The organism is Streptomyces sp. NBRC 110028 (assembly GCF_001417735.1).
Lineage (GTDB): Bacteria > Actinomycetota > Actinomycetes > Streptomycetales > Streptomycetaceae > Streptomyces.
In genome coordinates, this window is record NZ_BBUZ01000027.1 from 173015 (window position 1) to 228499 (window position 55485).

The following is a 55485-nucleotide window of genomic DNA, read 5'->3' on the forward strand; positions in this document are numbered from 1 at the left end:
ATGGGGCATGTTCCCGTCCGCCTCCCCTCCGTGCCGCGGGTACGGGCAGGTGGAGGTCCCCGGAACACAGGCGGCGGGGGCGGGGTGCCATATCCGGCGAGGCCGGACCGCGCCGCCCAGGAGTGACAGGGCACCCACTCACCAGAATGTCACAGCTCAGGAAAGCCGCAGGGCGGGCAGGACGCCCCCTAGAGCATGCCGACGATGCCGGGCGGGGCGAAGAGATGGCGGGCGCGGTGCTCCAGGGCGAGCACGGCCGGAAGCTTGCCGGACGCGTCCGAGACGCACCGCTCGCACTCCTCGTCGGCCTCGGGCAGCTCCGAGACATGGCGGGTGGCGATGTGCCGGGCCAGCCGGATCTGGGTCGACACGATGGAGTCGTGGGGATCGCAGTCCACCCCCGGCCCCAGCTCCTCCAGCGCGGCGTCCACCAGCTTGGGAGCCTGCTTCATCGCCCGGTACAGCTCGGTGCACTTGCCGCATCCCCACATCCAGGGCGGAGGCAGCGGCCACTCGTCGGCGGGGTCCACGTTCCTGGCGCTCATGCCGTCACAGTAGCGAACCGGAAGGGCACGCACAGTGACTTGGCGTAAATCCCCTCACGAGACGGGCCACGGGCCAGGAACGCGGAACCGGCCGCCGAGGACGCTCTACGGCTTACGGGCGACACCCGCCCAGAAGGACACCTCTTCGTCGGTCACATCGCCGGTCTCCACCCCCGGGTCCCCGGTGGCCAGGTCGGTGCGCCAGCGATGCGGCACCACGAGGCCGGGCTCGACCAGCTCCAGACCGGTGAAGAACCGCTCCACCTCGTCCCTGGTGCGGATTTTCCCCTCGATGCCCCCGTTGTGGTAGATCTGCACGGTGCGCTGGGTGGCCTCGGGATCGAAGTCCGGGGTGATGTGGCTGAGGACGAGATACGAACCGGGCGCGAGCGCGTCGACCAGCTTCCGCACGATCCTGTGCGGCTCCCACGCGTCCGGCACGAAGTGCAGCAGCGCGCACAGGCTCAGCGCCACGGGCCGGGACATATCCAGCACCTCCGTGACGCCCGGGGAGGAGAGGATCGTATCGGGGTCGGCGACATTCGCGTCGACGTACGCCGTGCGCCCCTCGGGACGGCTGGTGAGCAGCGTCTGCGCATGGGCCAGCACGATCGGGTCGTTGTCGGCGTACACCACCCGGCACTCCGGGGCCACCGACTGGACGACCTCGTGCAGATTGGGCCGGGTGGGAATGCCCGTGCCGATGTCGAGGTACTGGCGGATGCCCTGTTCGGCGGCGAGGTACCGGACCGCGCGCTGCATGAACGCGCGGTTGGTGCGCGCCGCGACCATGACGCCCGGCCACAGGGTGAGCACCTTGGCGGCGGCCTGCCGGTCGGCGACGTAGTTGTCCTTGCCGCCCAGGAAGTAGTCGTACATCCGGGCGCTGTGCGGTCGTCCCTGGTTGAGCGGGGTGTTGGGGGGCTCCGGCCCACTCCCGGTCTGGGGTGCTACCCCTTGCGCGGTCACGTGGCGTACTCCTCCGTCTCCGGGCGCGATCCGTGGCGATCGCGGTGCGTTCCTGCCGGGGATCGTAGGCCCCCCGGCGCGGCCGGTTACCCGCGGGTCCGGGTAACCGCGCGCGACGGAACGGCCGTTGACGGGGGCGGTCGGACACCGGCTCACCCACCATCCTTGCGGCAGACCGTGTCCCGCGCGGGCAGTTTCCCGGTCCGCAGATAGTCGTTGACCTGCCCGTACACACAGCGGTTCGGATACCTGCCGTACACCCCGTGCACCCGGGCCCGAAGGGTGATCAGACGGGAGTGCGGCATCCGCCGGTGCAGCCCCTGCCCGCCTGCGTAGCTGGTGCGCGGATCGCCGGTGGACTGGACGATCAGACCGGGCGCGGCGTTCCCGCTCCGTACCGGCGGCTCCACCGGTGCGTTCGGCCAGAACGCACACGGGCTCACCCCGTTGAACATCGGCCCGTACAGCGGTGCTTCGACCCGGCTGCGCTCGACATTGCGCCGGTACCAGGACAGGTCGCGCGGCGCCGCCGCGTCCCCGCACAACAGGGCCAGTTGGAGCGAGTTCTGTACGTCCGACACTTCGTCAGGCGTACCGAGCGCCGACGCCAGCGGCTCGGTGGGCTCCACGGCACGCCCGGCGGCCGCGTCGTGCAGCAGCCGGATGTTCTTCGCGGCGTCGGCGAACCGTCGGTCGTCGACCAGCAGCGCGGTCAGCACCAGCGGCACCTGCTGGCCGTCGGCCGTGTAGCGGCCCACCCGCAGGGGTGTGCGGGCGGCCTGCCGGGCGATGCGCTCCACCGTCGCCCGCACCCGCGCGGGCGTGTCGCCCAGGCCGTAGGTGCCGCTCCGGCGGGACGTCCACGCCGCCCAGGTGTCCAGCAGCTCCTCGTTGGGCGCGGCCGCGTCGCGGAACGCGCGTACGTGGTAGCGCGCCGGGTCCAGCGCGCTGTCCAGCAGCAGCCGGTCGGTGCGGCCCGGGAACATCTTCGCGTACACCGCGCCCAGGTAGGTGCCGTACGAGACGCCGAAATACGACGTCCGCGGCTCACCCAGCACGGCGCGCAGCACATCCATGTCGCGGGCGGTGTTCCGGGTCGTGAAGTGGCGCAGATACGCCAGGCCCTTGCCGTACGCGCCCTGGCAGCCGCGCACCAGGTGGGCCTCGTACCGCGCCTGGGCCCGGAACCCCGCCGCGTCGTACCCGGCGGAGCGCAGCCAGTGCCCGGAGGTGCCGCAGCGCAGCGGGCTGCTGCGGCCGACTCCGCGCGGATCCATGCCGATCAGGTCGTACCGCGCGGCCAGATCCTTGCCCATGGCGGGCGCGTCGAGCAGTGGCATGTCGAGCGAAGCGCCGCCGGGGCCACCGGAGTTGTGCATCATCAGGCCGATGCGGTGCGCCGTGTCGGCGGCCTTGATACGGGAGAAGCCGAGGGTCAGGGTGCGCCCGCCCGGTTTCCGGTAGTCCAGCGGCACCCGGAGGGTGGCGCAGCGGGCCCCGGCCCGGTCCAGCCCCGGGTGATGACATGACGCCCAGTGCGGACGCTGGGTGGTGAACGGGCGCAGGGGGTCGGTATCGGTGTCGGCGGAGGCGGCCCGGGGGGTGGCGAGTTGCCCGGCGAAGGCGACCGCGGTGGCGAGCGCGCCGATGACGGCGGTGCGCAGGGTAGGAGAACGCATGGTGAGCAGGCTCCCGCTCACCGCACCCCGGTCACCATGGAGCGCGCACCCCGCAAAGACGGGGGAGAACCGGATGGCGCGGTCCTCCCCCCTGCTCCCTGCGGATGACCACGGTCTCGATCGCCCGGATACGGAAAGCCAAGCCCCGACCTGGGAGGATGCATCCGTACGAACGCCGGAGGACACTGGTCGTAACGGTCGTCCTGACAGGGAGCCCTTTCATGACCACAGCGCGGGACCTGTTGATCGTCACCATGGACGCGGAGCCCAGCCGCCTGGTGGAGCGGGGCGATCTGTCACTCGCGCTCGCCGGAGCCGAGCTGATCGACCTCCTGGCCGCGGGGGAAGCCGGGCTGGACGGCTCCGGCGAGCACATCGTGCCGGGGCCTGCGGGCGCGCCCGAGGACCCACTGCTGCGTCAGGCCGCCGCGGCGCTCGTCCGGGAGGCGCCGTACGAGTCCATCGGCGACTGGCTGTGGCGCAGGGGCCGCGATCTGTCCGCGGTCTATCTGTCCGCGCTGGAGGCGGACGGGCAGCTCATCTGGCAGCGCAACCGCCACTGGAAGGTGTTCTGGACCCGCGAACTGGCACTGGTCGACACCGACGCCCGCCACCACGCGGCGAACCGCCGCCGGTCGGACGAGCCCGTCCTGGCCGCCCTCACGGAGGCCATCGGCATCCGCGATCAGGACGGCGAGGGGACCGGGGAAGCCCCGAAGGTGTCCGACGACGCGGTGGCGCGCGTGCTCACCGCCCTCGACGACGCGCTCGCGGAACTGGCGGCCGAACGGCAGCGGCGGGACCGGCGGCGCGACGCGGCGGCCGTGGACAACGTCCGCCGCGGCTACTGAACGCGGCTACCGGACCCCCGCGGCTGAAACACCGCGGCTGAAACACCGCGGCCGCTAACCGAACCGGTGCGTGCCCGACCAGCCCGGATCCCCGGTCGTGGCGAAGCGCACCCACGCGCCGTGCATCTCCGCGGCGAGCGACGGCGGGACGTCCGGCCCGAGCAGCCCCTCAGGCGTACGGAGGGCGGGCAGGCCGGTGTTGTCGAACACGAACGGCAGCTCCGCGGTGTGGCAGGCGCCGAACGGGCCGTCCCGCCAGTCGAACTCGTAACGGAACGCCTTGCCGTGCAGCGACGCCAGCCGTTCGCTCGCGTCGTGGAACATCGCGTCGATGGCCGCACTGAGCTGTGGCTGCTGATAGAGCAGTGACTCCTGGGTGTTCGTGCCCACCATCAGGTCCACCGGGGACGCCTCGGGTACGTCGTCGAGCACCACCCCGAACGGGGTGAGCCGCGCCCCTGGGGTGGGCAGTTCGCCCACCGCGGACACCAGCCGTTCGTCGGGGACCTCCGCGAACCCCGCCACCGTCGCCGGCACGCCCAGCCGGCCGGCCAGCTCCCGGGTCGTCTCCGCCGCCTGCGCGCCGCTCACCGTGTGCAGTCCGCCGCTCTGGCTGATGGCGCGCCGGAACAGTCCCGACGCCTCGGGCGTCACCAGCAGCGCGCTGACGATCATCCCGCCCGCCGACTGCCCGAACACCGTGACCCGGTCCGGGTCGCCGCCGAACTCCGCGATGTGCTCGCGCACCCACCGCAGCGCGGCGATCACATCCAGCAGGCCGCGGTTGCGCGGCGCGTCCGGCAGATCGAGCCAGCCGGGGGCGCCGAGCCGGTAGTTGAGCGTGACCAGGACGACGCCGTCGCGGGCGAAGGAGGCCCCGTCGAACAACGGCGCCCGGCCGGTGCCGGTCAGGAAGCCGCCGCCGTGCACGAACACCATCACCGGCGCGTCGCCGCCGTTTTCCCGCTCCTCGGGAGCCCAGACGTTGACCGTCAGATAGTCGTCGCCGCGCACCCAGCCCGGACCCGTGATCGGGCTCAGGTCCAGCGGGAAGCGCCGTACCGGGGCCGGGGCGGTCGGCCCGGGGCCGTCGAGCCCGCGTACGCCGTCCACCGGAGTCGGCGCCGCGAACCGCGCCGCGCCGGTCGGGGCGGCGGCGTACGGGATGTTACGGAAGACCTTCACCGCCATGCCGCCCACTCCTTCACCGCGAAGCGGTCGCCGTCGCGCCGTACTTCGGCCGCGCCCGCGCCGGGGAAGTGCGCGGGGAACAGCAGGGCGCCCTCGTCCGCCGCCGACTCCAGCAGGCGGCGCCGGGCGATCCGGGCCCGGTCCTCGTCCTCGTCGAAGCACGGGCAGTCGTCGGGCTCGGCGAGCTGGAGCGGGCTGTGCAGCAGGTCGCCCGCGAACAGCGCCCGGTCCGTGCCCGACCGCAGCGTCACGACGGCGGAGCCGGGCGTGTGACCGGGGGCGGGTTCGAGGCGCAACCGGGCGTCGATGTCGTAGTGCTCGCCCTCCCACAGCACGATCTGCCCCGCCTGGTGCACCGGGGCCACGCTGTCCTCGAACACGTTCGCCATGCGCACGCCCGAGCGGGTGTTGTGGCCGTTCTCCGGGTTCCAGTAGTCGAAGTCGGCCCGTGAGATCACATACCGCGCGTTGGGGAAGGTCGGCCGCCACTCGCCGTCCACCAGCGTGGTGTTCCAGCCGACGTGGTCCCCGTGCACATGCGTGCAGATCACCGTGTCGACATCCTCCGGCCGCACCCCCGCCGCGGCCAGCTCGCCGAGGAAATTGGTGTTCAGCTGGTGGAAGAGCGGCATGTGCGGCCGCTCGCGGCCGTTGCCGATGCCGGTGTCGATGAGGATGGTCCGGCCCTCGCTGCGCAGCACCCAGGTCTGGATCATCGTGCGCACCTCGTCGGCGGCCAAGTCCAGGAACTCCGGTGCCAGCCAGCTCTCGTGCGCCCGCCAGTGCTCCATGGGCACGTCGGGAAAGATGATGTCGCGGGGGAGGCCCCTCGGGGACAGTTCGACCACGCGGGTGATCTCGATGTCGCCAAGCGTCATGGTGTCCATGTGTCCAGCCTGCTCCTCGCCCGGGGCGGGCGGTATCCGTCACATGACTGCACCGGAGGATACAGTCGAGTGATGACCATGGTCGGGAGGGAGAGCGAGCGCGCGGCCGTGCTCGGCGTGACGAGCGGCGTGCTGATCGTGACGGGAGAACCGGGCGCGGGCAAGAGCACCCTGCTCGCCCTGGCGGCCGACCAGCACCGGGGCCGGGGGCGGGTGCTGCGGATGACGGGCAGCGAGAGCGAGGCGAACCTGCCGTTCGCGGGCCTGCACCAGCTGCTCCGCCCGATCCTCGACGACACCGCCCGCCTGCCCGCCCACCAGCGCGCGGCCCTCCTCGGCGCCATCGGCGCCGAGGCCCCGGACGGCGGGTCCACCGGCGGTGGGGGCGCGGGCGTCGGCACCGGAGCCGACGAGCGCGGGGCCACCGGCGGCGGGGGAGCCGGCCCTGCGACGAACGGCCCCGGAGCCACCGACCCCCACGCCACCGACCCCCTCCCGGACTCCGATCGCGCGGGCACCAGCCCTCCCGACCGCCTGCTGCTCGGGGTCGCGCTGCTCGCCCTGTTGTCCGATCTGGCCCAGCGCTCGCCCCTGCTCGTGCTGGTCGACGATCTGCCGTGGATCGACGCCGGCTCGCTGGAGGCGCTGGCGTTCGCCGCCCGGCGCATCGACGGCGAACCCCTCGCCGTACTCGCGGGGGCCAGGGACACGGCGGGCGCGCCGGTCCCGTCGGCCTTCTCCGGGTTTCCCACGCTCACGCTGGGCCCGCTGGACGCCTCCGCCGCGGCGCGGTTGCTGGACCGGCAGCCGTATCCGCCCACCGGCAGCCGCCGGATGCGCATCCTCGACCAGGCCGCCGGAAATCCGCTGGCCCTGGTCGAACTGGCCCGGGCCTACGACCCGCAGGCCCCGGACCCCACCGCCGAAGACCTCCTGCCGCCCACCGACCGCCTGATGCGGCTCTACGCCGCCGACCTCGACGCCCTGCCGGCCGACACCCGCCACGCCCTGCTCCTGGTCGCCGCGGACGAACGAGCGGTGGCGGACCGGATCGAGGCGCTGGCGCCGGCCGAGGCCGCCGGACTGCTCCGTATCACCGGCGGCGGCGACAGCGCGCGGGCCCGCTTCCGGCATCCGCTGATCCGGTCCGCGATCTACCACTCCGTACCGCTGGCCGCCCGGCGCCGGGCGCACCGCGAACTCGCCGCGTCGCTCACCGGCGAACCCGACCGCCGCGCCTGGCATCTGGCCGCCGCCGCGGAGGGCCCGGACGAGGAGATCGCCGCCGCGCTGGAGGAGTCCGCGGGCCGGGCCCGGGAACGCGGCGGATACACCGCCGCCGTCACCGCGCTGGAACGCGCCGCCGAGCTGAGCCCCGCACCGCTGAGCCGCGCCCGGCGCCTGGTGGCGGCCGCCCGCGAGGCCGTCGCCACCGGTCAGCCCCACTGGGTGCGCGAACTCGCCGCACGGGCCCGCGCCCTCACCGACGACCCGGCGCTGGTGGCCGAGGCGTCGCTGCGAGTGGGGCAGGTGCTCACGCTGAGCGCCGAGCACGACACCGCGCTGACGCTGCTGACGCGGGCGGCGGATGACCCCCGGCTGCGCCGGACGGCCATCGTCCTGGCGTCCGTGGCCGGTTTCTACTCCGGCGACGAGGAGCACCGGCTGTCCGTACGGGCGCGGGCACAGGGCGATCCCTGGACGCTCACCGTGACCGACCCCACGCAAGCCCGCTCCGAACGGGTCGCGGCGCTCCCCGCGCTGGTGGAGCGGGCGGACGGCGACCCGGCGTTGCTCAACTCGCTCGGCGCGATGGCGTGGCTGCTCGACGAGACGGCCCTCGCGGTACGGATCTTCGACGACGCCCTCGACCGCTGGCGGCTGCGCGGCGCCCTGCCCACCGGTCTCGGCTGCACGGCGGGGTGGGCGTACCTGGACCACGGGCTCTGGGCACAGGCCCGGCTCGCCGCCACGAGCACCGCCCCCTCCGTCGCCGGGCTGCCCCACCTCGAGGCCGCCGTACGGTCCCTCGAGGCCGCCCCGCTGGCCCTGACCGGGCGGACCGCCGAGGCTCGTACGGCCGCGTCGGCCGCCCTGTCCCTGGTCGACCCGCACCGCAGCCGCGCGGTCGCCGTCCGCGCCCGCTGGGCGCTGGGCATGGCCGCCGTCGCCGAGGGCGACCAGAGCACCGCGTACGAACAGTTCCGCCTGCTGTTCACCGCCGACGGCGACCCCGTGCACTACGCGTGCTCCCACGCCGGAATCGCCGAACTCGCCGCCGCGGCCGTACGCACCGGCCACCACGCGGAGGCCGCCGCCATCGTCGAACGCACCGAGAGGCGGCTCGCCGACCCCTCGCCCCGGATGCGCGCGCTGATCCACCGCGCCCACGCCCTGCTCGACCCGGCCCGGGCGGAAGCGCGCTTCGCCTCGGCGCTGGCCGACCCGGCGGGCCGCCAATGGCCCTTCGAACGCGCCCAGATTCTCCTGGACCACGCGGAATGGCTGCGCCGCGCCCACCGCATCACCGACGCCCGCCCCCTCCTCCACACCGCCCTGGAGACATTCCGCCGTCTCGGCGCCCACCCGTGGACCGAGCGCGCCCAAGCCGAACTCCGCGCCGCCGGCGTCGACGCGGTCCCCACCGCCCCGGACGCCCTCACCTCCCTCACGCCCCAGCAGCAGCACATCATCCGCCTCGCCGCGAAGGGCCTGAGCAACCGCCAGATCGGCGAACGTCTCTTCCTCTCCCCCCGGACCGTGGGCTCCCACCTCTACCGCAGCTTCCCCAAACTCGGCGTCACGGCCCGCTCCCAACTCCGCGACGTCCTCGAGGCATCCGGTCAGTCGTAGACCTCGCCGCGCCTACGTGGCCTGAGCGTCAACTTCCACACCAAGACCGCCGGAAAGCTGAGCAAGGCGAAATCGCATCACCGTCGCACGCGTGGGCGTGACAGCATCGCGGAGGCCATCGACCCGGTCGCGGACAAGGCCATGGACGTCCTGGAGAAGGCGCTCAAGACCATGGGCGACCACGTCAGCACCAAGCTGCCCAAGGCCGTCAAGCAGATCTCCACCGACAACAAGCACATCGACATCGACATCGGCGCGACCTCCGGCAAGAAGGGGCGCAACGACGACGGCCGGCAAGCCCCCAAGCGGGGCAAGGGCGGCGCCTCCCACCTCAAACCCAACTCGCTGCGAGAAGCCAAGGAAGACCCGCGAGGCAAGGGCGTCCCGCTGAACAAACGGCGGTGCGCGACCGACCCGGTCGACATGGCCAGCGGGGAGGTGGTGATGTCCCAGACGGACCTCTCCCTCCCCGGCGTACTGCCGCTCATCCTGCGCCGCACGCACAGATTCGGCTACCGCTACGGGCATTGCTTCGGCGCGAGCTGGGCCTCGACGCTCGACGAGCGGCTGGAGGTGATCCCCGAGGGAGCCGTGTGGGCCCGCGAGGACGGTTCGCTCCTCCTCTACCCGGGCCTGCCACGCGACGAGGGTCGGCCGGACGGCGCTGGGCGACGTCACCTACGCGGTGAGCGACCCGCGCTCCGGCCTGGCCCGGCGCTTCACCGGCAACGCCTACCATTCGAGCGAGCTGTACTGGCTCCGCGAGATCGAGGACCGCAACGGCAACGCCATCCAGATCAGCCGCGACCAGGACGGTCTGCCCACCACGGCCCTCCACGAGGCCGGGTACCGCGTCCTGGTGACCACCGACGAGGACGCGCGCCGGGTCACCGCACTCGCCCTGCACACCCCCGACGGGCCCGTCCGGTTCACATCTTTCGGCTACGACGACCGCCGCAACCTTGACGCGATCACCAACTCCTCCGGCGCGCCGCTGCGGTTCACCTACGATGACGCGGGACGCGTGACCTTGCGGACCGACCGCAACGGCTACACGTACCAGTACGCCGTCCACTTCTGCTGGGACGGCAGCGTTCTCGCGGAGCAGACGGACCCGGCCACCGGCCTCACCCTCACCTGGGACTACGAGGGCTACCGGCCGCTGGCCCAGCTCGAACGCCGACTGGACCCCGATTCCGCCCAGTCCGAGGTGGACAGCCGCTTCTTCGCCATCGTCACCGACCTCATCGGCGCTCCCACGGAGCTGGTCGACGAGTCCGGCGAGATCGCCTGGCTCGGGCGGTCCACCTTGTGGGGCGCGACATCCTGGAGCCGCGACGCCGTCGCGTACACCCCGTTACGGTTCCCGGGCCAGTACGACGACCCGGAAACCGGCCTCCACTACAACTACCAAGGGGTGTACGGATGACGGCGGGTGGTACGGCGGGCTTCAGCCTTCCAACCCGAAAGACAGCCACGGCAGTCCGCGCTATCCCGTCAAGATGGAGATCAACCACATACCGCCCAAGGCGGCGTGGAAGGATATCACCGACCCGGGCTTCTACCGGGCGGGTATAAAGCACAAGTATCAAGAAGTCAGACACGGCCCGGCCATCCGGATGGAGAAGGCGGAGCATGAAAAGCTGCGCAGTTCCGGTTTCAGCCGCGAAGCACAGGCATGGCAGATGTGGCAGCGGGACCTGATCGCTCAGGGGAAGCTCACCGAAGCCATGAAAATGGGTATCGACGACATCAAGCTCCAATTTCCCGGCAAGTACGACAAGCACATCGAGGATATGGTGGCCACCCTGAAGGACAACAAGGAGCTTCAGGACATGCTCGCAAACCACGGCTGGTCGATCGATGCCGCTGCTCCGCTCAAGTGACCTGACGTCGAAGGAGTGAAGGTGGAAATCGAACTGTTGCCGCACGTCGGTGTCGCGTCCTTCCGGATCGGCATGTCTTTCGACGAGGCGATGGCCCTGGCCCGGGAGTGGGGCAGCGTCGAGCTCAGCTCGCCCGATGAGCGGCCGCCCGGAAAGTTCGTCGTCGTGCATGAGGAATCGGAGCTCGATTTCGCGCTCATTTTCAGCGAAGGCGACAATCTCGGCGAAATCGAGGTGCGGCGCTTCCAGAACGAGGGTGCCGACGTACGGGTCATGCTCGACGGCTTGGACGTCTTCCGGACGTCACATGAGGAGCTTCAACGGCAACTCGGCGAGCGCGGGCACCAAGTGGAAGAGAACGACATGGGCTTCGACGCTGTGCCGGACCTCGACATCATCCTCGCCAATGACAGCAGCTACGAATACCCCACGGACGAGGACGGATATCCCCTCTACTACGACTATGTGCTGGACCGGATCACGTCCTGAACACGCTCGAGCGGCGGTGAGTCCGGTGTGGACGTCGATGTCGCACAGAGCACGTAGGCATCGACCGCGCCCGCGATGCCCAGGCCACCGCGCAGCGTGCCAGTCGGCCAGGCGGAGAACGCCCGGACCCGGGTCGGCGGTGAGATCGGCCGCGTCCGCCACCGCCCGGGTCTGGTCCGCCGTGATGATCACGTTGAGCAATGTGATTCAGGTGCTGGCGGGGCGAGGCGTGGTCGCTGATCGTGCGGGTGGTCTGGGCCGTCGCGTGCGGCGTCGTCCTGATCCCGCTGAACCCCGAAGCGGGGGAGAAAAGAAAAACCCCCGGCTGCCTTGAGCCCGGGGAGTTCCCCTGCGTATATTGGGGATTTGTGTGCCTGCGCGCAATCGAGGCACATGGAAACTCGATGACGTCATCATATCCAGCGGGAGTTGAATTGTCAAACGCTGAATTGCGTCAGGAGCAGGAATTCATCGACCTGCTCCATGCGCGTCTCGCCGAACTGCGGGCCGGGGCCGAGGAGGCGGTGAGTGACGCCTTGTCGATGGAGGGGCGGAACTTCCAGGCGCGGCTGGAGCGCGATGTGCTGGTGGCCGAGCGGTCCGGGCTGCTCGCCGCGTTCGACGCGGGGGAGAGGGGGCTGTGCTTCGGGCGGCTGGCGTTCCGCGACGGCCGCGACCACCACATCGGGCGCATCGGCATCCGGCGCGACGACGCGGAACGCACCCCGCTGGTCATCGACTGGCGGGCCGACGTGGCGCGCCCGTTCTACCTGGCGACCGGGCACACCCCGATGGGGCTGCGCCGCCGGCGGCACATCACCACCGAGCGCGGGCGGGTCACCGCCCTGCACGACGAGATCCTGGACCTGTCCGACACCGTGCGGACCGGGCACGAGAACAGCGACGCGGACGCCGTGCTGCTCGCCGCGCTCGACTCGGCCCGTACCGGCCGGATGCACGACATCGTGCAGACCATCCAGGCCGAGCAGGACCGGATCATCCGCGCCCCGCACCACGGTGTCCTGGTCGTGGAGGGCGGCCCCGGCACCGGGAAGACCGTGGTCGCGCTGCACCGCGCCGCCTATCTGCTGTACGCGCGGCGCGAACTGCTGGCCCGCCGCGCGGTGCTGGTCCTGGGGCCCAACCCGGCGTTCCTCGGCTACATCGGCGAGGTGCTGCCCGCGCTCGGTGAGACCGGTGTGCTGCTCGCCACGCTCGGCGAGCTGTTCCCCGGGGTCACGGCCACCGGCACCGACACCCCGGAGGCTGCCGAGGCCAAGGGCCGCGCCACGATGGCGGACGCCCTGGCCCGTTTCGTACAGGACCGGCAGGCGTTGCCCGACCCGGAGATCGTGATCGACCACGACGACGGTGACCTGGTCCTGGACGCGGACATCGTCTCCGCGGCGCGGGCCCGGGCGCGGGAGACCCGGCTGCCGCACAACCTGGCCCGCCCGCACTTCGCGTTCCTGGTCATCGACGCGCTGACCGCGCAGCTGACCGAGCGGATCGGAGCGGATCCGTACGGCGGCCCCAACCTCCTCGGCCCGGACGACATCGCCCAGCTCGGCAAGGCGATCGCGGCCAGCCCCGAGGTGCACGCCGCCATCGACGAGCTGTGGCCCGCACTCCGCCCCGAGCAGCTCGTCGCGGACTTCCTCAGCGACCCGGTCCACGTCTCCGACGCCGACGCCGCCGCGATCCGGCGTACCGGCGGGGAGTGGACCCCGGCGGACGTGCCGCTGCTGGACGAGGCCGCCGAACTGCTCGGCGAGGACGACTCGGCGGCCCGCGCCGCCGCCGAGGGCGCCCGGCTGGAGCGCGTCGAGTACGCGCAGGGCGTGCTCGACCTCTCCTACGGCTCGCGTACCCAGGAGTTCGAGGACCGCGAGGACGACGACTCGGAGGTGCTGGCCGCTCACGACCTCATCGACGCCGAACGCCTGGCGGACCGCAACGAGGAGGCCGACCACCGCAGCGCCGCCGAACGCGCCGCCGCCGACCGCACCTGGGCCTTCGGTCACATCATCGTCGACGAGGCCCAGGAGCTGTCCCCGATGGCGTGGCGGCTGCTGATGCGCCGCTCCCCAACCCGTTCCATGACGCTGGTCGGCGACCCCGCGCAGACCGCGGAGCCGGGCGGCTGCGGCTCCTGGTCCTCGATCCTCGCCCCGTACGTCGGGGACCGCTGGGAACACACCCGGCTCGGCGTCAACTACCGCACCCCGGCCGAGATCATGGCGGTCGCGGCGGAGGTGGCCCGTACCGCGGACCCCGGCTTCGAACCGCCGCGTTCGGTCCGCGCCACCGGCGTACGCCCGTGGGCGCGGCACACCGCCGACCTGCCGGGCGCGGTGGCCGCCGCCGTGGCGGGGGAGTCGGGGACGGAAGGCCGCCTCGCGGTGATCGCCCAGCCCGCCCACCACGACGCCCTGGCGGCCGCGCTGCCGGACGCGTCCGCGGGCCGCTCCCCGGACCTGACCAGCCCGGTGGTGCTGCTCACCCCGCGGCAGGCCAAGGGGCTGGAGTTCGACACGGTGATCGTGGCCGAACCGGCGGAGTTCGGGACCAGCGACCTGTACGTGGCGCTGACCCGGGCGACCCAGCGGCTGGGCGTGGTGCACACCGGGACGGTGCCGGAGAGTCTGGCCGGGCTGTCCGAACAGCAGGACGCCGCCGTCGCGTCGCCGGAGCGGTGAGCCGGGCCGCGGTGAGCCGGGCCGCGGTGCGGGGCGCCGGGGCCCGGCGCGGGGGCGTGGAGACACGGCGGTGCGCGCCGCGCCGCCTGCCGGGCCCCGGCCGGATCGCCCGCGCCCCGCGGGCCGTTGACCTCGCCCCGGGCAGGGGGACGCACGGCGTCGGCGTGCTGAACGCCGGGCGACACTGCCACGGCTGCCGGACGAACCCCTGGTGAGCGGCACCGCCGATTTGCCCCGGGCCGGGAGCCGTGTGCGACAGTGGACCGCCCCGCTCGGCCGGGCGCGCCCGCGCGCGCAGCCGCCGATGGGCTCCCCCTACCTCAGCAGGACAGTCTCCGGTCGCGCCCGCACGTGTCCGGGCTGTCGTCGTCCCCTCCACTACGTCCTTCCTGAGAGCAGAGATGCTGGCAACGACTCTTCCTCCCCGGACCACGGACCTGTTCGACCAGGGCCTGGAGTTGCGACCCGGTGCCGCGCTCCTGCGTTTCGGCGCGGCCCGGCAGCGACCGGCCGGCCGTTTCAGCTGGTCGGGCGAGGGCGCCGCGGCATGGCTCGACGACAGCCGTGGCCACGTGTGGACCGTCGGCGGCGCGGAGGCCGCCGCCGGGCTCGTCCTGCGCGCCGCGCAGCGCCGTCCCGAGGAGGTGCGGGAGTTCACCGGGCCGCGCGGCACCGACGCCCTGGTCGCCCGCCATCTGCCGGTGGACGCCGTCGTCGAGTGGGCGTTCCGCTGGACGGTGGAGGAACCGCCCGTGCAGCGTGGCGAGGATCGCGTGGTCATCCTCGACGAGAGCCACCACGACGAACTGCTCGCCTTCCTCGGGGAACACAGCCCCGCTTACTCCACCGGACCTGGCTCCGCGCATGTGAGCCTGTGGTGTGCGATCCGTGATGACGAGGGCCGGATGGTGGCCTGTGGCGCCCTGAGCAGCCTGCGGGACAGCGGCGCCCCGCTGATGGCGTCCGTCGCGACGGACGCCGCCCAGCGCGGTCAGGGGCTGGGCGCGGCGCTGACGTCGTGGCTGACCCGGTACGCGGTGCGCCGTCACGGTTTCTGCACACTGTGGCAGCTCGCCGACAACGTCCCCGCCGAACGGCTCTACACCCGCCTCGGCTACCGCAACGAGGACCCCTGCGTGGCCGCCCGGATCACATCCGACTGATCGCGGCACACCTCATGACAACCGTCACACCGGCCCGCGGAACGAACGGGGCGCAATAGTAGATACCCGCTCGGCGACATCGGAGACTTTTCGCCTCTTGCCGACATGTCGTATCCGGGTTCGCCACGGGTCCGGTGTCCTGTCCGGCCACAAGTCCACCAGGGATTCCGGCGGCAGGGCACCGTCACATCTCCTTCACAGGAGCGGCGCAGCACACCCAGGTGTTCCTTCGCAAGCGCCGGTCGCGCTACGACCCCCGGTAGTAGCGAACGTTTGTTGCAGTGGTTTCGGCGCGGCCCTCACAATGACGGCCCACACCGCGCCTCGGCAGTCCTGGCATCGCTGCGTACAGAGTCGGCCGTACATGGGGGAGGGCGTGCCGTGACTACCGAGTGAGGGACACGCATGAGCAAGCACCGGACCGCCAAGACGCACCGCCGGAAGACAGCCGTCGCCGCCGTCGCGGTGGCCGCCGTGGGTGTGCCGTCCGTCGCGATAGCGTGTCTGAACGGGCCGGACGACAAGGCCACCAAGGCCAGTGGTGTGGAGACCACCGCGTCCGCGGGGCAGGAGCAGGGAAAGCGGTGGCACGAGAAGAAGAGCCACCACGCGGAGAAATCGGCGTCGCCGAAGCGGTCGAAGGAGACGAAGCGGGCGAAGGAGGGGCGGGCGTCGCGGTCGGCCTCCGCCACGCCGAGAGCCCGCGCGACCGCCGCCCCCGCCACCACCCTGTCCGCCACCGCTCCGGCGGCGGTGAGGTCCAAGGCCCCGGCCACCACGGCCGCCACCAAGGCCGCCGCCTCCCCGTCGTCCGCGGCCTCCAGCGCCCAGGGCCAGGTCGTGGACCTGGTCAACAGCGAGCGCGCCAAAGTGGGGTGCTCGCCGCTGAAGGTGAACGCGAAGCTCACCAAGGCCGCCGAGGTCCACAGCGAGGACATGGCCGGGCACCGCAACATGTCGCACACCGGCTCCGACGGGTCGTCGCCGGGCGACCGGATCGAGCGCGCGGGCTACTCGTGGAGCACCTACGGTGAGAACGTCGCCTACGGCTACAGCTCGGCCAAGAGCGTGATGGAGGGCTGGATGAACAGCTCCGGCCACCGGGCGAACATCCTGAACTGCGACTTCAAGGAGATCGGCGTCGGCCTCGCCCGGCCCGGCAACTACTGGACGCAGGACTTCGGCGCCGCTCGCTAGTGCCGCGTCAGTCAGGGTTTGCCCGGTAGCGAGGCGTCCTGGTGCGGTCAGCTGCAAGGCGCCGGATCGGCCTCGTAGTGGGCCTACTCGGCTGATTCGGCAACGCCGCAGATGGCCGTGCCAGGGCGGCGAGCGGGGCGAACCTTGGCTGACGCGGCACTAGCGCCCGCCCGCCCCCTCTCGTCCCCGCTCGCCTTCTTGCGGTTCGCGCCGAGTTCGCGTTCCCGGGCCCGTTCGCGGATGCGCACCATTATGGTCGGGTGCCATGGACGTGGCAGGTGTCCTCGACAGGGTGACCCGGGCGGTCGTGGCCGTGCGTCCGGTGGCGCGGGCCACGGAGCCGCGGGCCCAAGAGCCGTGGCGGCGGCGCCGCATGGCCGTGGCCGTCGTGGTCGTCGTGGCCGTGCTGCTCGCGCAGATGGCCGTCGCGATGGTGACCGCGGCCGTGGAGCAGACGCCGACCATCGACGAACCGGTGTACGTCGGCGTGGCCAAGACCTACCTGCAGGAACACAGCCTGCGGTTCAACCCCGAACACCCGCCCCTGGGCAAGCTGGTCATCGCCACCGGGCTGCTCTTCGCCCACGCCCGCCTGGTCCCCGGGTTCACCGGGGACCAGGGGGCCCTGGGACGGCGTCTGCTGTACGAGTCGGGCAACGACCCCTGGCAGGTGATGCTGTGGGCGCGGCTTCCGGTGATCGTGCTGACACTTCTCTTCGGGCTGGTCGTCTTCGCGTTCGCAAGGGATCTGACCGGCCCCGTGGGCGCGGTGGTGGCGCTCGCCCTGTACGCCTTCTCGCCCGATGTCATCGCGCACGGGTCGCTCGCCACGCTCGACGTACCGATGTGCGGCTTCCTGCTGACCTCGGTGTGGCTGCTGTGGCGGGCGCGCCGCCGCCCCTTACGTCACCTGCCACCCGCCGGGGTGGCGCTCGGCGCGGCCGTGGCCACCAAGATGAGCGCGCTGCCCGCGGTCCCGGTGCTGACGCTCCTGGCGGTGCTGTCGTACGCGTACGCCCGCCGCGGCGCACCCGGCACCGGACGGCGCGGTACGCCGCGCGTCCTGGCGCTGGGGGTGGCGGGCGCGATGGGCATGGTCCTGGTCGCGCTCGCCGTGGTGTGGGCCGCGTATCTCGCCGTGGACCCACGGTTGCGCTGGACCACGCCCGGCGATGTGCCGGCCGTCCATGGGCTGCGCGGGCTCGCCGTCGACCTGTTGCCGGTCCCCGAGCCGTTCCGCGACGGGATGCGCGTCCAGTTCGGCTTCGAGAACCAGCTGTGGCGCGGCTTCCTGTTCGGCCGCCAGTACCACGGCTCGCTCTGGTACTACCTGCCCCTCGCGCTGCTGGTGAAGACGCCGCTGGGGATGCTCGCGCTGTGGGCGGCCGGTGCCGTCGCGATGGTGGCGGCGCCCCGGCTGCGGCCCGCCGCCCCGTACGTCCTGGTGCCCGCGGGCGTGCTGCTGGCCGTGGCCATGAACGGAGCCCGTGACCTCGGCGTGCGGTACGCGCTCTTCCTGCCCATGTTCCTGGCGGTCGCCGCGGCCGGGGTGGTCACGCTGCGGTGGCGAGGGGCGTTCGGCGTGACGGCGGCGCTGGTGGTGTGCGTGGCGGTCAGCTCGCTGCGGACGTCCCCGTACTACCTGCCGTACGCCAATGAGGCGTTCGGCGGCCCGGCCAGGACCCATGTGTATCTGCACGACTCGAACGTCGACTGGGGGCAGGATCTGGGGCGGCTGGCCGACCGGCTCCGGGAGCGCTACCGGGACGAGCGGGTGTGGCTGGTCTACAAGGGCAGCGGCGTGCCGTCCGCGTACGGCATCCACGCCCGCGACCCGCGCCGGGTGTCACCGGGCCGGGTGCGCGGGCTGCTCGTGGTCTCGGACTCCTCGGCCGCCGGGGCGCGGGGGCGGCTGGCGTCGCTGATCGAGCACAGCCGGCCGGTCGACGAGGTCGGCCACTCCATCACCGTCTACCGGCGGACCTGAGGACCGGGGCCGGTTGATCTGTTTCCGGCCATGATCGGTAGGGTTCACCTCTGCACGTGCGGGGGCGTGTGCCGTGGGAGATCACTCTCCTCCGCTGGTCTGCGCCCGCTCACCGGTCGCCGACACCGAGGAGGGGTGCCCATGTCGTATCCGAGACCACCTGAAGGCCCTGGCAGCACGGGCAACGCCGGGCCCTACGGGCACATGCCCCAGCAGGGTCCACCGCCCATGCCACCGCCACCGCCCATGCCGCCACCCCCGCCGCCCGGTCCCCAGCAGGGTGGTTGGCCGGGGACACCGGCGTACGGCGGACAGGCGCCCCACGGCGCACCGTACGGCGCCGCACCGCAACCGCCCCCGCCCGCGCGCCCGAAGAAGACCACGGGGCGCACCTGCCTCAGCGCCTTCCTCGGCATCGTCGGCGGGCTCGCGATGCTGGGCGGTGGCGCGCTGACCGCGCACGCCTTCTCGAACCACAGCCAGAACATCGCCAACCGCACCGAGTACGGCGCGTCGATGTGGCGCAACGAGCCCGCGGACAAACTCTTCCCGGACACCCTCGCGCCCCGTGAGGACAGCCAGTCCGAGGGCACCGACCGCGAGCGCGCGCAGTGGCACCGCATCGGGATATCCGAGCAGACCGGCTGCGCGGACGGGCTGAGCGGAGCCACCGCGACCGAGGCGGAGAAGCTGGGCTGCAAGGCCGTGCTGCGCGCCACCTACGTGGACCCGACGGGCAACACCGTCGCGACCGCCGCGCTGGTCGTTCTGCCGAAGAGCGACTCCGTGAAGACGGAGATGAACACGTTCTTCGACGCAGAGAAGGACAAGGACAACCCGGGGCCCGGTGTGAAGGCCTACGGCGTCCCCGGCACCATCGCGGCCCGCTGGAGTGACGCGCGGGCCAACGGCTCGGCCGGGCGGTCGGTCACCGACCTGTACCTCCCGTACGCGCTCGTGGCTTCCGCGGGCGCGGTCGACGGCCGTAAGGCGGGGGAGCTGCCGGGCGAGTGGGGCAGGTACAGCCTCGACGCCAAGCAGGACCGCGCGCCGTGGCGGGGCGCCGCCGACGGGCTCGTCGACGCCCTGAACCTGCACCTCATGGATCTGCTGACGGAGGGGACCTCATGAGCGTCCGGCGACACACCGGCGCGCGCCTCGGCACGGCCATGACCGCGGTCGTCCTCGGCTCGGTGCTGGGCGTGGCGGCCGCGCCGCCCGCGTCCGCCGCGGGCACCACCCCCACCAGCTGGGAGGCGAAGGCGCTCGGCCTGTCGTCGGCGCAGCGCACCGCGCAGGGCGAGGGCGTCAAGGTCGCGGTCCTGGACAGCGGCGTCATGACCAACCATGTGGCGCTGAACGGCAAGGTGACCACCGGCCCCGACTTCCTCAAGGACGGTCTGCGGCCGGGCGATCCGCGCTGGGGCGGCCATGGCACCGCGATGGCCTCGGACGTCCTGAAGGTGGCCCCGAAGGCGAGCATCCTGTCGGTCCGGGTCATCGACGACAAGGAGGACCACGGCGGGGAAATCCGGCAGGGGATCAGCCCGGTCGCCCAGGGCATCGACTACGCGGTCGACCACGGCGCCGATGTGATCTCCATGTCGCTCGGCGGCGAGATGTTCGGCGACTCCTACGACGAGGACGAGGTCGACGCCCTGGCCCGGGCCGCGCAGAAGGGCATTCCGGTCATCGCCTCGGCGGGCAACGAGGGCGACATGTTCAACGACGCGTCGTACCCGGCGGGCTATCCGGGCGTGATCGCCGTGGCCGCCACCCAGCAGAACGGCAGCCGCGCCGAGTTCTCCACGGTACGGACGTACAACTCGGTGGCCGCGCCCGGCGTGGCCATCATGAGTGCGAAGAACACGGGCGGCTACGAGCCGGTCAACGGCACCTCGCCCGCGGCGGCGCTCACCTCGGGCGTGGTGGCCCTGATGCTGTCGCACAACGACAAGCTGACCCCGGACCAGGTGCGCACCCTGCTCACGAAGACGGCACACCATCCGTCCGGCGGGCGGAACGCGCTGGTCGGGTACGGGCCGATCGACGCGGCGGCCGCCGTCCAAGCCGCCGCGAAGCCGCCCGCCGACGGGACGGTCCCGGTGAAGTACACGGGCAAGGAGCATCTGGCCACCCCGGACGGTACGCCGAAGACCCAGCATCCGCCCCTGGAGACGGATCTGGTGACGATCGGCCTCGGCGCGGCGGGCGTGGGCCTGCTGATGGTCATCGGCGCGGTGCTGATCACCCGCGCGGGCCGCCGCGCGGCGGCACGGGGCTGACAGCGGCGGCACGGGGCTGACAGCGGTGGGGCGGGTGACGAGCACGCTCGTCACCCGCCCCACCCGTACCCCCTGATCAGCGCCGAGGCGTGAGGAGCGCGGTGAGCATGTCGCGCAGCCAGGTCCGCAGGGCGCCGAGATCCGGGTCGAGCAGCAGCCGGCCCGCCGCCGCGTCGTGGATCGTGAGGACCGCCGCCGTCAGGGACTCGGGGTCGCGCAGCCCCTGCGGCATGGTGTCGGGGTCGATGAACGCGGTCACAATCGGCTGGAGCGTTTCGCGCAGCGCCTCACGGTGCCGGATCAGCGCCGCCGCCGTGTCCGGGTCGCGCGCCGCGTACAGCATGAAGTCGGTGCGCACCAGGACCCAGGTGCGGTCGATGAGCAGTGCGCCCACCACCCGGTCCAGCAGGGCGGGCAGCCCCTCGTCGGGGGTGGCGCCGTCCAGCGCGTCCCGCACCTGGGCCGTCTGCAGCGCGGCCTGCCGCTCGTAGAGGGCGAAGAACAGCTCGTCGAGGCTGTCGAAGTTGGAGTAGAAGGCGCCGCGCGTGTACCCGGCGGCCTCGCAGATCTCCTCGATTCCCACGCGGCCGAAGCCGCGCTCCGCGAAGACCGTGAGCGCCGCGGCCAGCAGCCGTTCCCGGGTCTCCGCCCGCCGCCGGGTGACGCGCGTCGGGGTGCCGTCCGCCCGTCGCCCGCTGCGCAGCGCCCGGCGGTCGAGTGCGCTGTTACTGGCTTCCGTCATGCGCCCATCCTAGTTCGATACACTCACGTATCCGATACAGTGATGTATCGAAACCCGTCGGTGTGAGGAAGAGCGGATCAGTGACTCAGGTGGATACGGACCAGACGGACGCCCCGGCGCGCGGCGCGGAGCCGGGCGCGGACCAGGCGCAGGGCAAGGGCGCGGCGCCCCGGGGAGCGTGGGCCCGGCTGCGCGGCGCGGTCCCGCCGCGTATCGCGGCGATGCTCGTCGGAGCGCTGCTGCTCCAGTTGGGATTCGTCCTGTCCTACGTGGGAGCGTTCCACCACCCCCAGCCGCACCGCATCCCGATCGCGGTCGCGGCCCCGGAGCGGATGGCCCCGGGCGTGGTGGAGAAGCTCAACGGGATACCCGGCCACCCGTTGAAGGCCACCGCCACCGATGAGGCCACGGCCCGCGAGCGGCTGCGCACGGGGGAGACCAGCGGTGCGCTGATCGTGAAGCCCGGCTCCCACACCGACACCCTGCTGGTCGCCGGCGCCGGGGGCGCCTCCACGGCGACCGCGCTGGAAACGGTGATCGAGAAGGCCGAGAAGACCCAAGCCCGCACCGCGTCCGTCGTCGACGCCGTTCCCGCGCAGGCGGGTGACGCGCGGGGCTTGAGCAGCTTCTACCTGGTGGTGGGCTGGACGGTGGGCGGCTATCTCCTCGCCGCGCTGCTGGGGGTGTCCCTCGGCGCCCGCCCGGCCACCCCGCGCGGCGCCGGGCGGCGACTGCTGGCGGCCGTCCCGTACGCGGTGCTGTCCGGCCTGGGCGGCGCGGCGATCGTGGGTCCGCTGCTCGGCGCGCTGAGCGGCCACTTCCTCGCCCTGTCGGCGATCGGAGCCCTGGTCGTCTTCGGCGCAGCCGCCATGACGATCGCCTTCCAGGCGCTCTTCGGCGTCCTGGGCATCGGCGTCACGGTGCTGCTGTTCGTCGTCCTCGGCAACCCCAGCGCCGGTGGCGCCTACGGCCCCGAACTGCTGCCCCCGTTCTGGCGGGCGCTCAGCCCCGCCCTCCCCAACGGCGCCGCGACGCATGCCGTACGCCACGTGATGTACTTCGCCGGCCACGGCATCACCGCCAACCTGGCGGTGCTGACCGCCTACGCCCTCGGCGGCGCGCTGGTCAGCGTCCTCGGCGTCACCCTGATCCGCCGGCGGCGCGCGGCCGGACCCGTGGCCGGCTGAGCCGCCAGGGGGCGTCTTGCCGCCGGGGCGGTCCACCGGGCAGCCCACCGCATGCGGTGGGCGTACCCCCTGCTCTTCCCGCTGCGGGCCGCCCACCTCCACGTCGGCATGTGAGTGCCCACGGGCTCAGCCGCCGTGGGTGACCCGGATCTTGGACTGGCCGTGGGGCAACTCCTCCCAGTCCTCCATGAAGCGGGCCGCCAGGCCGTGCTTCCCGGCAAGGTCGATCAGGGTTTCGGTGCGGTAGTAGAAGTCCTCCCGCAGGACCTGGTGCTCCTCGCCCTCGGTGCGGTCGAAGGTGAAGTCGAACCAGCCGCCCGGCGCCAGGACCCGGCCCACGTTGGCCAGGCACTCGTCGATGACCGGCAGCGGGGAGTGGGAGAACACGCTGTGGGCGTGGACGACGTCGAAGTGCGCCTCGGGCAGGAAGCGCAGGGTGAGGTCGCGGACCGGGGTGAGGGTGGGAAGGCGGTCCTGCAGCTCGGTGCGGACCAGGGTGTCCTGCGCGGCGACCAGGATGTCGGGGGAGATGTCGACGCCGTAGTAGTGGCCGGGGCCGAGGTGGCGGATGAAGCGCCACCCGGCCCGCAGATTGCCGCAGCCGATCTCCAGCATGCGGTGCTCGGGGCGCAGCCCGTGCTTCACCAGATAGTCGAACTGCATCGCGCCCAGCGCCAGCCACCGCTCCCGATTACGGCTGCCGACCGCCGCGTCCGGGTCGGCCCGGGTGTCGGAACGCATCACGGCGCGGTAGTACGAGACGTGGTCCGGCCAGCGGTAGCGCAGCCAGGCGTCCCGGGTGGCCCGCACCAGATGGCGCGGTACGCGCTCGGGGTGGCGGAGCGCGTAGGAGACGCGGTGGCCGAGCCGGGCGCGGTTGACGGAGACGTTCTTGGCGGGCATGGAAGATCCTTTCCCTGGACGCGGGGCGCGTGTCGCGGCCCCTGGACTGAAGCATCCGTGCGGGTGACGGCCGCCGGCGTCGGCGGACCGGCCACCTCCCGGGGGCGGTTCGGGCGATGCCGGGGTCAGCCGATCGGATGATGCGGAACGCGGCACCCCGTAATAGGACTGGCTGCGGGGACGTGCGACGGAAGGTGCGGTGATGGGGAAGGCTCCCGTGACGGAAGCCGAATGGGACGATCCGGACGCCCGGTGGCTCCGGTGGGTCATGGACGGGGCATTCCTCATACTGCTCGGCTCCTCACTGATCCGCTTCCTGGCCCGCGACCACGACCAGGCGCACACCGGATACGCCGTCGCCCTGTTCGCCGCCTTCGGGCTGCTGTACGTGCTCGGGCGGCTCCTGGCCCCCGCGCCACGCCCCGGCGCCCGGCCGAGCACACGGCATCTGGCCTGGCTGGGGGCGGTCTCGGCGGTCTGGGCCGGTCTGCTCGCGCTCGCCCCGAGTGCCACCTGGTGCGCCATGCCGCTGCTGTTCACCGGACTGCAGACGCTGCCGGTGCGCACCGCGGTGCCGCTGGCGGCGGTGCTCACCGTGCTGGTCGTGGCCACCGAGCTGCGGCTGTCCCACGAAGGGTTCAACCCGAACGTGGTGATCGCCCCGCTGGCCATCAGCGCCGTCGCCACCGCCGTCCTGGTGCATCTGCAGCGCCAGGCGGCCCGGCAGCGCGTCCTGATCGACGACCTGGTCCGCACCCGGCGCGATCTGGCCGCCACCGAGCGGCGGGCGGGCATCCTCGCGGAGCGGCAGCGGCTGGCGAGCGAGATCCACGACACCCTCGCGCAGGGCCTGTCCAGCCAGCGGATGCTGCTCCAGGCCGCCGACCGCACCTGGGGGACGGACCCCGGCGCGGCCCGCCGCCATATGCGGGACGCGGCCGAGATCGCGTCCCGCAGCCTCGCCGAGGCCCGCCGGTTCGTCCACGACCTGGCCCCCGCCGACCTCGCCGACCGCACCCTCGCCGAGGCGCTGCGCGCGCTCGCCGACCGGGAGTGCGGCGAGGGGCTGACCGTCGGTTTCCGGCTCGACGGGGTGCCGGTCCCGGTGCCGGAGCGGGTCGAGGCCGCGCTGCTGCGCATCGCGCAGGGCGCCCTGGCCAACGTGCGGGAACATGCCTGGGCGACCCGCGCCGCACTGACCCTGACCTGGCTGGACGACCAGATCTCCCTGGACGTCGCCGACAACGGCCGCGGCTTCGACCCCGAGCGACCCCGGCCCCCGGACGGCGACCGGGAGCGGGGCCACGGGCTGCCCGCCATGCGGGTGCGGGCAGGCCAGCTCGGGGGCACGCTCACCGTCGAATCCACCCGGGGCGAGGGCACCGTCGTATCGGCGGCCGTCCCCCTCGCCACTCCCGCCCCCTGACGTCCCGCACACTCGCCCACGGAGGACCGCCCCGCCATGACCCCGACCGACACCACCCCGCCCATCCGGCTGCTGCTGTGCGACGACCACGCCGTGGTGCGCGCCGGGCTGCTCGCGCTGCTGTCCAGCACCGCGGGCATCGAGGTGGTCGCAGAGGCGGGCAGCGGCGAGGAGGCGCTGGCCATGGCCGCGCGCGTACGACCCGATGTGGTGCTCATGGATCTTCAGCTCGGGGACGGCATGGACGGTGTGGAGGCGACCCGCCGACTGGCCTCCGGGGCCGCTTCCTCCGGCGCCGGGGCGGCGGAGGAAGCGGCCCCGCGGGTGCTGGTGCTCACCATGTTCGACACCGACGCGGACATCGCCCGCGCCATCGAGGCGGGCGCCACCGGCTATCTGCTCAAGGCCGAGCGGCCGGAGGAACTGTTCGCGGCGATACGGAACGCGGCGGCCGGGCGCACCGCGCTGTCGGCGCCCGTCGCCGACCGGCTGATGGCGCAGTTGCGCACGCCCCGCCCCACCCTCTCCGAGCGTGAGCGGGACATCCTCCAGCAGCTCGCCCGGGGGCTGGGGAACCGGGAGATCGCCCGTGCGCTGTTCATCAGCGAGGCCACGGTGAAGACCCACCTGGGACGGATCTACGGCAAGCTGGGCGTGGACACCCGGGCGGGCGCGGTCGCCGTCGCCACCGAGCGGCGGCTGCTGGGCTGATCACCCCGCCGGGAACCCATCGGATGTCCTGCCCGCCGCCCGGAGGCCTTCGCCGGGGTCGGGTGACGCCCCCAGGAGACATCCAAACTCTGACTCCTCGCCGACAGGGCGAATGCCGGGGAAATAGGGACTGCGCGACGCCTTGACACCCCAATACATCGGATGTTCTGATGCCGATGCGTCCTGGTAAGAGGGACCGGCCGAAGGAGTCACAGTGGGTCGGATCACAACAGTGACGGTCAGGGACTTCTGTTTCTGCACGCCGCGAGCGCACGATGAGACGGTCGCCGGATGCTCCGCCCCCGTCTTATTCGGCCGCTGACTTTCCCCCATCACCCCACGCCCCACTCCCGCCGCCGTGAACGGCGGCTTCTCTCCAGCATCCGCACGCGCATTCCGTGCTGCCGGAGTACGTCCATGTGAGCGCGAAAATTGAACTGGACACTGCTATGAAAAGACGACTCCTCGTGAGTGCCGCCGCGGCGGCTGCCGCACTGGGTCTCACTTTGTCGGGATGCTCCTCCGGCGGCGGCACATCGGGCCAGTCGAAGGACAAGCTCACCTGGTCGATGTGGATCGCCGGTTCGGCGGACAAAGCGGCCTGGCAGAAGGTCGCCGACGCGGTCAAGAAGGACGGCGGTGCGAAGGTCAGCATTCAGGGCGCGCCGTTCGAGGATTACTTCACCAAGCTCCGCACCCAGCTCAGCGCCGGAAGCGCGCCGTGCATCGTCAGCATTCAGAGCATCCGCGCCGCGAACTACACGGATGTCATGCTGCCGCTCGACTCCTACACGAAGAAGGACGGCGTCAATCTGTCGGAATTCGACAGCACCGCCCTCGACGGCATGAAGGTCGACGGCAAGCTGTACGCCCTGCCGTACGACACCGGGCCCATGCTCCTCTTCTACAACAAGGACCTGTTCAAACAGGTGGGGGCCGAGCAGCCGAAGCCGGGCTGGACCCTGGCCGACTTCAAGGCGGCCGCGGCGAAGTTCAAGGCGGCGGGCAAGAAGATGTTCGCCTCGACGATCGCGGACATGAACCTCGAATCGATGATCCTCGGTTACAACGGCGGCCGGGTCGTCAAGGACGGCGGCACGCTCGACACGTCGAACGCGAAGTTCGCGAAGGGCCTCGACTGGCTCGCCTCGCTCGTGAAGGACGGCGTCGCCACCCAGGCCAGCTCGGACACCTCGGCCGCGTCCAACGACTTCGTCTCCAAGAAGGTCGGTATGTACACCGACGGGCCGTGGTCGCTGCTCAGCCAGAAGGGGAAAGTGAAGTTCCCCATCGGCGTGACGACCATACCGGTCGGCACCTCCAGCGGGCCGTCGACGTTCTCGGCCGGGTCCGGCTTCGGCGTCTCCAAGCAGTGCAAGTACCCCGACGAGGCCTTCAAGGCCGTCAAGACGATGACGAGCCAGAAGGTGCTCCAGTCGCTGGCCGAACAGGGCCGGGCGTTCCCCGGGCGCACCGCGGCGCAGCAGGCCTGGTACGACAACGCGCACATCGACGGTGTCGAAAGCGTCCTGAAGACGGCGCAGAAGGCCTCGACCCCGCTGCCGAGCACCAAGCAGGGCGATCAGCTCGGCCAGTTGTTCGCGCAGTACGGAATCCAGGCCGTCAACGGGCAGCAGTCGGGTGCGCAGACGATGAAGTCCATCGCGAGCCAGCTCGGACAGTGAGGCAAGTGACGCGGCGGCGGGCGCCGGTGAGGGCGCCCGCCGGCGGCGGGGACGAGAAAGGTCACGGAATGCGGAAATCGGTGCCCCGGCGGTCCGTCGCGCACAAGTCCACCCTGGCCGAGGCGGCAGTCGCGACGGTACCGGTGGCAGGCGCGGGCGGTCCGGCCGAGGCGGGCGGGGAACGGGAGGGAAAGGGCCGGGAGATCGGCAGGCGGTCCTGGTGGGGAGCGGCGTTCGCCACCCCGCATTCGGTGGGTCTGGCGCTGTTCACGGTGGTCCCCATTCTCGCGTCCCTCATCGTGAGCTTCATGAACTGGCCGATGATCGGCGAGCGTTCATGGAGCGGATTCGCGAATTACAGCAAACTGTTCTCGGACCCGATCTTCTGGGTCGTGGTGCGCAACACGGCGGTGTACGTCGTGCTGTACGTACCGCTGAATCTCGTGGTCTCGCTCGGGCTCGCGGCCTGGCTGACCCCGCGCATCCGGCACCGCCATGTCTTCCGGGTGGTGTTCTTCATCCCGACGATCACCCCGCTCGTGGCGAACGCCGTCGTCTGGCGGATGCTGTACCAGCCCGACGGATTCATCGACGCGACGCTCAAGTCGACGATCGGGGTGAACGCCCCCAATTTCCTCGCGGACGACCAGTGGGCGATGATCGCGGTCGTCACGATGAGCGTCTGGGCCGGATTCGGCTACAACATGCTCATCTTCTCCTCGGCGCTCGACGCGGTGCCGGAGAATCAGCTCGAAGCGGCGCAGCTCGACGGGGCGAACGCGTGGCGCACCTTCTGGCTCGTCAAATTCCCGGCGATATCACCGTCCATCTTCTTCGCCACGATGATGACGCTCATCACGTCGTTCCAGGTGTTCGTGCAGCCGTTCCTGCTGACCAAGGGAGGTCCCGGAACGGCCACCGAAACCCTCGTCCAGTACATCTACAACACCGGCTTCCAAAGTCAGCAGCTCGGCCTCGCCTCGGCGGGCGCGTGGGTGCTTTTCGTCATCATTCTCGGCATCACGGCGGTCCAATTCCTCGGCCAGAAGCGTTGGGTGCACTATGAGTAGTGGTACGCGGATGGCCCGGCCGGCCGCACGGGTCATCGGAGGTCATGTGGGGCGCCACAGCGCGGACAGACGCGTACGGCCCGCCCGGACCGCGGGGTTCGTCCCGCGGGTCCGGCACGCCATCGGCTACGCGATCCTGTGCCTCATCGCGCTGATCTTCCTGGCGCCGCTGATCTACATGGTCACGACGAGCCTCAAGCCCGACGCGGACGTGTTCACGACCCCGCCCACGCTCTGGGGCTCGGAACTGCGCTGGCAGAACTACACCGACGTCTTCAGCTACCAGCCGTTCGGCCGCTTCATCCTGAACGGCTTCGTCGTCGCCGCCGTCGGAACGGCCATCAACGTCTCGGTCGCCGCCTTCAGCGGCTACGCCTTCTCGCGGCTGCGGTGGCGCGGCAGGAACCTGGTGTTCATGCTGTTCCTGGCGACGCTGATGATCCCGCAGGATGTGCTCGTCATCCCGATGTACGTGATGATGCAGAACCTGGGCTGGGTGGACACCTTCCAGGCGCTCATCATCCCGTGGGCGTTCACCGCCCTCGGCGCGTTCCTCCTGCGCCAGTTCTTCCTGACCGTGCCGCAGGAACTCGACGACGCCGCCCGCGTCGACGGCGCGGGAACCGTCCGCACCTTCTTCGAGGTGATGGTCCCGCTGGCCCGGCCCACCCTCGCGGTGCTCGCGGTCTTCACCTTCATCAGCTACTGGAACTCGTTCCTGTGGCCGCTGGTCATCGTCAACGACGTCGACGCGCACGCCACCATCCCGCTCGGTCTGCAGGCGTTCTTCGGCCAGCAGGGCAGCGAGTGGGGCCTCGTGATGGCGGCGTCGGTCATCTCGATGCTGCCCACCGTGATCATCCTCATCCTGCTCCAGAAGCACCTCGTCCGCGGCATTGTCACCAGCGGCCTCGGCGGCCGCTGACCTTCACGCCTCATCCGAAAGGAATCCGCATCAATGGCCATCCCCGCCTGGTTCACCGAGGACCGCTTCGGCATGTTCGTCCACTGGGGGCTCTACGCCCTCCCGGCCCGCCACGAGTGGGTGAAGAACCGGGAACGGATCACGGACGAGGACTACGACCGGTACTTCCGCCACTTCGAACCGGACCTGTACGACCCCCGCGCCTGGGCCCGCGCCGCCAAGCAGGCCGGAATGAGGTACGTGGTGCTCACCACCAAGCACCACGACGGCTTCTGCCTGTGGGACTCCAAGCTGACCGACTACACCTCGATGAACACCCCCATCGCCAAGGACCTCGTCGCCGAGTTCGTCGAGGCCGTGCGCGCCGAGGGGCTGCGCGTCGGCTTCTACCACTCGCTCATCGACTGGCACCACCCCGACTTCGTCGTCGACGGCCTCCACCCGCGCCGCGACGACCCGCCGGAGGAGATCGAGCGGCTCAACGAGGGCCGCGACATGGCCAAGTACCGCGCGTACCTGCACGGCCAGGTGGAGGAGCTGCTGACGAACTACGGCCGCGTCGACTACCTGTTCTACGACTTCTCGTACAAGCGGGGCAGGCACAGCGAGGTCTTCAACGCCAAGGGCGCCCAGGAGTGGGGCTCGGAGGAACTCCTGGCGCTCACCCGCCGCCTCCAGCCCGGGATCATCGTGAACGACCGGCTCGAAATCCCCGGTGACCTCGTCACACCGGAGCAGTACCAGCCCGACAAGGCCATGGAGGTCGACGGCGAGCCGGTGGTGTGGGAGGCGTGCCAGACCCTCAACGGCAGCTGGGGCTACGACCGCGACAACCTCAACGTCAAGAGCGTCGAACTCCTGGTCCGGATGCTCATCGACGGCGTCTCGAAGAACGGCAACATGCTGCTGAACGTCGGGCCCACCGGGCGCGGTGACCTGGACCCGACGGCCGTGGCCACGCTGGAGGGCATCGGGAAGTGGATGTCCCACCACGAGCGCTCGATCCGCGGCGCGGGCCCGGCCCGGTACGAGGCCCCCGTCGACACCCGCTACACCCGCCGCGGCAACCGCCTCTACCTCCACCTCTTCGCCTGGCCCTTCACCCATGTGCACCTCGCGGGGCTGGGAGGCAAGGTCGAGTACGCGCAGTTCCTGCATGACGCGTCCGAGATCCACTACCAGGAGATCGACCCGTCGGCCACGGCCCAGAACACCACGCTCGGCGGCCAGCCCCCGGGGACCCTGACCCTGTCGCTGCCGGTGGTCCGGCCCGATGTCGCGGTGCCGGTCGTGGAACTCTTCCTCCGCGAGGACGCCTGACGCGGGCAGCACGCCCCCGCCGCCCGGTGAGCGGCGGGGGCGTGCCGGCTCACAGCTCCAGCACGGCGTGCACCGGCAGGTGGTCGCTGGGGAACTGGCCGTCCCGGGCGTAGGTGTCGATCGCGGCGTAGCGCGTCCGTACGCCCGGTGAGGTGAGGATCCAGTCGATCCGGTCGCCGTCGGGGACCAGCGGCTTGTAGCCGTGGAAGGTCCCGTACAGCTTGCCGCGCCGGTCGGCGGCGTCCCACGCGTCGGTCAGGGAGCCGTCCTTCAGCAGGGTGTCGTAGACGGCGTTGCCGTGGGCGGCCACGTTGAAGTCCCCGGTGACGATGCGGGGGAGGGCCGGGTCAAGACCGGCGAGCCGGGCGTTGATCAGCCCGGCGGCGCGCTCCCGGGCGTACTGGCTGATGTGGTCCAGATGGGTGTTGAGGGCGTAGAACCGCCGGTCGGTGGACCGGTCGTGGAAGCGCACCCAGGTGACCATGCGCACCACGGCGCCGCCCCAGGTGTTGGAGCCGATCACATACGGGGTGTCGGACAGCCAGAAGTGGTCGTACTCCAGCGGCTCCAGCCGTCTGGTGTCGTAGAAGACGGCCATGAACTCGTCGCGGCTGCCACCCGCCCGCCCCGTCCCCAGCCAGTCGTAGCGCGGGCCGAGGTCGGCGGCGATGTCGCGCAGCTGCCCGTACAGCCCCTCCTGGGTGCCCAGCAGATGGGGTTCGGCACGGCGCAGCAGCTCCCGCATGACCGGGCGGCGCTGCGCCCAGGAGTTGGGCGGGGTGTCGCCGGCGTAGCGCAGGTTGAAGGTCATGGTGTGCAGTTGTGAGCCGCTCACGGGGAAGGCCGGGCCGCCCCCGGGGGCGTCGGCCCGGGCCTCGGGCTGGGTGGCGAGCGGTAGGGCGAGGGCCGCGGCGGCCGCGGCGCGCATCCCGTGGCGACGGCTGAACAGAGGTGCGGGCATGGCTCCTCCAGGGGTCCGGCGTTGACATCAGTATCAGGCCGTCCGGGGGGAATGAAGTGGCCTGCGGGAGCCGTGAGTTGAAACGTACGGAGTCCGGCAGGGATACGGCCGCGCACCGAACCCTCAGCGGGCGAGGGGGAATTCCGGCAGCCGGGGGTGTGGAGCCACGCGGTGAACAGCTCGTCCATTGGCCGCGCCGCATGGCGCCCGGCCAGCGCGGTACGCCGAGCAGGCGGTTTACCCAGCGTTAACAGCAGCCCCGGCGTTACGGAGCGTCCACGGCCCCGGGCGGTGGCCGCGCGGCCGGGTGCCCCGCCGCCCCCGGCCCGCCGCCGTCCTTCGCGCAATGTGCCTGATGGAAGCCGGTTTCCCGGCCGCGGTGCGGGGCTCGCCGTACGCGTTCGCCGCGGCCGGTGATCCTGTGTCCGGACTCAGCGACCCCGGGCCGGGTGGACCACATCCGGCCACGGCCCGCAGCGGGACGTCGCTTGGCCGATCGTTCCAATCCCGCCCCGGCATCCTGGCCGATGCGCGCACGAGGCCGGTCCGGCGGTGGGCCTCGAAGCGGTGATTCGCCGAGGACATCACCGAGCCGTTCGTCCTGGTCGCCGGCCACCTGCCGGTGCCCACCACGCCCGGCATCGGCATCTCCCCGCTGCCGGACACCCCCGCCCGCTTCACCACGGCCACCCGGGTGCTGTACGCCCGGTGAACGGCGTCTGCCATGATCGGCGGCATGGACAGCGCGCACGGCGGAGCCGGCAGGGCCGACGAGGACCGGGGCTATCTGCTGGACAACCGGCAGACCGAGGCGGGCATCCGGTTCGGTGCCCTGGCCGAGCTGTTCGACCCGGGCACCTTCCGCCACATCGACCGGCTCGGCATCGGCCCGGGCATGCGCTGCTGGGAGGTCGGCGCCGGCGGGCCCTCCGTCCCCGAGGGTCTGGCGGAACGGGTCGGGCCCACCGGGCAGGTGATCGCCACCGACATCGACGTGTCCTGGACCCGCACCACGGACACCGGTCCCGGCCGGGTGATCGAGGTGCTGCGCCATGACGTGGCCGTCGACCCGCCGCCGCCCGGACCCTTCGACCTGGTGCACGCCCGTCTGGTGCTGGTGCACGTCCCCGACCGGGCCGAGGCCCTGCGCCGGATGATCGAGGCGCTGCGGCCCGGCGGATGGCTGCTCCTGGAGGACGCCGACCCCGGGCTCCAGCCGCTGCTGTGCCCGGACGAGTCCGGCCCCGAACAGCGCCTCGCCAACCGGCTGCGGTCCGGTTTCCGCGAGCTGATGGCGGCGCGCGGCGCGGATCTGGGGTACGGGCGCACCCTGCCCCGGCTGCTGCGCGAGGCCGGTCTCGAAGAGGTGAGCGCCGACGCGTACTTCCCCATCGCCTCACCGGCCTGCACGGTCCTGGAGGCCGCCACCGTGCGGCAGATCCGCGACCGGCTGGTGGCCGCGGGCCTGGCCACCGACGAGGAGATCGACCGGCACCTGGAACACGTCGCCACCGGACGCCTCGACCTGGCCACCGCTCCCATGGTGTCCGCCTGGGCGCGCCGCCCCTGAGACCCATGCTGACCCCGTCTATCTCAGCCAGCCGAACGACAGCCGCACGGCCCGCTGCCAGTTCTCGTACTCGGTCTGCCGCCGCCCCGGATCCATCGTGGGCAGCCATTGCCCGGCCCGGTGCCAGTTGCGGCGCAGCCCCTCCAGGTCCGGCCAGTAGCCGACGGCCAGCCCCGCGGCGTACGCGGCGCCCAGGGACACGGTCTCCGACACCATCGGCCGCACCACCGGCACGTCGAGCACATCGGCCAGGAACTGCATCAGCAGGTTGTTCGCCGTCATGCCGCCGTCGACCTTCAGCGCCTTCAGCGGCTCGGGCGAGTCGGCGTTCATGGCGTCGACGACCTCGCGGGTCTGCCAGCCGGTGGCCTCCAGCACCGCGCGGGCGAGATGGCCCTTGGTGATGTACGAGGTGAGCCCGACGATGACGCCGCGCGCGTCGCTGCGCCAGTGCGGGGCGAACAGGCCGGAGAAGGCGGGCACGATGTAGCAGCCGCCGTTGTCCTCGACGCTGCGGGCCAGGGTCTCGATCTCCGGCGCGCTGTGGATCAGACCCAGCCGGTCGCGGAACCACTGCACCAGCGACCCGGTGACCGCGATCGGCCCCTCCAGGGCGTAGACGGGCGGCTCGTCGCCGACCTTGTAGCCCACGGTGGTGAGCAGCCCGTGCCGGGAGCGGACCAGGCGGGTGCCGGTGTTGAGCAGCAGGAAGCTGCCGGTGCCGTACGTGCACTTGGCCTCGCCGGGCGCGAAGCAGGTCTGCCCGAACAGCGCCGCCTGCTGGTCGCCGAGGGCGGCGCCGATCCGCACACCCGGCAGCACCGCCTTCGCCACCCCGTAGCCCTCGGCCGAGGGGCGGATGTCGGGCAGCATCGCGCGGGGCACGCCGAAGTACGACAGCAGCTCGTCGTCCCAGGTGAGGGTGCGGATGTTCATCAGCATGGTGCGGCTGGCGTTGGTGGCGTCGGTGATGTGCAGACCGCCGGAGGGACCGCCGGTGAGGTTCCAGATCAGCCAGCTCTCCATCGTGCCGAACAGCACCTCGCCGCGCTCCGCTCGCTCCCGCAACCCCTCGACGTGGTCGAACAGCCAGCGGATGCGGGGCGCGGAGAAGTAGGTGGCGGGGGAGAGCCCGCAGCGGTCGAGGAAGAAGTCGTCACCGGTGCCGCGCCGCAGCTCCTGCACGAGCGCGTCGGTGCGGGTGTCCTGCCAGATGATCGCGTTGCCCACGGGACGGCCCGTACGGCGGTCCCACACCACCGTGGTCTCGCGCTGATTGGCGATGCCGATCGCCGCGATCTGTTCGGGTCCGGCGCCCGCGTCCCGCAGCGCCCGCGGCACCACCCGGCGCAGATTGGACCAGATCTCGGCGGGGTCGTGCTCCACCCAGCCGGGCCTGGCGTAGTGCTGCCGGTGTTCCCGCTGGGCGACGGACGCCAGCCGCCCCTGGTGGTCGAAGAGGATGCACCGGGTGGACATGGTGCCCTGGTCGATGGACATCACATAGCGTTCAACCATGGCCTTGCCTGCCTTCGAGCGGATACGAGCAGGACATGGGGGTCACCAGCGGGCCGCGCCGAGGTCACGGGAGATGGCCCGTGCGGCGTCCCGGGTCAGGCCGACCAGTGACGGCTGGGGCCGGCCCTTGCTGTCGCAGACGCGTTCCACGGTGCCGGACACGCCGACGGCGCCGATGACCAGGCCGCCCTGGCCGCGTATCGGTACCGCGATGTCCGCCTCACCCATGACGGTTTCCTGGACCGCGGCGGCCCATCCCGCCTCCCGGATCTCGCCCAGCGCCTGGTTCAGCGCCTGCGGGGAGATCAGCGTGTGCCGCGTGTAGCTCTCCGGCTCCGCCTCCAGCAGCGGCTCCACCGGCGTCGCCCCGAACGCCAGCAGGACCTTGCCCAGGGCGCTGGCGTGCAGCGGCAGCAGCGAGCCGACGTCCAGGGTCTGGAAGGTGTCGTCGGGCCGGAAGACATGGTGGACGATGAGCACCTTGCCCTCCAGCGGCACCCCGAGACGGACCGCCTCCCCGCTGCGGGCGGCCAGGGCGTCGGCCCAGTTGAGGGAGCGGGACCGCAGCTCGTTGATGTCGAGGTAGCTGGTCCCCAGGTGCAGCAGCGCCGCGCCGAGCTGGTACTTTCCGGTGGCCCTGTCCTGTTCGACGAAGTCGACGCTCTGCAGGGTGCGCAGAATGCCGTGGGCGGTGCCCTTCGCCAGGCCCAGCGAGGCGGCCACCTCGCCCAGCCCGAGCCGACCGGAGCCCTGGGCGAGCAGCCGCAGGATCGCCGCCGCCCGCTCGATGGACTGCACCGGGCCGGCCATGACGTGATCGTAGCTCTTCGGGCATGTGTTCACCCCCGGGCGGGAACGTTCGGTAATGCCGACCAGGATTCGTTGACCCCGCCGGTCGTCGCCCATAGCGTCCGTACCAGGACATGAGGAACGGGACCGGCGGACCATCCGGAAGGAGGAGATATGACGGATCAGCTGACCATCCCCTGGACCGGTGGCGCATACGTCGATCATCACTTTCCGGTGCCGCATCTCCAGGAGGCCGTCGCCACCGTGCGGCGGCGGGCGCACGCGCTGCTGGCCGACTGGGGGCTGGCCGCCGACACCCTGGAGGACGCGCTGCTGGTGGTCTCGGAACTGATCACCAACGCGGTCCTGCACGCCCTGCCCCCGGCCGTTCTGCGGCTGCGCTGGAGCGAGGCCAAGGAGTGCGGCACCCTGCACATCGCGGTCACCGACGGCGGACCGGTGCCCAGCGGGCCCGGCTCGTCGGAGGAGGTCGAGCCCGATGAACACGGGCGCGGGCTCGGCATCGTCACCGCGCTCTCGGCCCGCCACGGCACCCACCCGGGCCGCGGGGGAGCCGTCACCCGGTGGGCGGAGCTGCCCGTCGGCTGACCGGTGCGCGGCGGCGGCCCGGTTCACTGGCGCTCGTGCGGGGAGATGGCGAGGACGGCGACGTCGTCGGTGAGCGCCCGGGCGTGGGCCGGCAGATCCGTGTTGAGGAACTCGACGACGTCGATGGGCTCCGGGGGCGGGGCCTCGGCGAACCGGGCGCGCAGCCGGTCCAGGAGGGGGTAGAAGGCCCCCGTCGCATCGCGGGCCTCGATCAGCCCGTCGGTGCACAGCAGCAGCACGTCGCCGCGCAGGAAGCGGTGGTGCACGGGCACCGGGCTCTCGTGCGCCAGTGAGCCCAGCCCCAGCGGCAGGGACGGCGGCCCGTTCAGCGTCATCACCTCGCCCCGGGAGATCAGGATGGGCTCGATGTGCCCGTGGTTGATCACCGTCAGCCGGTGCGCGAGCGGGTCGTACTCGATCAGCGCGGCGGTGACGAACAGCTCGTCGTCCGGGATCTCCGCGGCCTCCCGCGCCATCCGGCTCTCCAGCCGGGCACAGACCTGCCGCAGATCCCCGGGTTCGTAGACGGCCTGGCGGAAGCCGCCGAGCACATCGGCGACGGTACGGACCGCCTGCAGCCCCTTGCCCCGGACATCGCCGATGATGGCCCGCTCCCCGGTCCGGGTGGCGCGGATGTCGAAGAGATCACCGCCGATCATGGTCCCGGCCTCGGCGGGGCGGTAGAGCCCGGCCGTCAGCACATGGCCGACCTCGTGCGGCAGCGGCCGCAGCAGGGTGCGCATCAGGGCCTCGGTCACCGAGGCCGCCTGCACCAGCTGCTTCTCCTGGCGCTCGCGGTGGGCGGCCAGCGCGGTGCCGAGGGCGCCGACCAGGGCGGTGGAGACGTACGAGGCGACGTAGTGGCGGTCCCACAGATAGCCGACGCTGCGGCCCGCGCAGCACGGGGTCCCGGCCAGCACCCCCTCGAAGGCCACGGTGAACAGCGTGACACCGGCGACCCCGACCGGGCCGAGCGTGAACGCGGCCACCACCGGCAGGGCGATGAGCAGGAAGCTCACCGGCCACTGGACGGGGGTCACCGGCTCGATCGCCAGGATCGCCGCCACATACAGGATCGGCAGCCAGCGCAGCCAGGTCGGGGGAGCGGGCACGCCCGGCAGCGTGTTCCCGGACTGCGTCATCACGCTCCTGGGCTCCTTGGAGCGCACGGTGCGCTAGCCCTCCTCCGGCTCGTCGCCCACGACGCGGATGACGCTGTTCGGGCAGAGCCGCGCGGCCAGCCGGGCCTTCCCGCGCAGCGCGGGCCCGGGACGGTCGTCCAGGACGACGACCATGCCGTCGTCCTCGGACTGGTCGAACAGCTCCGGTGCGTGCAGGGCGCACCGCCCGGCGCCCCGGCACCGGGCGCGGTCCACCTCGACGCGCATCACGCTCGCCCTTCCCAGGTGACGGGGAGCCGGTGGACTCCGTAGACGAGCATGTCGTCCCGCAGCGGCACCTCCTCGACCGGCACCGCCAGCCGCAGGGTGGGGAACCGCCGCAGCAGCGCCGGGTAGCCGGTCCGCATCTCCATCCGGGCCAGGTGCTGGCCCAGGCACTGGTGGACGCCGTGGCCGAAGGCGATGTGCTCGGTGGCGTCGCGGGTGATGTCCAGGTCGTCGGGGGCCGGGAACCGGGCCGGGTCCCGGTTGGCGGCGGCGATCGAGGCGACCACGGTCTCCCCGGCCCGCACCCGCGCCCCGGCGATCTCCACGTCCTCCCGGGCGACCCGGACCGTGCCGAACTGGACGATGGTCAGATAACGCAGCAGCTCCTCGACCGCGTCATCGGTCAGCTCGGGCCGCTCGCGCACCAACCGCGCCTGCTCGGGGTGGCACAGCAGGGCGAAGGTGCCCAGGGCCAGCATGTTCGCCGTCGTCTCATGCCCGGCGATGAGCAGCAGCAGGCCCACCCCGGTCAGCTCCGCGTCGGAGAACGCCGCCGCCGGGTCCGCGTCGTGGACCAGCCGGGACAGCAGCGCCCCGTCCGGCCGCCGCCGCTTGGCCGCCACCAGATCCCGCATGTAGTCCCACACCGCGTCCCGGGCGGCGAAGATCTTCTCCTCGTCCTCGTCGATCCGGAACAGAGTCGCCGACCACGCCTGGAAGGCGGTCCGGTCGGCGTACGGCACCCCCAGCAGCTCGCAGATCACCAGGGACGGGATGGGCTGGGCGAACGCCCGCACCAGATCGGCGGGCGGGCCGGTCCGCTCCATCGCGTCCAGGTGGTCCGTGACGATCCCCTCGATGCGCGGCAGCAGCTCCCGCATCCGCCGCACCGTGAACCACCGGGAGAGCAGCCGCCGGTAGCGGGTGTGCTCGGGCGGGTCCATGCCGATGAACGAGCCCAGCCGGCGCGGATCGTCCTCCCGGACCGGAAACGCCCGGACCGGCGACGAGGCCCGGATGCGGTCCGAGCTGAACCGGTCGTCCGCCAGCAGCTCGCGCACGTCCTCGTAGCCGGTGAGCAGCCAGCCCGCCTTTCCGTCCGGAAAGGCCAGCCGTGCGGCCTTCCGCCGCTCGCGGAGCGCCCCGTACGCACCGGGCGGGTCGAACGGGCAGTCGCGATGTCTGGGCAGGGAGACCGGGGACGGTCCCGATGAGGTGACGGACACGGATGCGCTCCTTCCACCAGCCTTTCCTATTCGAGCGTAATCGGTATAAAGCGGTACTACTCGCCGTGGCCCGAGGGCGTCATAGGCCGAGCGCGTCCAGGCCCGCCTCGACCGCCAGGACACCGCCGAGGCCGAGCACCGCGAGCGCCGTGGTGTACGTGGTGCGCGCCTTGATGGCATCGATGACGGAGAGGTTGAAGTACTCCTTGAACATCCAGAAGCCCGGGTCGTTCACATGGGAGAAGGCGATGGACCCGCAGGACACCGCGAGCACCATGAGTTCGGGGTGGACCCCGCTGCCGTCGAGCATCGGCTGCACCACCCCGGCGGCCGTGACGACGGCGACCGTGGCCGAGCCGAGGGCGATCCGGAGGATGACCGCGACGAGCCACGCCAGGAAGATCGGGGACACCGGCCAGCCGTCCGTGAGGTCCTTGATGTAGTCGGATATCCCGCCCTCCACCAGGACGCCCTTGAAGGCGCCGCCCGCCCCGATCACCAGCAGGATCATCGCCATCGCCTGGGCCGCCGAGTTGCACGACTTGCTGACCTCCGCCAGCCCCCGTCCGACGCGCGGGCCGAACGCCCACAGCGCCAGCAGCAGGGTGAGCAGCAGGGCGATCGGCGCCGAGCCGATGAAGGTGACCAGCGGCAGGGCCGGGTCGGAGTCGGGTACGGCCATGTCGTACACCGCCGCCCCGGCGATCAGGACCACCGGGAAGAGCGCCACCGACAGCGACCAGCCCATGCCGGGCATCTCCTCGTCGCTGAAGGTGCGCTCGGTGACCAGGCCCTGGGGGATCTCGGGGTTCATCCGCCGGACGAACGGAAGCCGCGGCCACACCAGGGCGATCAGCGCGCCGAACGGTACGGCGAAGAACAGGCCGTAGAACAGGGTGAGTCCGACCGACGCGTCGAACGTCGCGGCCACCGCGGTGGGGCCCGGGTGCGGCGGCAGGAAGCTGTGCATGGTCGACAGGGCGATGGACATCGGCAGCCCGACCCACAGCAGGTTCGCCCGGGTGACGCGGACGATGGTGAACGCGATGGGCACGATGATGACGAAGGCCACCTCGTAGAACATCGTCACGCCGATCAGCATCGCGGTCACCACCATGGCCACCTGCACCCAGCGCAGCCCGAAGGTGTCGACCAGCTTGCCCGCGATCCGCTGTGCGGCGCCGCAGTCGCCCATGACCCGGCCGACCATGGCGCCCAGCCCGATAACGATCATCGTGTCGCCGATCTGGTCGCCGATGCCGCCCGCGAGGACATCCGGGATCTTCTCCAGCGACACCCCCTGCGCCAGCGCGACGCCGACCGCCACCAGGAGCAGCGCGATAAAGCCGTTGAGCTTCAGCTTTGTCATGAGGAACAGCAGGCTCAGGACGCTGATCCCGACGATGACAAGTGGCATGCGACCCCGCTCCACGTATGTGTACTCGGTCTACGTATGGAGATGGAGGCTAAGTTGGCGCCGGAGGGCGGGTCAATAAGCGCGCGCCACCTTGTTGTTGAGAGGTGTCGCAAGGGCTCGTCCCACGGTCGGATGGACTTTCAGCCGTTCTGTCGCGCTAGCGGCTTGTATGTGCTCATGCTGGCCCCATGACGGAAGAGGGCGAGAACGTCCCCGCCTATCGGACGGTCCGGGTGGCCGCGCCGGAGGCGCCGGTGGCGGCGGTGGCGGATGTGGAGGCATGGCGGTCGCGGGAGGTGTATCCGGAGATTCTTTCGGCCGGCGGCCCGGTGTTCGGGGTGGTGCGGGAGCGTGAACAGGGCGGCTGGGAGCTGGTGTCGCCCTTCTCGGGGCTGGCGCCGCAGGACGCCCGGGAGGGCATGGGCTGTCAGTTCCGCAAGATGGCGCAGGAGGCGGAGGCCGCCGGTGACCGGGCGGCCCGCGAGGAGTGCCTGGCGGCCGCGGAGCGGATGGACTGGGAGGTGATCGACGAGATGACGGTCCTGGGCAGCCGGTTCCGGGTGGTCCGGGCCGAGCGCTTCCTCCGCTCCGGCCCGCAGGGGCCCGAACCACCGCGGATCACCGACCTGGACCCGGCGCCGCCGGGGGAGGCCCACAAGGCCCCCGACCCCACCTCGGGGTTCGTGATCGACCCGGTGACCGCCACCGGTGTGTCCGACGGCCTCCTGAAGCTCGAACTGCTGTCGATGCTGCCCAAGCGGGGCAGCGTCCCGCGGGAGGTGCGCGAGGACTGCCTGCGGGCGGCGGACACCCACCCGGGAGGCGTGCTGCTGCCGCCGACGTTCATGACGGTCGAGAAGGCGGCCGGGGAGTGGCGGTCCGACTGTACGGGGACGTCCACCACGCCCCAGGGCGCACGGGACACCCTGGCGCTGGAGATGCGTGTCCTCATCCCGTGGAAGCTCGGCCTCGAACCCGCCGAGCGCGCACCCTACACGGCCGCGGCGGACCGGCTGGACGCCGACCGGGGCGATGAACTGCGGGTGCTCGGGCGGCTGTTCAGGATCGTGCGCGTCGAGCGCCTGGTGCGGATCGGACCGGACGGCCCGGAGGGCCCCCGGCCCTCCGACTGGGATCCGCAGCCGCCGATCAAGCTCCACGACCAGCAGCTCCGCGAACAGGGTCTGCTCACCGACGACGACCCGGACGACGAGGGCGCCGAGGACGACGACATCGAACTCGACGCGCACACCCGGAAGCTGGCCGAGCTGTTCAGCGAGGAGGAGGCCCGCCGCAAGGCGCGCCAGGAGGGCCGCTGAGCACCGGCGGTGTCAGGTGACAGTGGCGCTCCCGGCGGGCGGGCGGACAGCCGTCGAGCGGGGCGACAGGGGGTGCCGGCTCCTCATCTGTCGCCCCGCGTCCGGTGCGGGGGTCAGACCTCCAGGTCGGTCTCGATCCTGCGCAACTGGTGACGGGCCATCGCCAGGTTGGCCCGGTTCTTGTCCAGCGCCAGGTAGAGGAAGAGCCCCTGGCTGTTCCGGCCCTTCAGCAGCCGGATGAGGTGGTATTGGGTGCCGAGGGTGATCAGGATGTCCTCTATGGAGTCCTTGAGGCCGAGCTGTTCCATGGTGCGCACCTTGGCGCGGACCACGTCGGTGTTGCCCGCGGCCGCCACCGTCAGGTCGAGTTCCTTGCCCCCGCCCAGGGTGCCCAGGGCCATGCCGCTGGAGTAGTCGACCAGCGCGACGCCGAGGGTGCCCTCGATGGACGTCATCGCCTCTTTGAGGGCGGTCTGGGTGTTCGCCATGATCTGGCAGTTCCTTTCCATGGATGGTTCTTCGAGTGGTGTTTACAGGGAAGGCCGGCTCTGCTCGGCCTTGCCGAGCGCGTCGCCCACCAGCTCGGCGACGCGGGCACCGCACCGGCGGGCCTCCATATGGAGACGGCCCACATTGGCGCGCCCGTCCGCCAGCACGGTCAGGACGGCCGCCGGTCCCGCGGCGTACGTGGCGACATAGCCCTCCTCACCGCGGACCAGCAGTTCACGGAAGGCGCCCCGGCCGGTGGCGTCGGCCAGCGACTGCGTCACCCCGAGGGCCGCGGCGGTCAGCGCGGCGACGCCCTCGGGCTCGATGGCGGCCGTGTCGTGGGCCAGCACCAGACCGTCGCTGGTGGCGACCAGGGCGCCGGTCACATGGATGACGCGGGCCCGCAATCGGCGCAGCTCGTCAAGGACTTCGGGTTCGACGGCCAACAGCTCTCTCCTCTCCGCACGCTGTCGCGGGTCGGCGCGCCGGCGCGGATCGGTGCGCTGCCGCGGGTCCGGGCGCTGCCGCAGGGCGCGTCTCACGACGGGAGGCATGCGGCGGCGGGGGCGGTCGGGGGAATCACAGGTGTGCCTCCAGGGCGTCACGGAGCCGACGCAGCAGGGGGGCGTCGGGTTCGGCGAAGTCGACCGCGGCCGGACCGGGTTCCGGGGTCCGCGGCATGGGGGTGCGGGGTGCTCGGGGCGTCTCGACGTATCCGGCGGCCGCCAGCCGCCGTACGTCGAGCAGCGTGTGGAAGGCGGGCCGGCCCAGCGCCCGGGCGATCTCGACGGGGGTGCGGACCCCGTCGACGAGTGCCAGCACCGCGCGCCGGCGGCGGGTGACCGGCGGGAGGTGACCGTCCGAGCGGCGCAGCACCACCGGCTCGGTGTCCACCCGCGGATACGGCCACAGGCTGTCGAGCAGTTCGCCGCGCCGCCGGATCTCCCGCTCGACGGCGACCGCGTCCACCGGGCGCACCGGGCCGAGCCAGTGCGTCGCGCCCCGCTGGAAGCCGCGCGGTCCGCTGCCCGGTCCGAGCGCGAACCAGGCCGCGTCGAACAGCGCGCCCAGATGGCAGATCTCCAGCTCCGCGCCGGTCAGCCGCCCGCTGTCCACGAGGAACCGTCCGACCCGCCCGGCGGCGGCCGGGTGGCCGGCCGCCTCCCGCCAGCTGTCGGCGGTCAGCCGCCCGCCGGTGATGAGCAGCACCTCCAGGCCCGGGGCCAGCGGGCTCTCCGCGTGCACGACCTCTCCGTCCGCCAGATAGACGGTGCCCGCGTCGCACAGCAGGGCGCCGCTGGCCCGCTCGGCGGCCAGCTCGGCGAGACGGGGTGCGGGGCCGGGTCTCATCAGAGCGCCAGCCGCTGTGCCAGATCGCGCAGCCGCAGCCGGGCGAGCGCCAGGTTCCCCTCGCGCCGGTCGAGCCACAGGTAGAAGAAGACACCGCTGTCGAAGGCGGTGTCGACGAAGCGCAGCAGGTGGTAGCAGGTGCGGGTGGTGACGATCAGGTCCTCCACGGGCGCCTCCCCGGGCGCCCCGCCGTCGTACTCCCCGCCCTCACCGGCTCCGTCGCCCTCGCCGCGCGGTCCGAGGGCGGCGAACGCGGACTGTTCGGCGGCCATGCGGGCCAATTCGGCCGTCTCCGCCGCGGTGGCCTCGGGGTCGCCGTCGCGTGTCTCGCCGACCATGCCGAGCGCGAGTCCGCTGGTCCACTCGATCACGGCGGCGCCGCGCGCGCCGTTCACCGTCATGGCGTCGAGCAGGCATTCGTCGATTCCGGGCATGCGGTCTCCCCTTCTGCGTTGCCCGTGGCGCACCCGCGGGCTTCGCCAGTGACGGAGAGGTTACGCACGGTTCAGCGGATGGGGGTGAAATCTGTCGATGGGCCGACACCGCGTACGCCGTGTAGTAGGCTCCGCCGCCCTTGTGGGCGGCCCCGGGCCCGCCGGGCCCCGGCGGTGGCGCGGCGGGGGAGCGGCCGGTGCGGCGGCCACCGCCCGGCGCACCGGCCGGACCAGGCCGTTCGTGCCCCGCCGGGGCCGTCCGTACGCGAGGGGCCCCGGGCCTACGAGGCCGCCGTACCGCCCGGGGCGCGACCCCGCCGGGTCATCGCCGGGCCGGGCCGGGCGTAGCGGGAACAGGCTCTTCTGGGTTACCGCGGGGGAGACGCATCATGTGATTGTCCTACGTAGGCATATGACAGGTGGATAGGCGCCGAACGCTTCCCGCGCGCCGAGCTGACCGAATCCCGACGCTCAGTCCTCGTCGTCCGCCACGCGCCGCGTTTCCTGTACTTGGCGCAGCGGGACGACGCCCACACAGCGCCCGTCCCGGTCCAGCAGCCGCCCCATGTGCTTCACCGTGCGCAGCACCACCGAGCGGTCGTCGATGGCCAGATGGGGAACCTGCCGCGCCACATGCGCCTCGAAGCCGTGCACATCGCTCATCGCGCGCAGCCAGACGTCGATCACCACGTTGTGCGGGCCGGCCGTGATCGAGCACGACCGCACCTCCCGCATCCCGGCCAGCACCCGGGTGGCCTCCCGCAGATACCGCGCCGGGGCCGACGCGAAGTACACCGCGGACAGCGGCCAGCCGGACAGCGGCCGGGCCAGATCGCAGCGCAGGATCAGGGCGTGAGGACGTGCGTCCCCAGCAGGCCGAACAGCAGGACGCCCACGACGACGCGGTAGATCACGAAGGCGTTGAAGGAGTGCTTGGCGACGAACTTCAGCAGCCAGGCGATCGAGGCGTACGCCACGACGAACGACACGACCGTGCCCACCACCAGCGGCGTCGCGGCGACCCCGCCGCCGAGCGCGTCCTTCAGCTCGTACAGCCCCGCACCGGTGAGGGCGGGGAGGCCGAGGAAGAACGACAGCCGGGTGGCGGCCACCCGGTCCAGGTCCAGGATCAGCCCGGTGGACATGGTCGCGCCGGAGCGGGAGAAGCCGGGGAACAGCAGCGCGAGGATCTGCGAGCCGCCGACCAGCATGGCGTCCTTGAGTGAGGTGTCGTCCTCGCCGCGCTTGTGGCGGCCCATCTGGTCGGCCGCCCACATCAGCCCGCTGCCCACGATCAGTGATCCGGCGACCACCCACAGGGACGCCAGCGGCCCCTCGATCAGCGGCTTGGCGGCGAGGCCGACGGCCACCACGGGGAGGGTGGCGTAGATGACCCACCAGGTGAACTTGTAGTCGTGCCGGTCGCGCAGCTCCCGGTTGGCGATGCCCCGGGCCCAGGCGCTCACGAAGCGGACGATGTCCTTGAAGAAGTAGAGCAGCACCGCGGCGATGGCGCCGACCTGGATGACGGCGGTGAAGGCGACGACGGCCTTGTCGTCCACCGGGATGTGCATCAGCCCCTCGGTGATCTTGAGGTGGCCGGTGGAGGAGACGGGCAGGAACTCGGTCACCCCCTCGACGACGCCGAGGATCACGGCCTGACCGGTACTGATCGCGCTCAATGGTGCCATCCCTGTGCTGACGAAGTGCCCCTCTTTGTAGCACGGCCACCTCTGAGACGGATGGCCCGCCGGTGCGCGGCCTGAGCGCGCACCGACGGGCCAGGGACCGGGGCCCGCCCCACCCCTGTCAGCCGGTGAGGTTGATCATCAGCGGCAGCGAGACGAACGCCAGCACGATGCTGATGATCACGGAGGAGGCGATGCGGTGTTCCTCGTCCTTGACGTGCTGTGACGCGAGCATCATCGGCACCGGGGAGACGGGGAACGCCAGGATCAGGGCAGTCTGCGCGGCGACCTGGTGGCCGGTCAGCAGCCGGCCGATGCCGTAGGTGCTCAGCGGCAGCACGACCACGCTGGTCAGCGCGATGGCGATGGACGCCGGGCTCAGCTGGGGAACGCCGACGCGGGCGAGGGTGACGCCCACCGAGAGCAGCGCCACACCCGAGGCGGCCTGGCCCACCAGCGACAGCGAGTTCTCGACCATCTCGGGCGGGCGCACCCCGACCAGCGCGACGACCAGTCCGAGCAGCGGGGCCCAGGCGAACGGCTTGCGCAGCGGCCGCAGGACCTTCACCCAGGCCGGCACGGGCCCCGCCGCCGCGGGTGTCGCTGCCCCGGCGCCGCCGTCCCGCTCCTCCTCGGCCGCGGCCGGCCCGCCGCCCGCGGTCACCAGGACGCGGGAGGGCGCGGTCGCCGACGCGGTGGCTTCCGCGACATGCGGGCGGCCGAGGTTGAGCAGGATCAGCACGAGGGGATCCAGGATGACGTTGACGAGGATGCCCGCGATGGCGATCGGGATCGCGGCCTTGGCCTCGCCGAACAGGTTGCCCAGGATCGTGACGCCCATGAAGGCGTACTGCGGCTGGACGGAGGCCAGCGCCAGGATCGACGCCCGCCGCAGCGGCAGCCGGCCGATGAGGCTCAGTCCCAGCAGGATCAGCCCGAACAGGCCGAGCAGCCCGAGGGCGAGCATCCCCACCAGGGGGCCCTGGCCGAGCAGGATGTGGCGCGGGGTGTTCGCGATGCCCAGGAAGAGGGACGCCGGGAGGGCGAACTCCATCGTGAGCACGCGGAGCGCGTCCGCGCGCCGGCCGTCGAACGACGTGCCCCGCCCGGCCCCGTAGCCCAGGGCGATGACGAGGAACACGGGCACGACGATGGTGAAGATATGCGAAAAAGTCATGGTCTCGCTCCCTGATTCAGCCGGTGTGTACGGGTCGTCAGACCGGCTGGATCGGGCGGTAGACCGGGCTCCACATGGTCTCGCGGACCGTGCGGTCGAGCTCATCGTCGGCGATGGGCGTACGGGCCACCCCGTCGTGCGCGGCGGCGCGGGCGACGGCCGCGGCGACCGCGGCGGAGGTCTCGCGCAGCTGGTCGACCAGCGGGAGGATCGGGGCGCCGGGGGTGCCGGAGTCGATCATCTCGGCGATCCGCTCGGCGGCGGCGAGCAGCATGCCGTCGGTGATCCGGGTGGCGCGGGCCACGATCGCGCCGAGGCCGAGACCCGGGAAGACCAGGGCGTTGTTGGCCTGCCCGATCACGTGGGTGACCCCCTCGTGGTCCACCGGTGGGAAGGGGCTCCCGGTGGCGATCAGGGCCCGCCCGCCGGTCCACCGGACCAGGTCCTCGGGCTTGGCCTCGGCCAGCGGGGTCGGGTTGGACATCGGGAGGATGACGGGCCGCTCGGTGTGGGCGGCCATCTCCCGCACGATCTCCTCGGTGAAGGCGCCACCCTGGCCCGAGGTGCCGATGAGGATGGTCGGCCGGGCGCGGCGGACCACCTCGGCGAGCGCGATGCCGCCGATCTGCTCGTCCCGCTGCCAGTCGGCGACATCGGCCGCTCGCCGGGCGTACCGCTGCCGGTGGTGGTCGAGGCCCTCGGCGTCATCGGTGATCAGGCCGTAGCGGTCGACGCACCAGAAGCGGGCGGAGGCCTCCTGCGGGTCGAGCCCGTCGGCGATCAGGGCGTCGCGCAGCTGGTCGGCGATGCCGAGACCGGCCGAGCCCGCGCCGAAGATGACGATGCGGTGGTCGCGCAGCGGCGCACCGGTCACCCGGGCGCCGGACAGCACGGCGGCCAGGTTGACTGCGCCGGTGCCCTGGATGTCGTCGTTGAAGGTGAGCGCCTTGTCGCCGTAGGCGTCGATGATGCGCCGGGCGTTGCCGGACCCGAAGTCCTCCCAGTGCAGCAGCGCGTCGGGGAAGACGCGGCCGACGGCGGCGATGTACTCGGCGATGAACGCGTCGTACTTCTCCCGGTCCACCCGTGGATGACGGTTGCCCAGGTACAGCGGGTCGTCCAGGAGTTCTTCGCGGTTGGTGCCCGCGTCGAGTACGACCGGGAGCGCGCGGGCGGGGTCGATGCCGGCGGCGGCGGTGTACACGGCGAGCTTGCCGATGCAGATGTCCATGCCGCCCACGCCCCAGTCGCCGATGCCGAGGATGGCCTCGCCGTCGGTGGCGACGAGCAGGTCCACGTCCTCGGGCCCGAGGCCGCTGGCGCGCAGCGAGCGTTCGATGTCCTGCGGGGCGTCCACCGAGAGGTAGACGCCGCGGGAGCGGCGGTACTCATGGCTGTAGCGCTGGATCGCGGTGCCGACGGTGGGGGTGTACACGATCGGCAGCATCTCGCTGAGATGCTCGCCGAGCAGGTGGTAGAACAGCACCTCGTTGCGGTCCTGGAGGGACCGCAGATACACGTTCTTGTCCAGGTCGGTGGCCTTGGCCCGGTACTGCGCGTAGGCGCGGGTGGCCTGCTGCTCCAGGGTCATGACCTGGGCCGGGATCAGGCCGGTGAGTCCGAGGGCGTCGCGCTCGGACCCGGTGAACGCGGTGCCCCGGTTGAGCCGGGGGTCGCTGAGGATGGCACGTCCCCGCGAGGTGGTTTCCCAGGTCTGGCCGGTGGGGTTCCACCGGGTGGCCGCGCCTGTGGAAGAGGCAGGTTCGGATGCCTCCGCTTCGGTGAGATCGCTCTTCATGGGTACTGCTTCCTCACTGGTTGTGCTTCGCGGTGGGTGACACCGCTAAAAATCACGTTACCAAGAGGTTGAAAAGCGGACCTTTGTGGGGTCTGGGTCATGTGCGCTGGTCAGGGGCGTAGAATACGCCCTCAACGGCTACCGGCGAGCCTCGTCCGCCGGGGACAGCAGAGTGCCCAGCGGGCCGAGGTCGAGGTTGAGGTCCGCCATGCGCAGGCCGTGCCGGTCGCACATCTCCTCCATGCGTCGCTGGAGGATCATCAGCGTCATCCCGATCCGTTCCTCCTGCTCCTCCGTCAGGTCACCCTTGTCGACCCGGTGCAGCGCCTGACGCTCCATCAGCTGACGCAGCAGCTCGACCACGGTCAGCACGAGCTTGGCCAGATCGCGTTCGACCGAGTCCGGATCGGTGCGCAGACGCCCGGCGGGGCGGTCGGGGGCGGAGCGGTCGGGAATGGCCGGCATACGGCGGGGGAAACCTTTCCGGTCAGGGCAGCGGCGGAGCCGGATGCGCGGCGTCGACGGGGGCGATGACCGCGCGCAGGTCGATCCGTACGAGATCCACGTCCGCGATGGACAGCACGAGGTCCCCGGCCAGCACGACCCCGCCCTGGAGCAGCCGGTCGAGGATGTCGATCAGGGCGACCTCGCGGCCCGCGAGCGCCCGGGCGTCCTCCTCGTCCAGCGCGGTGCTCACGCGGTCTCCCGCTGGGCGGCGGCCGGCGCGGGCGGGAGGGCGAAGGAGTACGGCGCCCACGGGCCGGTCACCTCGACCCGCACCCCCGGCCGGCCCTCGGCGGCGGCCAGGACGCGGGCCCGGAAGTCCTCGGCGCGGTCGACGGGCACCAGATACGCGTCGTTGGCGATGTTCTCCCCGTACTCCCCGTCGTTCCCGGTCTCCCCGCCGCCCGCCCCGGCCAGCTCGCCGCGCTGTGACCGGTGGGCGACCCGCTCCACGGCGATCTCCCCGGCCTCGTCGGCGATGCGCGAAGCCGTCCGCACCGCGGCCTGCCAGGCGTCCTCGGCGCCGCGCCGCCGTCTGCGACGGGCGGCGAGATAGGCCCGGCCCGGGCTGAGCCCGGCGTCCTCCGTGTCGCTCTCCGCACCGCCCTCCGGCGCGCCCGCCGTCTCCTCCCTCACGGTCGTGTAGACCTTGACGCCCCATTCGACGCGCCCGGTGAGCCGCTCCAGCAGCGGCAGGAACTCGTCCCGGCGCTCCTGGAGCGTCTGCCGCACCCGGTCCTCGTCCCGGTACACGGTGGCCAGCCGCAGCGGCAGTACGGCGCCCAGCGGGGTCAGCGCCGCCACCACCCCGTGGTGCCCCCGGGCCAGGGATTCGAGCCGGGGCAGCTCCTCCAGGCGCGCCGTGAGCGCCCCCTCCTCGAACTCCTCGGCCGGAACCGGGCCGACGGCCGCGGCCAGGTCCCCGGTCTCCACGAGCCCCACCTGCTCGTCGGCCACCCCGCGCAGCGCCGCGACCGCCCGCGCGGCCTCGGGGGTGGGGCGCAGCACCGCGTAGGCGTACACCATGTGCTGTGCGATGTCGGTCACCCGTTCACGCTCCTGTCACTCCTGTCACTCAGGTCATGGGGTTGTGCCCGCAGCGCCGCGATCTCGGCGCGCAGCCGTGCGTTCTCCTCGCTGAGGGACCGTTCCGCGCCCTGGTCGTCCACGCCCCGGGGGCGGGCGCGCGAGGACAGCGACGGATCGTGCTCCCACCAGTCGATGCCCATCTCCTTCGCCTTGTCGACGGAGGCGACGAGCAGCCGGAGTTTGATGGTGAGCAGTTCGATGTCGAGCAGGTTGATCCGGATGTCGCCCGCGATCACCACGCCCTTGTCCAGCACCCGTTCCAGGATGTCGGCGAGGGACGGGGCGCCCTGCTGGTCATGCGAGGCGGGCAGGCGCGGCGGGCCCAGCCTGCCCGCAACCGGTTCTGTCATCGTCACGGGGCTCGTCTCTGCGTATCGCGCCGTTCCAGCTCTTCCAGCCGGTCCAGCAACTCGTTCTCGCGGCGGTCGTACGCGTCCTCGTCGATCCGCCCGGCCAGCAGCTCCTGTTCCAGTTCGGCGAGGGCGCGCCGGACCGGCGCCGGGTCGTAGTACTCGCGCTCGGCGGCCTCCAGCACCTGCCCGGCGACCCAGGCGGTCGCGCGCACCGGCGCGAGCGGAAAGGTGAGCAGCCCGGTCAGCAGTCCCACGGCGCCCCCGCCCCTCAGGCCACGAAGCTGTACGGGGGCAGCGGGCCGCGCAGCCGGAAGTCGTAGCCGTCCCCGTAGCCCTGCGCCACCTGCCGCGCGGCCAGGGAGAACTCCTCGGCGCGGCCCCGCTCCACCAGGAACGAGACGTTGAGGAAGTCGTCCCCGGCGGGGGACGACACCACCTTGCCGCGGGCCATCCCCGCCAGCCGGCCGACGACCTGCTCGGCCAGTCTTTGCTGCCGTACCCCCAGCTGCCGGGCGACCAGTTCCCCGAGGGCCACCCGGTCCTCGTACGAGCCCCGGCCGTCGCGGGTGCGCTCGTTCAGCCGCCGCGCGTCGTCGGACTCGGTCAGCACCTCCCGCAGCAGGTCGTCCTGGGAGCACGCGGCCTTCAGGTTGAACTCCGCGGTGGCGTCCAGCTCGTCGAGGCCGCGGACGTACTCGGTGCGCTTGGCGTCCAGCGCCGACCTGACCGCGGTCTCGTCGGGGGCGAGCAGCCCGAACCGCATCGGCAGCACCGCCCCGTCCGCCATCAGCCGCTCCTGGACCGCCTGATGGGCGGCGAGGTCGCGGCGCTTGGGGCGCAGCGTCTCCGGCGCCGGGCTCACCACGCCCGCCAGCGGACCACTGGTCACCGCGCGCGGCTCGCCGGACACGCCGCCCACCGCGCGCAGCTCCTCCAGCCGCAGCGGATGGTCGGAGCGGGTGATCGCGTAGAGATAGAGATGCACGGTCACTTGTCCTTGTCGTCGTCGCCGCCGAACACATTGCCGATGGCATCGAGGGCGCCGCTCAGCGCGCCCTCGGTCTTGCCCCGGGCGCCGCCCTCGACGATGGTGCCGACGATGTCGCTGAGCTTGTCCGGGGCCTTGCGGCCGGATTCCAGGTCGAGGCGGTTGCACGCCTCGGCGAACCGCAGATACGTGTCCACGCTGGCGATCACGATCCGAATGTCGATCTTCAGGATCTCGATGCCCACGAGGGAGACCCGGATGAAGACATCGATGACGAGGCCGCGGTCCAGAATGAGTTCGAGAATGTCGAAGAGGCTTCCGGTCCCTGAACCGGTCGAAGGTGTGGCTGGTGGTCCGCCGGTCTGCGTCATGACGGTCACGTGTGGTCGTCCTCTCGCTCGCTCGGTCTGCCCGTCGGTTTGTACGGGCGGGACGACACCTGTGTTCACTCTTGATGCGGGTGAGACATGTGTGACGTACACCGACGCGACGTACGGCGACCCGACGGACGACGACGAGCGCCCCGCGCCACCGGGACCCGGCGGCGCGGGGCGCGAGGGGAAGGGATCAGGACAAGGAAGGGCCGGGGGCTAGCGGCCGCGGTCGAGCTGTCCGCGTGCGTAACGGCGCAGCCGTTCATAGCCCAGGAGCATGCCCTGGATATCGAGGGTCACCCGGTAAGAGGCCATGATGGTCATGGTGTCCGGCACCCGCTCCAGCTCCACCACTTCCACATCGGCCAGCCATCCGTCCTCCGTCGGCTGCAGCGCGGAGACGGACTCCGGCGCGGTGCCCAGCAACTCGCCGAGCTGCTGGGCCGCGCCACGCATGGCCTGGGCCGCGGGTACCCGGCGCGGCCGGTCGTTCGTCTCCGGGGTGTCCGGATCATTGCTCGTCATGGTCCTACCGTGCCAAGTCGGCGGCGTGTGTGGTGTGCGGATCGCCAAAGCATGTGACCGGCAGATCCTCCAGCAAGGTGGCGAGCGCGCCGGTGACGAGCGCGCACACCTCGTCCGGATCGGCCTCGGCGAGCGATTCCTTGCCCACCACCACCCGCATCAGACCGATGCCCAGCAGCCAGGAAAGCGCCAGATCCGCGCGCAGCCCGCGGTCCTCGGCGCCGCTCAGGGAAGCCAGCACCCGGGCGTAGTCGTCCCCTATCTCGCGCGCCGCGGTGCCGATCTCGTCGCCGCTGCCGACGGAACGCAGCAAGGTGGCCAGCGCCCGGTCCTCCCGGGCCCGGTCACCGTGCCCGAGCATCCCGCGCAGCGCGGTCTCGAACAGCTCTCCCGGCGGGGTGGTGTGCAGCTGTTCCTGGCCATCGTGCGCCACCACCTCCCCGAACAGGGCCTTCTTCGAACCGAAGTAGCGGAACAGCAGCGCCTGGTTCACCCCGGCGCGCTCCGCGATGTCGCGTACGGTGGCCCGTTCGTACCCCCGCTCGGCGAACAGCGCCGACGCCGCCTCCAGCAGTATCCGGCGTGTGCCCTGCGCGTCCCGCCGAGGTGCTTCCGGTGTGGTTCCACCCATCATCCACTCCTGTCGTCGGCTGTCCGCCCCACCGCTCCCCGCCGCAAACCCACCTGCTGAGCAGTCAGAATGGCGGCCAATAGGCGCCGTTGACCGTATCAAGGGGACCGGCCTAGCTTTGTAAGCACGTGCTTACGTCAGGGAGGTCACGTTGACCACAGCGGAGACGACACCCGTCGCCTATCCCTTCAACCACCACGAGGGTCTGGAGCTGTCCGAGGCCTACGAAGAAGCGCGCGAGCGCCCCGGACTGATCCAGGTGCGCCTGCCCTTCGGCGAACCCGCCTGGCTGGTCACGCGGTACGCCGACGCCCGGCTGGTCCTCGGCGACCGGCGGTTCAGCCGCGCGGAGGCCCTGAACCGGGACGTGCCACGACAGGGCGAGGGACGCATGGACGGCGGCATCCTGAGCATGGACCCGCCCGACCACACCCGGCTGCGCACCCTGGTGGCCAAGGCGTTCACCGTCCACCAGGTGGAAAAACTCCGGCCGTACGTACGGGAGTTGACGCACCAGTTACTGGACGAGCTGGAGGCCGCTGGGCCACCCGCCGACCTCGTGGACCGCTACGCCCTGCCCATCCCGGTGGCCGTCATCTGCCGGCTGCTGGGGGTGCCGGAGGAGGACCGGCCGAAGTTCCGGGTGTGGAGCGACGCCGCGCTGTCCACCAGCTCCCTGACGGCGGAGGAATGGGAGCGCAACCGCGAGGAACTGCGCGCGTACATGCGCCAGTTGGTGCGAGAACACCGGGAAGCGCCGCGCGACGACATCATGACCTCGCTGATCGAGGCGCGGGACCAGGGCGACCGGCTCTCCGAGCTGGAACTCGTCGACCTGTGCGTCGGCATTCTGGTCGCCGGACACGAGACCACGGCCACCCAGATCCCCAACTTCGTGATGGCGCTGCTCGACCACCCCGGTGAGCTGCGGCGGCTGCGCGAGGACCCCGACCTCATCAAGGGCGCCGTCGAGGAGCTGATGCGGTTCGTCCCGCTCGGCATGGGCGCCTCCCAGGCCCGCTACGCCACCGAGGACATCGAGGTGGGCGGCACCCTGGTGCGGGCCGGGGAACCCGTCCTGGTGGCCGTCGGCTCGGCCAATCGCGACGCGCTGCGCTTCGACGAACCGGGCAGGCTGAACGTCGCCCGCCCCGCCACCCAGCACCTGGGTTTCGGCCACGGGGTGCACCACTGCCTGGGCGCGCCACTGGCCCGCCTGGAGCTGCAGGAGGCCCTCGGCGCCCTCGTCGGCCGCTTCCCGAACCTGCGCCTGGCCGGGGACGTGGTGTGGAAGGACCAGATGCTGGTTCGGGGGCCGCGTGTCATGCCGGTGGGGTGGTGAGCCACATGACCTGGAAGGCCGAGATCGACGGTGGCCGGTGCATGGCGTCCGGCATGTGCGCCGGGATCGCGCCCGATCTGTTCGTCCTTGACGACGAGCGGGCGCGTCCGCTGAGCGAGGAGGTGCCGGAGGAGGAGCGGGTGCTGGACGTGGCGGACTCCTGTCCGGCCATGGCCATCACCATCGTCGACGGGGATGCGACGGTGGTCGGGCCGCGTCCCTGACCGGTGTCCGCGACCGGCGTCCGCGTCGGCGCGCCTGACCGGCGGCCCTGACCGGCCGGAGCCGGATTACGGAACGGCCGGCGGCGCGGAGGACACGGCGGGCGGAGTGGTGATACCACCGGCCCCGCTCGCCGCTCCCGCTCCCAGCCCGGCACCGTTCACCACGTTCGGGTCGAGGCTCTGCTCGCCCCCGTTGTCCGCCGTGCTGACGGAGTTGGGCGGGGGCGTGGGCTTGGACGTGCCGACGATGAACGTGGGCTCGCCCGGGGCGGGCTTGGGCGGCGTGGTGAACTCCGGGCCCTGGGTCGGGGTGGTGGTGATCTGCGAGACGGCGTCGTCGAAGTTGACCATCCCCGTCTTCTCCATCTGGGTGATGTGGTCGAGCACCGTGTTGTTGGCCTGGGCCGCGAGCCTGCGCACCAGCGAGTTCTTGGTGGTCTGCCGGATCTTGGCGATGGAGCTGAAGATCTGACCGTGGGTGACGCGCAGAATGTTCGACCAGTACGTGTCGAAGTCCTTGCCCGTCTTGGCGTTCATCGTGTCCACGAACCCCTGCTGCTGCGGGGTGGGTTTGTTGGGCAGGGTGATACCGAGCTTGGGAGCGATGTCCCGGTCGATGGCGTCCAGTAGCTGATGGCCGTCGAGCAGGTGCTTACCTGCGGTCCTGATCTGCTCCGTCGTCCCCTTCTGGATTCCGATCTTCCCGGCCGGGTACTCCCAGAGCCCCGCCAGCCGCACCTTGATGACGAAGTCCTTGTCGGCCCCGCTCAGCGGCCCGAACTGGTTGTCCGTCATCTTCGAGAGGTTCGTGGCGGATTCCTGCGTCAACCCGGTCATCACGGGGGAGACGATCACGGCGAGGGTGACCACTACCGAGCCGATGAGCAGTGAGGTGCCTGTCACAAAGTACCGTGATCGCATGGAGCCTCCTGGCGGGAACCGCTTGTCGTTGTACGGAGCCGTTGTCGCGTCGTGCTGATGTCAGGCGATGGCTGACAACCATGCATACGGATCCTTCACTTCCGTCGCTCAAACATCCCGCCGTTTTTTACCCGCTCTTGGGTGGACGCGT

At 71.8% G+C, this 55485-nt stretch carries 57 protein-coding genes and 1 pseudogene (1 of these 58 running past the window's edge); 24 read left to right on the forward strand and 34 right to left on the reverse strand.

Annotated features, from left to right (window positions below; all coding sequences use genetic code 11):
• The 4 genes from ASC60_RS17940 to ASC60_RS17955 form a co-directional block, all read right to left on the reverse strand.
• Positions 1-9, reverse strand: partial view of a SpoIIE family protein phosphatase gene (locus ASC60_RS17940; protein ID WP_234356998.1) — the start only. 2562 nt of this gene lie to the left of the window's left edge; 9 of the gene's 2571 nt are visible here — the first part of the coding sequence; the start codon lies at positions 7-9; the stop codon falls past the left edge of the window.
• Positions 10-188: 179 nt separating this feature from the next.
• Positions 189-545, reverse strand: coding sequence for a hypothetical protein (locus tag ASC60_RS17945; protein WP_055552072.1), 357 nt, complete (start codon positions 543-545; stop codon positions 189-191).
• A 105-nt stretch (positions 546-650) separates the two neighbouring features.
• Positions 651-1514 carry an SAM-dependent methyltransferase gene (locus ASC60_RS17950; RefSeq protein WP_055552073.1) on the reverse strand — a complete coding sequence of 288 codons (864 nt, stop codon included), beginning with the start codon at positions 1512-1514 and terminating at the stop codon, positions 651-653.
• A gap of 152 nt (positions 1515-1666) precedes the next feature.
• Positions 1667-3193 (reverse strand): alpha/beta hydrolase, encoded by a 1527-nt coding sequence (locus ASC60_RS17955; RefSeq protein ID WP_055552076.1) that lies wholly within the window; start codon positions 3191-3193, stop codon positions 1667-1669.
• Between the two features lie 221 nt (positions 3194-3414).
• Between ASC60_RS17955 and ASC60_RS17960 the strand changes: the two genes are divergently transcribed.
• A complete protein-coding gene (locus ASC60_RS17960) occupies positions 3415-4044 on the forward strand; it encodes a GPP34 family phosphoprotein (RefSeq protein ID WP_055552077.1) in 630 nt (209 codons plus the stop codon).
• A 54-nt stretch (positions 4045-4098) separates the two neighbouring features.
• Here ASC60_RS17960 and ASC60_RS17965 read toward each other — a convergent pair whose 3' ends face one another.
• Both ASC60_RS17965 and ASC60_RS17970 read right to left on the reverse strand, forming a co-directional pair.
• Positions 4099-5235 (reverse strand): carboxylesterase/lipase family protein, encoded by a 1137-nt coding sequence (locus ASC60_RS17965; protein ID WP_055552079.1) that lies wholly within the window; start codon positions 5233-5235, stop codon positions 4099-4101.
• On the reverse strand, positions 5226-6122 hold the full coding sequence (locus ASC60_RS17970; RefSeq protein WP_055552081.1) for an MBL fold metallo-hydrolase: 897 nt from the start codon (positions 6120-6122) through the stop codon (positions 5226-5228). The genes ASC60_RS17965 and ASC60_RS17970 overlap by 10 nt, the downstream gene beginning before the upstream one ends.
• A 72-nt stretch (positions 6123-6194) precedes the next feature.
• Between ASC60_RS17970 and ASC60_RS17975 the strand changes: the two genes are divergently transcribed.
• Positions 6195-8975, forward strand: a complete 2781-nt coding sequence (locus ASC60_RS17975; RefSeq protein WP_055552083.1) for an AAA family ATPase — start codon at positions 6195-6197, stop codon at positions 8973-8975.
• 12 nt (positions 8976-8987) lie between these two features.
• Here the strand turns inward: ASC60_RS17975 and ASC60_RS41700 are convergent, their stop codons facing one another.
• A complete protein-coding gene (locus ASC60_RS41700) occupies positions 8988-9272 on the reverse strand; it encodes a hypothetical protein (RefSeq protein WP_159043282.1) in 285 nt (94 codons plus the stop codon).
• A gap of 126 nt (positions 9273-9398) precedes the next feature.
• On the opposite strand from ASC60_RS41700, the pseudogene ASC60_RS44095 reads away from it, so the two are divergent.
• From ASC60_RS44095 to ASC60_RS18025, 10 genes and pseudogenes are all read left to right on the forward strand, one after another.
• A pseudogene (locus tag ASC60_RS44095) lies at positions 9399-9587 on the forward strand (DUF6531 domain-containing protein); the annotation flags it as partial.
• A 73-nt stretch (positions 9588-9660) separates the two neighbouring features.
• On the forward strand, positions 9661-10404 hold the full coding sequence (locus tag ASC60_RS42960; protein ID WP_055552087.1) for an RHS repeat domain-containing protein: 744 nt from the start codon (positions 9661-9663) through the stop codon (positions 10402-10404).
• Between the two features lie 73 nt (positions 10405-10477).
• Positions 10478-10861 (forward strand): hypothetical protein, encoded by a 384-nt coding sequence (locus tag ASC60_RS17990; RefSeq protein WP_055552089.1) that lies wholly within the window; start codon positions 10478-10480, stop codon positions 10859-10861.
• Positions 10862-10882: 21 nt separating this feature from the next.
• Positions 10883-11350 (forward strand): hypothetical protein, encoded by a 468-nt coding sequence (locus ASC60_RS17995; protein WP_055552091.1) that lies wholly within the window; start codon positions 10883-10885, stop codon positions 11348-11350.
• A 404-nt stretch (positions 11351-11754) separates the two neighbouring features.
• Positions 11755-14049: an ATP-binding domain-containing protein gene (locus ASC60_RS18000; protein ID WP_234356999.1), complete on the forward strand. Its 2295-nt coding sequence runs from the start codon at positions 11755-11757 to the stop codon at positions 14047-14049.
• A gap of 401 nt (positions 14050-14450) precedes the next feature.
• Positions 14451-15212, forward strand: coding sequence for a GNAT family N-acetyltransferase (locus ASC60_RS18005; protein ID WP_055552095.1), 762 nt, complete (start codon positions 14451-14453; stop codon positions 15210-15212).
• Positions 15213-15617: 405 nt separating this feature from the next.
• Positions 15618-16409 carry a CAP domain-containing protein gene (locus ASC60_RS18010; RefSeq protein WP_055552097.1) on the forward strand — a complete coding sequence of 264 codons (792 nt, stop codon included), beginning with the start codon at positions 15618-15620 and terminating at the stop codon, positions 16407-16409.
• A gap of 265 nt (positions 16410-16674) precedes the next feature.
• Positions 16675-18396 carry a glycosyltransferase family 39 protein gene (locus ASC60_RS18015; RefSeq protein ID WP_055552099.1) on the forward strand — a complete coding sequence of 574 codons (1722 nt, stop codon included), beginning with the start codon at positions 16675-16677 and terminating at the stop codon, positions 18394-18396.
• 246 nt (positions 18397-18642) lie between these two features.
• On the forward strand, positions 18643-19527 hold the full coding sequence (locus tag ASC60_RS18020; RefSeq protein ID WP_234357000.1) for a hypothetical protein: 885 nt from the start codon (positions 18643-18645) through the stop codon (positions 19525-19527).
• Positions 19524-20681: a S8 family serine peptidase gene (locus tag ASC60_RS18025; protein WP_055552101.1), complete on the forward strand. Its 1158-nt coding sequence runs from the start codon at positions 19524-19526 to the stop codon at positions 20679-20681. Before ASC60_RS18020 ends, ASC60_RS18025 begins: the two co-directional genes overlap by 4 nt.
• Before the next feature lie 76 nt (positions 20682-20757).
• On the opposite strand, the gene ASC60_RS18030 is transcribed toward ASC60_RS18025, so the two are convergent.
• On the reverse strand, positions 20758-21423 hold the full coding sequence (locus ASC60_RS18030; protein WP_055552102.1) for a TetR/AcrR family transcriptional regulator: 666 nt from the start codon (positions 21421-21423) through the stop codon (positions 20758-20760).
• An 80-nt stretch (positions 21424-21503) separates the two neighbouring features.
• On the opposite strand from ASC60_RS18030, the gene ASC60_RS18035 reads away from it, so the two are divergent.
• Positions 21504-22610, forward strand: a complete 1107-nt coding sequence (locus tag ASC60_RS18035) for a DUF3533 domain-containing protein (RefSeq protein WP_234357001.1) — start codon at positions 21504-21506, stop codon at positions 22608-22610.
• Between the two features lie 126 nt (positions 22611-22736).
• On the opposite strand, the gene ASC60_RS18040 is transcribed toward ASC60_RS18035, so the two are convergent.
• Complete coding sequence (locus ASC60_RS18040; RefSeq protein WP_055552104.1) at positions 22737-23513, reverse strand: class I SAM-dependent methyltransferase; 777 nt, start codon at positions 23511-23513, stop codon at positions 22737-22739.
• Between the two features lie 202 nt (positions 23514-23715).
• Here ASC60_RS18040 and ASC60_RS18045 point away from each other — a divergent pair, with 202 nt between their 5' ends.
• The 6 genes from ASC60_RS18045 (at position 23716) to ASC60_RS18070 (ending at position 30650) form a co-directional block, all read left to right on the forward strand.
• Positions 23716-24939, forward strand: coding sequence for a sensor histidine kinase (locus tag ASC60_RS18045; protein WP_055552105.1), 1224 nt, complete (start codon positions 23716-23718; stop codon positions 24937-24939).
• A 36-nt stretch (positions 24940-24975) separates the two neighbouring features.
• Positions 24976-25650, forward strand: coding sequence for a response regulator transcription factor (locus ASC60_RS18050; protein ID WP_055552107.1), 675 nt, complete (start codon positions 24976-24978; stop codon positions 25648-25650).
• A gap of 467 nt (positions 25651-26117) precedes the next feature.
• Positions 26118-27335 (forward strand): sugar ABC transporter substrate-binding protein, encoded by a 1218-nt coding sequence (locus ASC60_RS18055; protein ID WP_234357002.1) that lies wholly within the window; start codon positions 26118-26120, stop codon positions 27333-27335.
• A 68-nt stretch (positions 27336-27403) separates the two neighbouring features.
• Complete coding sequence (locus ASC60_RS18060) at positions 27404-28405, forward strand: carbohydrate ABC transporter permease (RefSeq protein ID WP_079038462.1); 1002 nt, start codon at positions 27404-27406, stop codon at positions 28403-28405.
• A 46-nt stretch (positions 28406-28451) separates the two neighbouring features.
• The gene (locus ASC60_RS18065) at positions 28452-29330 is read left to right on the forward strand and encodes a carbohydrate ABC transporter permease (RefSeq protein ID WP_234357003.1); all 879 of its coding nucleotides are present in this window, start codon (positions 28452-28454) and stop codon (positions 29328-29330) included.
• A 33-nt stretch (positions 29331-29363) separates the two neighbouring features.
• Entirely contained in the window at positions 29364-30650 is a 1287-nt protein-coding gene (locus ASC60_RS18070; RefSeq protein ID WP_055552114.1) for an alpha-L-fucosidase, read from the forward strand.
• A 49-nt stretch (positions 30651-30699) separates the two neighbouring features.
• Here the strand turns inward: ASC60_RS18070 and ASC60_RS18075 are convergent, their stop codons facing one another.
• A complete protein-coding gene (locus tag ASC60_RS18075) occupies positions 30700-31611 on the reverse strand; it encodes an endonuclease/exonuclease/phosphatase family protein (RefSeq protein ID WP_055552116.1) in 912 nt (303 codons plus the stop codon).
• A 736-nt stretch (positions 31612-32347) separates the two neighbouring features.
• Between ASC60_RS18075 and ASC60_RS18080 the strand changes: the two genes are divergently transcribed.
• Entirely contained in the window at positions 32348-33181 is an 834-nt protein-coding gene (locus ASC60_RS18080) for a class I SAM-dependent methyltransferase (protein WP_055552477.1), read from the forward strand.
• An 18-nt stretch (positions 33182-33199) separates the two neighbouring features.
• Here ASC60_RS18080 and glpK read toward each other — a convergent pair whose 3' ends face one another.
• Positions 33200-34699, reverse strand: a complete 1500-nt coding sequence (gene glpK, locus ASC60_RS18085) for a glycerol kinase GlpK (RefSeq protein WP_055552118.1) — start codon at positions 34697-34699, stop codon at positions 33200-33202.
• 42 nt (positions 34700-34741) lie between these two features.
• A complete protein-coding gene (locus ASC60_RS18090) occupies positions 34742-35509 on the reverse strand; it encodes an IclR family transcriptional regulator (protein ID WP_055552120.1) in 768 nt (255 codons plus the stop codon).
• A 153-nt stretch (positions 35510-35662) separates the two neighbouring features.
• Between ASC60_RS18090 and ASC60_RS18095 the strand changes: the two genes are divergently transcribed.
• The gene (locus ASC60_RS18095) at positions 35663-36097 is read left to right on the forward strand and encodes an ATP-binding protein (RefSeq protein ID WP_055552121.1); all 435 of its coding nucleotides are present in this window, start codon (positions 35663-35665) and stop codon (positions 36095-36097) included.
• 23 nt (positions 36098-36120) lie between these two features.
• On the opposite strand, the gene ASC60_RS18100 is transcribed toward ASC60_RS18095, so the two are convergent.
• From ASC60_RS18100 to ASC60_RS18115, 4 genes are all read right to left on the reverse strand, one after another.
• Positions 36121-37239 carry a PP2C family protein-serine/threonine phosphatase gene (locus tag ASC60_RS18100; RefSeq protein ID WP_199830990.1) on the reverse strand — a complete coding sequence of 373 codons (1119 nt, stop codon included), beginning with the start codon at positions 37237-37239 and terminating at the stop codon, positions 36121-36123.
• Positions 37240-37272: 33 nt separating this feature from the next.
• Entirely contained in the window at positions 37273-37485 is a 213-nt protein-coding gene (locus tag ASC60_RS18105; RefSeq protein WP_055552481.1) for a ferredoxin, read from the reverse strand.
• Positions 37485-38711, reverse strand: coding sequence for a cytochrome P450 (locus ASC60_RS18110; RefSeq protein WP_055552123.1), 1227 nt, complete (start codon positions 38709-38711; stop codon positions 37485-37487). Before ASC60_RS18110 ends, ASC60_RS18105 begins: the two co-directional genes overlap by 1 nt.
• 79 nt (positions 38712-38790) lie before the next feature.
• On the reverse strand, positions 38791-40128 hold the full coding sequence (locus ASC60_RS18115) for a gluconate:H+ symporter (protein WP_055552125.1): 1338 nt from the start codon (positions 40126-40128) through the stop codon (positions 38791-38793).
• A gap of 188 nt (positions 40129-40316) precedes the next feature.
• Here ASC60_RS18115 and ASC60_RS18120 point away from each other — a divergent pair, with 188 nt between their 5' ends.
• Positions 40317-41447 (forward strand): DUF5954 family protein, encoded by a 1131-nt coding sequence (locus ASC60_RS18120; RefSeq protein WP_055552127.1) that lies wholly within the window; start codon positions 40317-40319, stop codon positions 41445-41447.
• 113 nt (positions 41448-41560) lie between these two features.
• Here ASC60_RS18120 and ASC60_RS18125 read toward each other — a convergent pair whose 3' ends face one another.
• The 17 genes from ASC60_RS18125 to ASC60_RS18205 all read right to left on the reverse strand — a co-directional run bounded on the left by ASC60_RS18125 (position 41561) and on the right by ASC60_RS18205 (position 52847).
• Complete coding sequence (locus ASC60_RS18125; RefSeq protein ID WP_055552129.1) at positions 41561-41935, reverse strand: hypothetical protein; 375 nt, start codon at positions 41933-41935, stop codon at positions 41561-41563.
• 42 nt (positions 41936-41977) lie between these two features.
• A complete protein-coding gene (locus tag ASC60_RS18130) occupies positions 41978-42385 on the reverse strand; it encodes a roadblock/LC7 domain-containing protein (RefSeq protein ID WP_079038481.1) in 408 nt (135 codons plus the stop codon).
• Positions 42386-42515: 130 nt separating this feature from the next.
• Positions 42516-43286 carry a hypothetical protein gene (locus ASC60_RS18135; RefSeq protein WP_055552133.1) on the reverse strand — a complete coding sequence of 257 codons (771 nt, stop codon included), beginning with the start codon at positions 43284-43286 and terminating at the stop codon, positions 42516-42518.
• A complete protein-coding gene (locus ASC60_RS18140; RefSeq protein WP_055552135.1) occupies positions 43286-43720 on the reverse strand; it encodes a hypothetical protein in 435 nt (144 codons plus the stop codon). The genes ASC60_RS18135 and ASC60_RS18140 overlap by 1 nt, the downstream gene beginning before the upstream one ends.
• 471 nt (positions 43721-44191) lie before the next feature.
• Positions 44192-44515, reverse strand: coding sequence for an Lrp/AsnC ligand binding domain-containing protein (locus ASC60_RS18145; RefSeq protein WP_234357004.1), 324 nt, complete (start codon positions 44513-44515; stop codon positions 44192-44194).
• 50 nt (positions 44516-44565) lie between these two features.
• The gene (locus ASC60_RS18150; protein ID WP_055552137.1) at positions 44566-45402 is read right to left on the reverse strand and encodes an undecaprenyl-diphosphate phosphatase; all 837 of its coding nucleotides are present in this window, start codon (positions 45400-45402) and stop codon (positions 44566-44568) included.
• Between the two features lie 127 nt (positions 45403-45529).
• Positions 45530-46585: an AEC family transporter gene (locus ASC60_RS18155; protein WP_055552139.1), complete on the reverse strand. Its 1056-nt coding sequence runs from the start codon at positions 46583-46585 to the stop codon at positions 45530-45532.
• Positions 46586-46622: 37 nt separating this feature from the next.
• Positions 46623-48383 carry an NAD-dependent malic enzyme gene (locus tag ASC60_RS18160; RefSeq protein ID WP_079038463.1) on the reverse strand — a complete coding sequence of 587 codons (1761 nt, stop codon included), beginning with the start codon at positions 48381-48383 and terminating at the stop codon, positions 46623-46625.
• A 138-nt stretch (positions 48384-48521) separates the two neighbouring features.
• Positions 48522-48893, reverse strand: coding sequence for a gas vesicle protein K (locus ASC60_RS18165; RefSeq protein ID WP_370592937.1), 372 nt, complete (start codon positions 48891-48893; stop codon positions 48522-48524).
• On the reverse strand, positions 48871-49080 hold the full coding sequence (locus tag ASC60_RS18170; RefSeq protein ID WP_055552142.1) for a gas vesicle protein: 210 nt from the start codon (positions 49078-49080) through the stop codon (positions 48871-48873). Before ASC60_RS18170 ends, ASC60_RS18165 begins: the two co-directional genes overlap by 23 nt.
• Positions 49077-49934, reverse strand: coding sequence for a GvpL/GvpF family gas vesicle protein (locus ASC60_RS18175; RefSeq protein WP_055552144.1), 858 nt, complete (start codon positions 49932-49934; stop codon positions 49077-49079). Before ASC60_RS18175 ends, ASC60_RS18170 begins: the two co-directional genes overlap by 4 nt.
• On the reverse strand, positions 49931-50326 hold the full coding sequence (locus tag ASC60_RS18180; RefSeq protein WP_055552146.1) for a gas vesicle protein: 396 nt from the start codon (positions 50324-50326) through the stop codon (positions 49931-49933). Before ASC60_RS18180 ends, ASC60_RS18175 begins: the two co-directional genes overlap by 4 nt.
• Positions 50327-50328: 2 nt before the next feature.
• Positions 50329-50583: a gas vesicle protein GvpG gene (locus tag ASC60_RS18185; RefSeq protein ID WP_055552148.1), complete on the reverse strand. Its 255-nt coding sequence runs from the start codon at positions 50581-50583 to the stop codon at positions 50329-50331.
• Between the two features lie 14 nt (positions 50584-50597).
• The gene (locus ASC60_RS18190; RefSeq protein ID WP_055552485.1) at positions 50598-51314 is read right to left on the reverse strand and encodes a GvpL/GvpF family gas vesicle protein; all 717 of its coding nucleotides are present in this window, start codon (positions 51312-51314) and stop codon (positions 50598-50600) included.
• 2 nt (positions 51315-51316) lie between these two features.
• Entirely contained in the window at positions 51317-51697 is a 381-nt protein-coding gene (locus tag ASC60_RS18195) for a gas vesicle structural protein GvpA (RefSeq protein ID WP_107097101.1), read from the reverse strand.
• Between the two features lie 210 nt (positions 51698-51907).
• A complete protein-coding gene (locus tag ASC60_RS18200) occupies positions 51908-52216 on the reverse strand; it encodes a gas vesicle protein (protein ID WP_055552152.1) in 309 nt (102 codons plus the stop codon).
• 4 nt (positions 52217-52220) lie between these two features.
• Positions 52221-52847 (reverse strand): TetR/AcrR family transcriptional regulator, encoded by a 627-nt coding sequence (locus ASC60_RS18205; protein ID WP_055552154.1) that lies wholly within the window; start codon positions 52845-52847, stop codon positions 52221-52223.
• Between the two features lie 151 nt (positions 52848-52998).
• Here ASC60_RS18205 and ASC60_RS18210 point away from each other — a divergent pair, with 151 nt between their 5' ends.
• Entirely contained in the window at positions 52999-54189 is a 1191-nt protein-coding gene (locus ASC60_RS18210) for a cytochrome P450 (protein ID WP_055552156.1), read from the forward strand.
• 5 nt (positions 54190-54194) lie between these two features.
• A complete protein-coding gene (locus tag ASC60_RS18215) occupies positions 54195-54413 on the forward strand; it encodes a ferredoxin (RefSeq protein ID WP_055552158.1) in 219 nt (72 codons plus the stop codon).
• A 66-nt stretch (positions 54414-54479) separates the two neighbouring features.
• On the opposite strand, the gene ASC60_RS18220 is transcribed toward ASC60_RS18215, so the two are convergent.
• Positions 54480-55334, reverse strand: coding sequence for a DUF4142 domain-containing protein (locus ASC60_RS18220; RefSeq protein ID WP_055552159.1), 855 nt, complete (start codon positions 55332-55334; stop codon positions 54480-54482).
• Positions 55335-55485 lie beyond the last annotated feature (151 nt).

What these genes read in the sequence shown, in the direction of transcription:
- ASC60_RS17945 (WP_055552072.1), bottom strand. Translation starts at nt 545, where the DNA reads ATGAGCGCCAGGAACGTGGACCCCGCCGACGAGTGGCCGCTGCCTCCG.
- ASC60_RS17955 (WP_055552076.1), bottom strand. Translation starts at nt 3,193, where the DNA reads ATGCGTTCTCCTACCCTGCGCACCGCCGTCATCGGCGCGCTCGCCACC.
- ASC60_RS17960 (WP_055552077.1), top strand. Translation starts at nt 3,415, where the DNA reads ATGACCACAGCGCGGGACCTGTTGATCGTCACCATGGACGCGGAGCCC.
- ASC60_RS17965 (WP_055552079.1), bottom strand. Translation starts at nt 5,235, where the DNA reads ATGGCGGTGAAGGTCTTCCGTAACATCCCGTACGCCGCCGCCCCGACC.
- ASC60_RS17970 (WP_055552081.1), bottom strand. Translation starts at nt 6,122, where the DNA reads ATGGACACCATGACGCTTGGCGACATCGAGATCACCCGCGTGGTCGAA.
- ASC60_RS17975 (WP_055552083.1), top strand. Translation starts at nt 6,195, where the DNA reads ATGACCATGGTCGGGAGGGAGAGCGAGCGCGCGGCCGTGCTCGGCGTG.
- ASC60_RS17990 (WP_055552089.1), top strand. Translation starts at nt 10,478, where the DNA reads ATGGAGATCAACCACATACCGCCCAAGGCGGCGTGGAAGGATATCACC.
- ASC60_RS18000 (WP_234356999.1), top strand. Translation starts at nt 11,755, where the DNA reads ATGACGTCATCATATCCAGCGGGAGTTGAATTGTCAAACGCTGAATTG.
- ASC60_RS18005 (WP_055552095.1), top strand. Translation starts at nt 14,451, where the DNA reads ATGCTGGCAACGACTCTTCCTCCCCGGACCACGGACCTGTTCGACCAG.
- ASC60_RS18010 (WP_055552097.1), top strand. Translation starts at nt 15,618, where the DNA reads ATGAGCAAGCACCGGACCGCCAAGACGCACCGCCGGAAGACAGCCGTC.
- ASC60_RS18015 (WP_055552099.1), top strand. Translation starts at nt 16,675, where the DNA reads ATGGACGTGGCAGGTGTCCTCGACAGGGTGACCCGGGCGGTCGTGGCC.
- ASC60_RS18020 (WP_234357000.1), top strand. Translation starts at nt 18,643, where the DNA reads ATGCCGCCACCCCCGCCGCCCGGTCCCCAGCAGGGTGGTTGGCCGGGG.
- ASC60_RS18025 (WP_055552101.1), top strand. Translation starts at nt 19,524, where the DNA reads ATGAGCGTCCGGCGACACACCGGCGCGCGCCTCGGCACGGCCATGACC.
- ASC60_RS18030 (WP_055552102.1), bottom strand. Translation starts at nt 21,423, where the DNA reads ATGACGGAAGCCAGTAACAGCGCACTCGACCGCCGGGCGCTGCGCAGC.
- ASC60_RS18040 (WP_055552104.1), bottom strand. Translation starts at nt 23,513, where the DNA reads ATGCCCGCCAAGAACGTCTCCGTCAACCGCGCCCGGCTCGGCCACCGC.
- ASC60_RS18045 (WP_055552105.1), top strand. Translation starts at nt 23,716, where the DNA reads ATGGGGAAGGCTCCCGTGACGGAAGCCGAATGGGACGATCCGGACGCC.
- ASC60_RS18050 (WP_055552107.1), top strand. Translation starts at nt 24,976, where the DNA reads ATGACCCCGACCGACACCACCCCGCCCATCCGGCTGCTGCTGTGCGAC.
- ASC60_RS18060 (WP_079038462.1), top strand. Translation starts at nt 27,404, where the DNA reads ATGCGGAAATCGGTGCCCCGGCGGTCCGTCGCGCACAAGTCCACCCTG.
- ASC60_RS18070 (WP_055552114.1), top strand. Translation starts at nt 29,364, where the DNA reads ATGGCCATCCCCGCCTGGTTCACCGAGGACCGCTTCGGCATGTTCGTC.
- ASC60_RS18075 (WP_055552116.1), bottom strand. Translation starts at nt 31,611, where the DNA reads ATGCCCGCACCTCTGTTCAGCCGTCGCCACGGGATGCGCGCCGCGGCC.
- ASC60_RS18080 (WP_055552477.1), top strand. Translation starts at nt 32,348, where the DNA reads ATGGACAGCGCGCACGGCGGAGCCGGCAGGGCCGACGAGGACCGGGGC.
- glpK (WP_055552118.1), bottom strand. Translation starts at nt 34,699, where the DNA reads ATGGTTGAACGCTATGTGATGTCCATCGACCAGGGCACCATGTCCACC.
- ASC60_RS18090 (WP_055552120.1), bottom strand. Translation starts at nt 35,509, where the DNA reads ATGGCCGGCCCGGTGCAGTCCATCGAGCGGGCGGCGGCGATCCTGCGG.
- ASC60_RS18095 (WP_055552121.1), top strand. Translation starts at nt 35,663, where the DNA reads ATGACGGATCAGCTGACCATCCCCTGGACCGGTGGCGCATACGTCGAT.
- ASC60_RS18100 (WP_199830990.1), bottom strand. Translation starts at nt 37,239, where the DNA reads ATGACGCAGTCCGGGAACACGCTGCCGGGCGTGCCCGCTCCCCCGACC.
- ASC60_RS18105 (WP_055552481.1), bottom strand. Translation starts at nt 37,485, where the DNA reads ATGCGCGTCGAGGTGGACCGCGCCCGGTGCCGGGGCGCCGGGCGGTGC.
- ASC60_RS18115 (WP_055552125.1), bottom strand. Translation starts at nt 40,128, where the DNA reads ATGCCACTTGTCATCGTCGGGATCAGCGTCCTGAGCCTGCTGTTCCTC.
- ASC60_RS18120 (WP_055552127.1), top strand. Translation starts at nt 40,317, where the DNA reads ATGACGGAAGAGGGCGAGAACGTCCCCGCCTATCGGACGGTCCGGGTG.
- ASC60_RS18125 (WP_055552129.1), bottom strand. Translation starts at nt 41,935, where the DNA reads ATGGCGAACACCCAGACCGCCCTCAAAGAGGCGATGACGTCCATCGAG.
- ASC60_RS18135 (WP_055552133.1), bottom strand. Translation starts at nt 43,286, where the DNA reads ATGAGACCCGGCCCCGCACCCCGTCTCGCCGAGCTGGCCGCCGAGCGG.
- ASC60_RS18140 (WP_055552135.1), bottom strand. Translation starts at nt 43,720, where the DNA reads ATGCCCGGAATCGACGAATGCCTGCTCGACGCCATGACGGTGAACGGC.
- ASC60_RS18155 (WP_055552139.1), bottom strand. Translation starts at nt 46,585, where the DNA reads ATGACTTTTTCGCATATCTTCACCATCGTCGTGCCCGTGTTCCTCGTC.
- ASC60_RS18160 (WP_079038463.1), bottom strand. Translation starts at nt 48,383, where the DNA reads ATGAAGAGCGATCTCACCGAAGCGGAGGCATCCGAACCTGCCTCTTCC.
- ASC60_RS18180 (WP_055552146.1), bottom strand. Translation starts at nt 50,326, where the DNA reads ATGACAGAACCGGTTGCGGGCAGGCTGGGCCCGCCGCGCCTGCCCGCC.
- ASC60_RS18200 (WP_055552152.1), bottom strand. Translation starts at nt 52,216, where the DNA reads ATGACGAGCAATGATCCGGACACCCCGGAGACGAACGACCGGCCGCGC.
- ASC60_RS18205 (WP_055552154.1), bottom strand. Translation starts at nt 52,847, where the DNA reads ATGGGTGGAACCACACCGGAAGCACCTCGGCGGGACGCGCAGGGCACA.
- ASC60_RS18215 (WP_055552158.1), top strand. Translation starts at nt 54,195, where the DNA reads ATGACCTGGAAGGCCGAGATCGACGGTGGCCGGTGCATGGCGTCCGGC.
- ASC60_RS18220 (WP_055552159.1), bottom strand. Translation starts at nt 55,334, where the DNA reads ATGCGATCACGGTACTTTGTGACAGGCACCTCACTGCTCATCGGCTCG.